Here is a 54,827-nt window from a genome sequence, read left to right as displayed (position 1 = left end):
TTTTCAGACAGAGCGCAGGAAGCGCGCCTGGCGGGCCAGGCTGTCGCCGCTGCTGGCCAGAAAGGGAACGTAATCGGCGTCCTGCAGTGTCTCGTCGATACCCGCCATCAGGGCACCGAAGAACGGATTGGCGATATCGTGGACGACGACGCCAAGCGTCGCCGTGCGAGCGCTTCTCAAGGTCGCCGCGCCACGATTGTAGACATAGCCCAGCTCTGTCATCGCTTCCTGAACCCGAGCGCGGGTTGATTCGGCAACCAGCTCGCTACCTTGCATCACCAGCGAGACGGTCGAACGGGATACGCCGGCATGGGCCGCGATATCTCTCAGCGTGACGCGCGGGCGGGATGAGTTCCTGACGTTTTCGGGCATGCTGCATTCCGTTTTGGATCGATCCAAAAAGCTGTCAGCAGGTTAGTCGTGCCATAGGAATGCGCCTATTCGCCTTTAGTGGAAAACGATGTCGGTGAACTACAAGAGGTGTTCGGGGGAGATCTTCATCACGAGAGACAGGCAAGTGCGCCACTGACTTCACCTGTCATGCCATGTCTCGATGGCATAAGGGCGATGCGTGGGCGACGAACTGTCGCCCACGCAATTTGCATGCTTGCTACTTCGTCTGACACTCCGCTTCGGCCTTGGCCGAATTGGCACAGTCATCCGTTTCTCCCCAATGGGAGATCAAGTAGATACAGCCAATCAAACTCAGCACCAAAACCACGATGGCTATTTTCATGGTGTCCCTTTGTCACTATCGGATGTCGCTATCGGAAAGACCCAATCATCGTAGTTGAAGTCCGATAGAAATCTCCGGGATCTTGCCCATTCATAAGCGCGATTCCCGAGTCATGAAGGCCGCGTTTTACCTTGATCAATGGCCAAAGTGCCGCTTTCCATAGAGGGGACGGTGTCTCAGTTCAGCCTGTCGCCCCAGGCTTCCTCATTGAACGGGCTGATCGGACGTTTGCCGTCCAGCGCGAGCATGATGTTGTCGACCGCGCGCTGAGCCATGGCGGTGCGGGTTTCGTGAGTGGCGGAGCCGATGTGCGGCAGCGCGACCACGTTGGGCATCTTGGGCAGCGGAGAATCCGCCTGCAGCGGTTCCTGCTCGAACACGTCGAGGCCAGCGCCGCGGATCTGGCCGCTTTCGAGGGCCTGGATCATGGCCTGTTCGTCGACCACCTGCCCGCGGGAGATGTTGATGAAGATGGCGCTCTCCTTCATCAGCTCGAACTCGCGGGCACCGATCAACTGGCGGGTTTCCGGGGTCAGCGGCACGATGGCGCAGACGAAGTCGGACTGCTGCAGCAGCTCGTCCAGCTCGCAGCGGCGCGCGCCCAGCTCCGCTTCCAGATCCGGTTTGGGCGAGGCGTTGGAGTAGAGAATCTTCATGCCGAAACCGAGGGCGCCGCGGCGGGCCACCGCCTGGCCGATGCGTCCGAAGCCGACCATGCCCAGCGTCTTGCCATGGACGTCGCTGCCGAACTGCTCCGGTCCGATGCTGGACTTCCAGTCGCCGCGCTTGACGTACTCGGCCAGCTCCACCACCCGGCGGGCACTCGCCATGATCAGCGAGAAGCCGGTATCGGCGGTGGTTTCGGTGAGCACGTCCGGCGTATTGCAGAGCAGGATGCCGCGACGGGTCAGCTCCTCGACCGGATAGTTGTCCACACCCACCGAGATACTGGCGATCGCTTTCAGGTTGGGCGCGGCATCGAGCAGTTCCGGGGTCATGTTGACCCCCGCGCCGATCAGCCCATGAGCTTGTCCCAGCGCCTCGCGGAATGCCGGATCGTCGGCCGATTCGAGCTTGCCGAAGTAGTCGACGTGAAAGCGTTCGCGTAGCTGGTCGAGTTGCTGGTCGTTGAGGCGACGGTACGCCAGGATGCGCTTGCTCATGAAAGACTCTCCGGCTGAAAAATCGAAATATCCGCAGGCGACGACATCGCCGCCTGCGAGGTGAGGGACGCACGAGCTTACCGACAAACCCGGCCCCCTGAGGCAGTGCTTCGACGAAAGTCTAGCGGGAAGGACGCGGTCGGAGACAAGTCCGAACGAAGGAATCTTGGTGTTTGTCACCGGTCACGCGCCCAGCAGGCGCTCGACGCGTTATACGGAGGCCCGCCCGGGCCGCTTGATCAATTGGCGGAATTTCGGCAGCTGCCGGGCGATGGGCGGAATGCGCAGAATCATCAACAGGGCGCCAACGGCGGCATAGAGGCTCCACTGCTCCAGGTCGGCACGGACCACCCAGAGAAAGTGCAGCAGCCCCAGACCCAGCACCAGGTAGACGATCTTGTGCAGCGTCTTCCAGCGCTTGCCCAGCTTGCGCATCGACCACTTGTTGGAGGTCACGCCCATCGCGATCAGCCCGACGAGAGCGAGCATGCCGACGATGATGTAGGGGCGTCGGACGATCTCGCTGCCGAGCCGGGAGAGATCCAGCCCGAGGATGAAAACGGCGTAGCAGAACAGGTGCAGCAGCGCATAGGTCAAGGTCCACAGGCCGAGCTGGCGGCGGATCAGGGTGAAGCCTTTCCAGCGGGTCAGCTTGGTCAGCGGGGTCAGGCTGAGAGTGGAAAACAGCATCCACAGTATGCCCTGGCCGATGTTGAGCAGCAGGTAGCGGCCGGGTTCCGGGCCGGCGGCGTTGATCGCGACCTGCGAGCTCCACCAGGCCAGCGGCACCAGCGCGGCGATGAACACCGCGATGCGCCAGAGCGTCAGCGTGTAGCGGGGCGTCGGCATCAGAAGTTCTTCCTCAGATCCATGCCCTGATAGAGACTCGCGACCTCCTCGGCGTAGCCATTGAACATCCGCGTATCGATGATGTTGGGATTGAACAGGCTGTTGGGTAGCCGGCGCTCGGTGGCCTGGCTCCAGCGTGGGTGATCGACCTCGGGATTGACGTTGGCATAGAAGCCGTACTCGTCCGGGGCGATCGCCTGCCAGGAGTTCACCGGCTGCTCTTCGACCAGCGAGATCCGCACGATCGACTTGATGCTCTTGAAGCCGTACTTCCACGGCACGACCAGGCGGAAGGGCGCACCGTTCTGGTTGGGCAGTTCGCGCCCGTACATGCCGAGCCCGAGAATCGCCAGCGGATGCATCGCTTCGTCCATGCGCAGGCCCTCGGTGTAGGGCCAGTCGATCAGCGCGAACGAGGAGTCCTGGCCCGGCATCTGTTCCGGTGCGACCAGTGTCTCGAACTTGACGTACTTGGCCTTCGACGTGGGCTCGGCGCGTTTGATGACGTCACCCAGCGGAATCCCCAGCCACGGAATGACCATCGACCAGGCCTCGACGCAGCGCAGCCGGTAGATGCGCTCCTGCAGGCGGGAAGGCTTGGCCAGATCCTCGAGATCGAAGCGCCCGCCGTTATTGACCTCGCCGTCGATCACCACGCTCCAGGGCTGGGTCTTGAGCGCGTCGGCATTGCGGGCGGGGTCGCCCTTGCCGGTGCCGAATTCGTAGAAGTTGTTGTAGTGGGTGGCGTCGTCGAAAGGCGTGAGTTTGTCCAACTGGCGATCGGCAGGCACCACGCTTTCCCATTCGGCGTTGGCCAGCTTGGGCTCGAGCCAGCCTGGCGGATTGCCGGCCGGTACGTCCTGATAGTCGGAGGCGGCCGCCAGAGCGCGTCCCGACAGTGCCAATCCTGCTCCTGCACTCAGGCCCAGGCCAGCCAGCCCGCCCATGAAGCGGCGACGCGAGAGGTAAACCGATTCCGGGGTGACGTCCGATTCGCGCAGGTCGCCGGGTTTGGCAATCTTGATCAACATGATGAGTCTCCAACCGCCGATGATGGCATAGGGTGGATACGCTGGCGGTGCGCGCCTGGATGCGTGTACCGAGACGCCGGCGTACGCCGTGACACCGCATGAGGCTCAGTTTAGGTGATCCATGCCCCGTCCTGCCGGAAAACGCCGGTCGCGTTCAGATCACGCCCAGCCAGCGCCACCAGATGAAATCGAGCGGCCACAACAGCAGGATCGTGACCACCGCCAGCGGCAGCGTGATGCGCATGGCCTGACGGATGCTCACGCCGGAAGTGAGCAGGCCGATGATCAGCGGCGGCGACTGATAGGGGAACACCACGGTCGAGAATCCGATCACCTGAGACATCACCACCGCGGAAGGCGACCAGCCGGTGACATCGGCCAGTTGCGGTGCCAGTGGCGTCATCACCGCGGGAACGCCGGGCAGCGTGACCAGCATGCCCAGGATCGTGCCGATCACCGAGAGCCAGGCGAAGTTGCCGGCAGTCGATTCGGGCGAGAGCGGCAACACGTCGAGAAGCTGGCCGGCGATCGCCTCGCCCAGCCCGCTGTCGTGCGCCAGCGCTCCCAGGCTGACGATCCCGGCGACGTAGATGAACGGTTCGAGGTTCATCTGCTGCAACGGTCTGGCCGGCAGCAGCCCGCTGCCCGGGAACAGGCAGACCAGCGCCACCAGCATGCCGATCCAGGCCGGCGAGATGCCGTGCCAGGCATCGGTCATCCACATCACCACGGCGAAGGCCAGCAGCACGCTCATCAGATTGCCGCTGCCTCCCAGCCTGGACGGCGGCTCGGCCGTAAAGGGCGACGGCGCCACGGCGCGGAACTGCCACAGGATCAACCCCATGATCAGCACCCACTTGAGCAACCCCAGCACGGGAAAGTGCAGCAGCAGATATTCGCCATAGCTGGGCGAGAAGCCGAGCACCGCTTCGCTGGCCCCCATCAACACATTGTTGGGCACGTTGGCCGGCAGAATCGTGAAGGTGGGCAGAAAGCTCGACATGATGCCGCTGAGCAGGACGCCGCTGCGGCCCGGATTGCCCGGGGCGTAGCCGAAGCGGTCGGCCAGAGTCAGCAGGATCGGCACCAGCAGCACGATCCGGCCCATCGCCGACGGCATGAAGAAGGAGGCAATCAGCCCCAGCAGCCCCACGCCGACGACCGCCTGTGGATAACCTGACGCGAGATGAGGTCCGATCCGGGCGGCGACGCGTTCGCCCAGGCCGGTGTGATTGATCGCGGCGCCGATCACCATGCCCGAGAACACCAGCCAGGTCGCGGCCGACTCGAAACCGGCGAACGCCGTCGAGGCCGGCGCGACCTTCGCCACGGTGCAGAGGGTGAAGAAGATGAGCGCCGTCAGCCACTGCGGCAGCCAGCCGGTGGCCCACAGGCCGATGCACAGCACCACGACGATGCCGGCCTGCAGGACCGAGCCGTCGGCGCTGCCCAGCAACAGCCAGCCGAGCGCGCCCAGCAGAGCCAGCAATGACATTCCCTGACGCCAAGGCAAAACGGTAATCGAAGAGGACATCACGACAGATCCGAAGGCGAGCGAGGCGGCAGTATACCAGCGTGAAAAGCGACCATCGGTCGAATCGGGGGGCTGGATCAGCGCTGCAGACTCAGCAGAGTAATGGTGATCAGAATGATCGCCATGCCGAAAAGTTGCAGCGGGGCGAGAGTCTGTCCCAGCACGACGAATCCGAACAGCGAGGCCGTGACCGGCTCCACCATGGCGATCATGGAGGCCGCCGAGGGGGACGTCCGTCTCAGCCCGGGCAGATAGAGATAGAAGGAGATGCCTGCGCCGAACAGTCCGAGCAGCAGAAACCCGTAGGCGTCGCCGGTGAACGGCACTTTCTGCATCTGCCCGATGTCGACGAATGCGAACAGCAGCAGCGTCAGGGTCAGGAAGGCGATCGTCAGGACCGCCTGCGCCGGTCCCTGGGCTCTGGCGTAGCGAAAGCCGAAGATGAACAGGGCGTAGGACAAGCCGGACAACAGGCCGCAAGCGATACCCCAGACCGAAACCTGGCCCGTGCCGCTGCGCAGGATGTCGGTCAGCAGCACGATACCCACCATCACCGCCGTGATCGACGCCCATTTGCCTAGCGTCGGCTTCTCCAGACCGCATGCGAACGACACCAGAAAGACGAACAGCGGCGCGGTGTACATCAGCGTGGCGGCGATCGCCACGTTGGCGTTCGAGATGCTCAGGAAATAGAAGGTGAAGTTGCCGGCCACACCAACGCCAGCCACGACCGACCAGGCGATGAGCCGCCAGTCGAATCGCAGGTTGCGCAACGGATGGAGGACGAACCAGGCCAGCATGCAGACCAGGCCGATCGCGCCGCGATAGAAAGAGATGACGTAAGGATCCCAGCCCTCGTCCATCAGCAGGCTCGCAACGCCGCCCGACAGGCCCCAGAACATGGCTGCAAGCGTGATGTGGACGGTGCCCTTCACCGAATTCGACATGGTTTGATGCCCTCCTTGGCAGATGTTGTCTGTCGTCAGCGTAGATGACGAATCGGATTCGCGAACCTGTGGCGTCGTGACGGTTTCCTTCTAGGCTGAACATCCAGACGGGCCAGATGGGTGGCTCCTGCCAGCCGGGAGAGAATGCGTGAAGCAGGTAACGACAACCGCGATGGCGACGCTCTGTCTGAGCGGAGAATTGACGAACAAGCTGGAGGCGATCGCGCGGGCCGGATTCGACGGCGTGGAGGTTTTCGCCGATGACCTGCAGTCGAGCGGTCTGGCGCCGCGAACCGTGGGGGAGCGTTGTCGGGAACTCGGACTGACGGTCGTCGCGCTACAGCCGTTCCGCGATGCCGAGGCGCTGCCGCCGGCATGGCATCGGCAGATGCTGGAGGAAGCCAGGCGACAACTCGATACGCTGGCCGATCTCGGTGGCGACTTCCTGCTCGCCTGCAGCAACACCCGCGAAGAAGCCCAGAACGACCGGGGCCGATCCGCCGACAGCCTGCGCGACCTGGCCGAACTGGCGGCCGAACGGGAGATGCGCGTGGGCTTCGAGGCGCTGGCCTGGGGACGGCATGTCTTCGACTATCGCGAGGCGTGGCGGATCGTGCAGCGGGCGGATCATCCGGCGCTTTCCATCGTGCTGGACAGCTACCATATCCTGGCTCGCGAACTCGAGCTGGAAACCCTCGCCACGATTCCTGGCGACAGAATCGGCCTGGTGCAGCTGGCCGATTCGCCGTGGCCGCGCGGGCAGGATCTGCAATCGCTGAGCCGCCATCGACGGGCGTTTCCCGGCGACGGCGAATTACCCATCGAACGCTTCATGGAGGCATTGGGCAGGACAGGGTACGCCGGGCCGCTGTCGCTGGAGGTCTTCAGCGATGCATTGGCGGTCATGCCGACGGGCATGGCCGCGCTCCAGGGCAAGCACGCGCTGGATTCGCTACTGGCTTCGCAGCCGTAACAGCGCCTCGTTCGGCGCTATACCAGCCACAGATGGCTCAGCCAGATTCCCAATGCCAGTGTCAGCGCCGACAGCACCGTCGCCATTACCATCGCCGCCGTGCCCAGCTCGCCGAACCCGTAGCGCTGGCCCAGCAGCGGATACATCGAGAGCATCGGCGCACAGGCGAAGACGATGGCGGCAGTGGCGAATACCGGATCGAGCCCCGGTATCAGCAGTACCATCAGCAGCACGCAGAGCGGGTGCAGGGAGAGCTTGGCGAGTGCGATCCGAGTCACACGCTTGACCATGCCGCGCACGCGCAGGCCGCATAGCGTGCCACCGATGACGAACAGCGCCACCGGCGAGGACGAGGCGGCGAGCATCTCGAGCACCCGGGCAATCGGAGCCGGCGGGTGCAGGTTCAGCGCGGCGAGCAGCGTGCCCACGGCGATGGCGATGATTAACGGATGGCGCAGGATGCGCAGCGCGACCGGTTTCGCCGTCTTCCACACGCCGCCCTGGGCCTGGCGGCCGAGCTCGGCGAGTACCAGCGCCGTGGGAATCACCAGCAGATTCTCGATCAGCATGTTGAGCGCCAGGGCAATGCCTGCCGTGGGGCCGACCACCAGCACCGCCACCGGATAGCCGATGAAGCCGCTGTTGGAGGCCGACGTGCCCAGGGCATACATCGCCCGGCGCTCCAGCGGCGCATTGCCGCGCAGCGTTACCATGGCGAAGGTGATGGCGAAGGCGAGCCCGGAACCCAGTCCGTAGACCAGCAGATAGGGCACGTTGAAGACCTCGTCCAGCGGACGCTGGAGCAACGCCTGGATCACTAGCGCGGGCAGGGCGATGTTGATCACATAACGGCCCATGCCCTGGATATGGGCTTTGTCGACGATGCGCTTGAGCACCGCGAGATAACCGATGCCCAGCAGGATGAAGATGGGAACGATGGCGCCGAAGATGGTGTTCACGAAACGTTGACCGCTGCCAATTAGACTTATGCCTAATAGCATGAGCCCGAGACGGGCTACCGGCAAGTGGATTCACTCGTACGGCGCCCGTCGTCCTCGGTCAGCAAATGTTTGCAATCAGCGTTGCCAGCCGATGACCTCCAGCGCGCGCTGGCGATGCGCCTCCGTGATCTGGCCGACTGCCCGCCGCGAGCTTTCAGTTGACCTGCTGGGCTATCAGTTATCGGCGAGCCCTGCGAACCCTAGGCCATGGGGTTGCCGCGGGGTATCAAGTTGATTGATCATTACTATTAGTCTGCGTATTAATTGTCCGGCTAGGCTCGCATGACCACGACGCGGCCCGACGAGGCGCGTCTTCGCATGACGATGAGGGTGAGATACATGACACAAGCACCGCTGTTTGCCGATCAGGATGCCCAGCCGATCGCGGGACGCTGGCGCCAGGGAAGTGCCGAGCGCCGCCTGAGCGTGACCAATCCATATTCCGGGGAAACGCTGCTCGATCTGGCGATGGCCGACCGGCATGACCTGGACGATGCCTACCGACATGCGCAGGCGGCCCAGGCCGAATGGGCGGCACTGGGACCGAATGCGCGTGGCGATGTCATGCGGCGCGCGGTGGCGATCTTCGACGAGCGCCGTGACGAGATCATCGACTGGATCATTCGCGAGTCGGGCAGTACGCGGATCAAGGCGCAGATCGAGTGGAACGCGGCACGGGCGATAACCCAGGAAGCGGCCAGCATGCCGACCCGGGCCCACGGACGCATCCTGCCGTCTGACATTCCCGGCAAGGAAAGTCGTGTCTATCGGTCACCGCTGGGCGTGGTGGGCGTGATCAGCCCGTGGAACTTCCCGCTCAACCTGAGCGCTCGCTCGGTGTCGCCGGCACTGTCGCTGGGCAACGCGGTGGTCGTCAAGCCTGCCAGCGACACACCGGTGACCGGCGGGCTGCTGCTGGCACGCATCTTCGAAGAGGCGGGGCTGCCGCCGGGCGTATTGAGCGTCGTCGTCGGTGCCGGTTCCGAGATCGGCGATGCCTTCGTCGAGCACCCCGTGCCTTCGTTGATCACCTTCACCGGCTCCACCCCCGTGGGGCTGAATATCGGTCGCCTGGCGAGCGGCGGCAAGCATCTCAAGCACGTCGCCCTGGAACTCGGCGGCAACAGTCCCTTTGTGGTGCTGGCGGATGCCGATGTCGAGCAGGCGGTCGATGCGGCGGTGGCCGGCAAGTTCCTCCATCAGGGCCAGATCTGCATGGCGATCAATCGCATCATCGTCGAAGAGCCGCTGCGTGAAGCCTTCACCGCCCGCTTTGTCGAACGCGTCAAGGCATTGCGTCTGGGGGACCCTGCCGATCCCGAGACCGCCGTGGGGCCGATCATCAACGCCAGGCAGCTTGAGGGACTCCAGACCAAGATCGCCAAGGCGCATGCCGAGGGCGCCACGTTGCTGACCGGGGGTGATCCCGAGGGCAATGTCTTGCCGCCGCACGTGTTCGGCGATGTCACGGCAGACATGGAACTGGCCGACGAGGAGATTTTCGGGCCGCTGGTGGGCATTCAATCCGCACGCGACGAAGCGCATGCGCTGGAGCTGGCCAACCGCACCGAGTTCGGTCTGTCGAGCGCGGTCTTCACGAGCAACTTGGAACGTGGCGTGCGCTTCGCGCAGGGCATCAAGGCGGGCATGACCCATGTCAACGACATCCCCGTCAACGACGAGCCGCATGCGCCGTTCGGCGGTGAAAAGAACTCCGGCCTGGGCCGCTTCAACGGCGACTGGGCGATCGATGAGTTCACCACGGAGCATTGGATCACGCTGCAGCATGAACCGCGTCAGTATCCGTTCTAACCCGTAGGCGGGAACGATACCCCGGGCCTTGGTATGGTCCGGGGGCATTCACCGCAACATCGTGAGGATCTTTCCATGCAAATCAAAGCGGCTGTGACGCGAGACAAGGACGCCTTTCTTGGTGGAGACTCTGACATTGACCGAGCCGGGGGCCATGTCGTTCTGTCTTTTGCCCATTGGGCTGCGGCGTTCAGACCGGGAGCGGCTCGGTCCCCAATCGTCTCAAGCCGGCGTTCGGCAGCAGCCTGATGGTCTACGGCTGCGGCGCGGTGGGGGTGAGCGCCGTCATGGACGCTGCCAGCCGATGACCTCGATCGCGCGCTGGCGGTGCGCTTCGGTCACCTGACTCATCAAGCTGCCGCCGACGCACAGCACCAGGTTGAGTAACAGCCCCCACAGACCGCTGTAGACCCCCAGCGGGCGATAGCCGGCGAAGGTGAAGGCGGCGGCGAGAACGGTGCCGGCGAGCATGCCGACAAAGACGGCTTGGGTATTGAGCCGGCTCCAGTAGAGGCCGAGGATCAGCGCCGGTGCGGTCTGGATCAACACTTCGAACTTGAGCACGAAGATCTGATAGAGCGTCCCCGGCGGATACCAGGCGATCAGCACCAGCACGACGACCGCAGCGACCCCCACCAGTTTGCCCACCAGAATCTTGCGCGATTCATCGGCATCCGGTGCGATGTAACGTCCGTAGAGGTCGTTGGAAACGATCGATGAAAACGTCAGCAACACCGAGTCGGCGGTCGAGACGATCGCCGCGATCACGCCGCCGAACAGCAGCACCATCGTCCAATAGAAAAAGGCATTCTGGTTGGCGAGCGCATTGGCCATCATGCCCACCAGCTGTTCGGATTCCGCCGTGGGCAGGTCGGGAAAGGCGGAGATGCCAATGATACCCACCATGAAGACGACGCCAGCGGTCAGGAACGGCATGTAGGCCATGCGGATGAAAGAGCGCTTGAGCGTACGTTCGCTGCGCGCCGCGAAAATCCGCTGGAAAGCGTGGGGATAGATCGCCGCGCCGATGCCGACCAGCACCAGCAGGCAGAACCAGGTGGTGAGGCTGCCGCCGGTTGGCGCCCCCAGCTTTTCCGGTGCCTCGGCGATCATCGTCTCGGCTGCGGTGGGGAGCCCGCCCAGGTAGATCAGCGAGCCGATCAGCAGCGTGAACACGCCGAACAGCAGTGCCAGCCCCTGGATGGTGTCGGTATAGGCCACCGAGCGCATTCCGCCCAGCCAGCTGTAGGCGACCATGATCACGATGAAGAACACCACGCCGACCTGATAGGGAATCGTGCCGCCAGTGAGACCGGAGACGCCCTGACCGATGGCGACGAACTGCTCGAGGAGATAGTTGCCCAGGCCATAAAGCATCAGGATCGCGGCCAGAACCGTGACCTTTTTCGAGCGGAATCGAAGGTCGATCCAGTCCACCGGCGTCAGCAGATTGAAGCGTCGACCCAGCGCATAGAGCCTGGGCGCGAACAGCAGATAGACCATGATGATCATGATGAAGAACGGCACCGACACCAGGTATTGGTAACCGAGACGATAGGCCGTGGGCGGATAGCCAACCACGGTATTGCCGCTGTATTGGGTGGCGAAAAAGGTGAAGAAAAGCACCATCACCCCGAGGCCACGCCCGCCGAGATAGTACTCGTCTAAGCTCTCGCGAACGCCTCGATTGCGCAGGAAGGCGTAGACGCCCACGGCCAGCATCAGACCGCCGTAGAGCATCAGCACCAGAATGCCGGACCACCCGCTGAAGGCCAGTTCCACTTCCATCGTCACAGCTCCTCGTCTTCGTCGGCACCGGTTTCCCACTGCGTCATCACCACCCAGGTGATGAAGATCGACAATGCGAGCGAGGCGATCAGGATGATCAGCGCCCAGTAGGGAACGCCGAAGAACAGTGGCGACCAGGAGCCATCGGGAAAATACCAGGGGTTGATCAGAGCAAAGAGAATGATGAAGCCGATCCAGACCAGCGGCTTCTTGACCGGTTCACTGATTCTTTTCTTCATGAAAACACCTCGATGACGTGCGCGGTGGCGATGCGAATTCAGGCAAGAGACGGCCAGAATACGCCAGCGGCGGCAAGCGAGGGGACTATAGCCATCCGTGGCGACGGATGGCCATTATCGTTTGGGAAAGCGGGGCTTCGTCTACGGCGAAGATCTGCGACATTGGTCGCAGATTTCTTGGGAGAAAAGGGGCTGAGCACTAGCTGGCGGTTACTGCGCCGTTACCGCTTCCGCAGCATCCAGGCGGCACCCAGGGCAGAGAGCAGGCAGCCGGCGGCCAGATAGACGGCAACCGGTATCCAGCTGCCGTCGTAGAGGTCGACCAGGGCGGCGGCGATGAACGGGGTGAAGCCGCCGCCGATCACGCTGGCGACCTGATAGCCGACCCCGGCGCCGCTGTAACGATAGGCGGCGCCGAACAGCTCGGCGAAGATCGGCTGCTGCACGCTGACCACCATGTCGTGGGCGAGATTGGCCAGTGCCACGGCGAAGATCACGATCCACAGGATCGAACCCGCCTGCAGAGCCATGAAGAACGGGAAGGCGGCCAGCACGCCGACGATGGCTCCGGTGATGTAGACACGCCGACGTCCCAGCGTGTCGGCCAGGAACGCGAACAACGGGATGGTGACGCAGCTGATCGCGCCGACCAGCAGACCGATATGCAGAAACAGGTCCCGCGATAGATCGAGATAGCCGGTGGAGTAGCTCAGCGCGAAGGTGGTCACGATATACATCGTGAACAGCTCGGCCAGGCGCATGGCGATGATCGTCACGAAGGCGCCGGGGTGGCGTTTGAGCGCTTCGAGGATCGGCGGTCTGGCAGGCTTCTGGTCGTTTCGCTCGACCGCTTCGACGAATTCCGGCGACTCTTCGAGGCTCGAGCGGATCTTCAGCGCAACCAGTACCAGCACCACGCTGAACAGAAACGGCAGGCGCCAGCCCCAGGCCGTGAAATCGGCGTCGCTCAATCCGTAGCTGAGCAGCGAGACGCTACCGGTGGCCAGGATCAGGCCCACGCCGTAGCCCACCTGCACGCCGCTGGAGTAGAACGCGCGACGGCCAGGCGGTGCGCTCTCCACCGCCATCAGCGCCGCACCGCCCCATTCGCCGCCCACCGCGAAACCCTGGATCGCACGCAGCGTAACCAGCAGAATCGGTGCCCAGACGCCGATCTGGGCGTAGGTCGGCAGCAGCCCGATCAGTGCCGTCGCGCCACCCATGAGGATCACGGTCAGGATCAGCATGCGCTTGCGTCCTAGGCGATCGCCGAAGTGGCCAAAGACCAGGCCGCCCAGCGGGCGAAACAGGAAGCCGACGCCAAAGGTGGCCAGCGCGGCCAGCGTGCCGGCGGCGGGGCTGACGTTGGGGAAGAACTGCGAATTGAAGACCAGCGCGGCGACGATGCCGTAGAGCAGAAAATCATACCAGTCGACGACGGCACCGACGAAGCTGCCGATAGCGGCGCGTTTGGCCTGGTTTGTCGACTGGGCGGGGGCGGTGGTCGCTGCGGTTACGCTCATCCGGAACTCTCGGTCATCGGTGTCTTGGCATCGAGGCGCCTGCTTCGGGCACTGCATCGATGTAGCGGCGCCGTATCTTACGGCATTGCGACGACAGGCACAGGGGCAATTCTGGAGCCGTCGCCATATCGGCAGGATGCATTCCGGCATCGCTTACGCCGGCATCGCCCATTCCGACATCCCTCATTCTGAAAGGATCTGGATCTCGCGGTCCCAGCGGCGCAGGAACGCATCGCGACGCAGCGGGTCGACGAACGCCAGCAGTGTGGCATTGATCGGAATCGGGTAGAGATGATCGCCGACCTGATCGCGTAGCCGCTGGGCCGTGTAAGGGCCGATGACGTCGTCGCGCACGCTGAACAGCGGCGTCTGGCCGGCCAGGATGTGCTGGCCGCGCCGGCTCAGCAGGAAGCGGACGAAGCGTCTGGCGGCAGCCGGGTGTGGTGCATCGCGATGGACGAATGCCATCCGCATCAGCACCAGCGAGTAGTCGTTGGGGACCTGGACGATGATGTCGGGATGGGTCTGCGCCCAGAGCATCGCATAGGAACCCAGCAGATTGTAGCCGAGCCAGTAGCGGCCCTCGCTGAGCCCGGCCAGCATGCGCTGGGTGGTGGTTTCGAGATTGATGTTGGCCGCGCCCATGGCGGCGATCAGATCCCAGGCGCGGGGCGTATAGCGGGCATCCTGCTGGGACAGGGTGTAGCCGACGCCGCTTTCTCGAGGCGAGTAGCTCACCACGCGACCATCGAGCCAGTAACGATAATGGGTCAGCAGATCGAGCAGGTCGCGATGGGTTTCCGGTGGCGGCATGTGCGAGGCGAGCTCGAGGCGATAGGCCATCACCACCGGCTCGAAGGTGAAGCCGAACACTTCGTTGCGCCATTTCGCCCATGCCGGCCACTGGTCGACCTCCGGCGCGTCGAGGGGCTGGGCCATGCCTTCGTTGCTGAGCGCCAGTTGCCACGGCATGGCGGAACTGATGACCACGTCCGGCGGCGAGTCGCGATCCCGGGCGCGCTGGTCTACCTCTAGTGTCGAGCGATCGCGATAGTCGAGATCGATCTGCGGGTTCTCGGCAGCGAAGGCGTCGAGCACCGGATCGACGATCTGGCGGTCCAGCGCGGCTTCGATGATCAGCCTTTCGCCGGCTCGGGCGGTGCCAGTCCCGACAAGAATCAGCCACAGAGAAAAGCCGAGCATCACCTGCAGGCGTCGTTTCATGTCCTGTTCTCCTCGGGTGGCCGACAGCGGGTTAGCGTCAAGCTGACCTGGAGTCCTCGCGGCTGCCGGTTGGTGACCGATAGCTGGCCGCCGTGGCGCACGGCGATGGATTCGGCGATGGCGAGCCCCAGCCCGGAGCCGCGCGTATCCTGGCGCCGGCCGCGTTCGAACGGCTGGGTCAGGCGGCCGAGCGATTCGGCATCGACGCCGGGGCCGTCGTCCTCGATGGAGAGCGTGACCCGCTCGTCGTCGCCCTCGAGGGTCAGCGTGATTTCGCTGCCGGGCGGCGTGTAGCGACAGGCGTTGTCGATCAGGTTGTTGAGTAGTTCGTGCAGTGCCCAGCGTTCCCCTTCGACCCATACCGGCGTGGGCATGTCGATGACCAGGCCGAGATCGTGATCGCGGCTGTCCTGACGATCGGCCCAGTCGGTGGCGACCTCGCGCATCAGCCGATCCAGCGCCAGCGGCTGACGTTCGTGTCCCGGCCCCAGGTGCTGCAGCCGGGTCAGGCTCAACATCTGGCCGGCGAGACGGCTGGTGCGTCCGGCGCTGTCGTGAACGGTCTCGAGCGCCTGACGCCAGATGGCCGGCTCGCGGCTGGTCAGCGCCAGTTCGCTGGTGCTCTGCAGCCCGGCCAGCGGGGTCTTGAGCTGATGCGAGGCGTCGGCGATGAAACGCAGCAGCGCGTCGCGGTGATGACGCTGGTCGGCGAACAGCCGGTTGAGGGTCTCGACCAGTTCGAGCATCTCCTTCGGCACGCCGAGCCTGAGCGGGCTGATGTCGTCGGCGCTTCGGTCGCGTAGCGTCTGGCGAAGGCGACGCAGTGGCGCCAGCATGGTGCGCATGGCGATCGCCACCAGCGCGGCAGTGATCAGCACCATGGCGGCGAAGCGGGTGGCGCTCTTTCGGAACAGCTCCTGCGCCAGCAGGTCGCGGCCATGGCGTGTGTGTCCGACCCACAGCTGCACCGGCTCCTGGGTGTCCCAGCCGGCGGAATCCACTTCGCGGCCGCTGAGGCGAATCGGCTGGCCGTCGTAGACGGCGTCGAGATAGACCGGCTGTAGCCTGGCCTCTGCCTGCATCGCGTCGGTGATCGGCAGGTCGGCATTCTGGGTGATGATGCGACCGTTGTCCGCCTGCAGCCAGTAGAACACCCGCTCCTGCCAGCGGGTGGCGAGGATCTGCAGTGCCGAGGCGGGCATTTCCACGGTGGGGTTGCCCTCCGGCCATTGCAGCGATTCGGCGATGGTCAGGCTGGCAGCTTCCAGTTGACCGTCCATCGCTCGATCGGCGGCCTTGCGTGCGCTGGTGTAGGCCTCGATCAGTAAAAGCGTCCCCAGCCCGGCGACGATGGCGATGAGCCATAGCGCCAGGCGTCGCTTGAGCGATGTCTGCGGCGGTATCACTCGGGATCTTCCTGCGGTGCGCCAGGCTCATGTTTGTCCGCTGTCTCTTCCAGCCGATAGCCCAGACCGCGCAGCGTACGAATCGACAGGCCGGAGCCCGCCAGGCGCTTGCGCAGCCGGCTGTAGACATCGAGCGCGTTGGCGCCCACCGCCTCGAAGCCGAACAGCCGGTTCTCCAGCGCCTCGCGCTGCACGATTCGCCCGGCGTTGAGCATCAGCGCCTCCAGCAGGCTGAATTCCCGTCGTGGCAGATCCAGCGAGGTCTCGTTCAGCCAGGCACTGGCAGAGCGGGTGTCCAGTTTCAAACCGCCGAAGCGCACGCTGTTGTCGAGCCGCTGCTGACTACGCCGCAGCAGGGCGCGAACCCGCGCTTCCAGCTCGCTGATCGAGAACGGCTTGGCGAGATAGTCGTCGGCACCGAGATCCAGCCCGCGCACGCGATCCTCCAGCGCATCCCGCGCGGTCAGGATCATTACCGGCGTGGGGTCGGCGTGGGCGCGTAACCATTCGAGCACGCCGAGACCGCTGCCATCGGGCAAACCGAGATCGAGCAGGACCAGATCGAAGCGGCCCTGGCGTAGCGCCTGGATGGCGTCGTCGACGCGTGATAGCGCATCGACGGTGTAACCGTGGCGAGTCATCGCCTGGCTCAGCGAGCGTGACAGCAGCGGATCGTCTTCGATCACGAGCAGGTGCATGGCGGTTTCTCGAGATCATCTGCTAGCCATGTCTTGTACGACTAATGTCCTATGCGACTAATGTCCTATACGACAAAGGCTTAGATGACAGGTTGATGAAAGGTTAGCGCTCTAGCATCGCGCCGTCGGTAGGCAAAACCGGCCCGAGTCCGGTGCCCGCCACGAGATTTTGCGAGCATAACAACCCAGGTAGGAGACGCACAGCATGCCCAACTCTCGATTCCTCTCTCGCTGGCTGGTTGCCGCCGTGACCGGCGGCGCGCTGCTGGCCGGCGCCGTTCAGGCCCAGGCCAAGCCGCCCGAGTGTATCGCACCAGCCAAGCCGGGTGGCGGTTACGACCTGACCTGTCGTCTGGCAGCCAATGGCCTGCAGGACGCCAAGCTGATCGACGAGCCGATGATGGTCAGCTACATGCCGGGCGGTATCGGCGCCGTGGCTTATAACCATGTCACTGGCGTGCGCGACGACGATCCCAACCTGATCGTGGCCGCAAGCACCGGCGCTGCGCTCAACCTGGCGCTGGGCAAGTTCGGGCTCAAGCACAAGGTCGATGACGTTCGCTGGCTGGGTGCGCTGGGTGTCGACTACGGCGCGATCGTGGTCCGCAAGGATGCGCCGTGGAACAACCTCGACGAGCTGATGAAAGCGCTGAAGCAGGACCCGTCCGGCGTGGTGATCGGTGCCGGCGGCACGGTCGGCAGCCAGGACTGGATGAAAGCGGCGTTGATGGCCAAGGCCGCCGATGTCGATCCGCGCAAGCTGCGTTACGTCTCCTTCGAGGGCGGCGGCGAATCACTGGCGGCCCTGCTCGGCGAGCATATTCAAGTCTTCACCGGCGACTTGGCCGAGCTCAAGCCGCAGCTCGACAGCGGCGAGATCCGCATTCTGGCGGCGCTCTCCGAAGAGCGCATGGGCGGGCCCTACGCGGACATCCCCACTGCCAAGGAGCAGGGTTATGACGTCGAATGGCCGATCTGGCGCGGCTACTACATGGGGCCGAACGTCAGCGACGAAGCCTATCAGCAGTGGGCCGACCGTCTGCGCGAGCTGAACGACACCGAGAGCTTCAAGGAGCTGCGGGAAGGTCGCGGCCTGTTCCCGATGTCCAAGTTCGGTGACGACTTCCATCAGTATGTGAAGCAGCAGGTCGCCGACTTCCAGCAACTGTCCAAAGAAGTGGGCTTGACGAGATGAAACTCGCCGCCGACCGAATCCTGAGTTTGCTGTTGCTCGGTCTGGCGGCGTTCATCGCCGTCCAGGCCTGGCAGCTACAGGTGCCGTTCAGCTATGACCCGGTCGGGCCGAAAGCATTTCCGCTGCTGCTGTCGGGTCTTCTGGCGATTTTGGCGATCGTGCTTTTCATCCGTCCCGGCGCTAGCGGTCAATGGCCGACCGGCGCGCTGCTGCTGCGCCTCGTGTTCACTATGGCGGTGCTCGGCATCTATGCGGCGCTGTTCATCAATCTGGGTTACCTGGCGACGACCGCACTGGTCAGCATCGTCATCGCCTGGCTGTTCGGTGCCGCGCCGGTGAAAGCGGTCGTCGGTGGTCTGCTGCTGGCGGTGGGCAGCTATCTGCTATTCACCTACGGACTGGGGATTTCGCTGCCGACCGGCAGCTGGATCGAGTCGCTGCTGGGGAGCAACTGAATGTTCGATTTTCTGATCCAGGGCTTCGGTGTCGCCCTGACGCCGCTCAACCTGGGGCTGGCCTTCCTGGGCGCGCTGCTCGGCACGCTGTTCGGCGCCCTGCCGGGCATCGGGCCGATCAACGGCATCGCCATCCTGATGCCGCTGGCGTACACGCTGGGGCTGCCGGCGGAGTCCGCGCTGATTCTTCTGGCCGGCATCTACACGGGGTCCGAATACGGCGGCCGCATGTCGAGCATTCTGCTCAACGTGCCCGGTGACGCCGGCGCGGTCATGACCACGCTGGACGGCCACCCGCTGGCCAAGAAGGGCCTCGCCGGGCCGGCCCTGGGTCTGTCGGCGGTCAGTTCGTTCATCGGCGCCACCGTGGCGATCATCGGTTTGACCCTGTTCGCCCCGCTGCTGGCGATCGTTGCCGTCAAGTTTGGCCCCGCCGAATTCTTCGCGCTGATGATCTTCGCCTTCGCTTCCATGTCCGCGATGATGGGCAAGGATCCGGTCAAGACGCTGATCGGCGCCGTGCTGGGCGTGCTGATCTCGACGGTCGGCGTCGACTCCGGCACCGGCGTGCTGCGTTTCACCTTCGACATGCCCGAACTCTACGACGGCATCGACTTCGTGGTGATGATCATCGGCCTGTTCGCGGTCAGCGAGATCCTGCTGATGCTCGAGCACGCCTTCCGTCACGATCAGGAAGGCGAGATGGCGCCGATCGGTCGGGTCATGGTCAAGATGAGCGAAGTGCTGTACTGCAAGTGGGCGATCCTGCGCTCCAGCGTGATCGGCTTCGTCATCGGCGTGCTACCGGGTACCGGCGCCTCGGTCGCCAGCGCCGTGGCCTACACCACCGAAAAGCGCATCAGCGATCACGACAACAGCTTTGGCACCGGCAACATGCGTGGCCTGGCCGCGCCGGAAGCGGCCAACAACGCCTCTGCCGCCGGCTCTTTCGTTCCCATGCTGACGCTGGGTATCCCCGGCTCCGGCACCACGGCGATCCTGCTCGGCGCGCTGATGCTCTACAACATCAACCCCGGTCCGATGATGTTCCGCGAGCAGCCGGTAGTGGTGGGCGGTCTGATCGCGTCGCTCTACATCGGCAACGTCATGCTGCTGCTGCTGAACCTGCCGCTGGCCGGCGTGTTCGCCCGCGTGCTGCAGGTACCGCGCTGGCTGCTGGTGCCGAGCGTAGCGATTCTCGCCTTCGTCGGCGTCTATCAGCTGCATTCCGACCTGATGGCGATCTACCTGATGCTGATCATCGGCGTGTTCGGCTACCTGCTGCGCAAGTTCGGCTTCTCGTTGGCGCCGGTGGTGCTCGGCTTCGTGCTGGGCGGCTTGATGGAAGAGAACCTGCGCCGGGCGCTGTCGATCAGCGGCGGCGACGTCGGCATCCTGTTCCAGTCCGGCCTCTCCATCGGGCTGTGGATCGCCGCCGCGTTGGTGGTGCTGATACCGATGTTCGCCGGCAAGCTGAAGGCGAAGTTCCTGCCGGCGGCCAAGGCTTCCTGACGCGATATCGTTACCGGCTCGAAGATATCGCTTATGAATTCGACGGCCCCGCTCAGGCGGGGCCGTCGTCATTGGAATGGTCTTTACGAAAGATCGCGGTTCACAGGTATCGCTATTTTAAGGGCGCCGTCTTCGGCGAGTGTCTGTCGATCTCCGGCTATAGTGCGTGAAGATGCCTGGCGTGGTGCTGATCAAGGAGCGTGATTCATGAACGATGACAAATCAGCGGTAATCGAGGCGCTGGCGCCGGCAGGGCGACTGCGCGTCGCCATCAACTACGGCAATATCGTGCTTGCGCAGCGCGGCGAGGATGGCGAGCCGGCTGGTGTCTCGGCGGTACTGGCGCGGGCGCTGGCAGCCGAGCTTGGCGTGGAAGCCGAATTCGCCACCTTCGACGGTGCCGGAGACGTGTTCTCGGCGATCGACGACGATGCCTGGCGCATCGGCTTTCTCGCCCGTGATCCGGTGCGCGCCGAGAAGATCCAGTTCACTGCGCCCTACGTGGTCATCGAAGGCACCTATCTGGTGCCGAAAACCTCGCCGTTTCGCGATGTCGACGAGCTGGATCGCAGCGATGTTCGCATCGCGGTGGGCAAGGGCGCGGCCTATGACCTTTACCTGACCCGCGCGCTGCAGCAGGCAAGCCTGGTGCGCGCTGCCACGTCGGCGGCGGCCATCGAGCTGTTCGTCGAGCGGCAACTGGAGGCGGCTGCCGGCGTTCGTCAGCCGCTCGCGGCCTATGCCGGATCGAACCCTGGCTATCGTGTCCTGCCCGGTCGCTTCACGGCGATCGAGCAGTGCATGGCGATACCCAAGGCGCAGGCATCGGACGCGGTCACGCGTTATGTCGAGGACTTTCTTGCCCGCATGAAGCGGGAGGGCCTGGTGAAGCGTGCGCTGTCGGAAAGCGGCCAGGACGAGACGCAGGCGGCGGAGTGAGCCGGCAGGCGCTGGAAAGCGGGAATATTTAGATCGCGACGTTAACGTTTCGATTCTTTTCTGTTATTTTTTCCGCCGCGGGAGGATCGTGAGCCGGTATCGACGCCATAAGCGTGGGTCACTAGGCTCGGCGCGAGTCTCGCCAAGGAGAGGTGGCAGAGTGGTCGAATGCACCGCACTCGAAATGCGGCATACCTTCGCGGGTATCGAGGGTTCAAATCCCTCCCTCTCCGCCACGAATGATGAAAGCCGGCTCATGGAGTCGGCTTTTTCGTTTCTGGACTCCTCGCAGCATCGGCGTTCAGGCGCCTGCTCTCGCCGGCATCACTTCCAGAATCGCGGCGGTGATCACCAGCGCTGCGCCCAGCCCTTGTAGCCAGGCCAGCGACTCGTTGGCGAACAGCGCCGCCGAGAAGACGCCGACGAGCACTTCGCTCATCATCAGGATGCCCAGCCGGGCGGGGGGCAGATGGCCGGCTGCCCAGACGACGAGGGCCAGCGATGCCGACCACCACAGAATCGCCGCGGCGAGGATCCAGCCTGCTACGCGCCATCCGGTTTCCATCGACGGCAAGCCGGGCCAGGGAGAGAGAAAGGGGGCCAGCAGCACGGCGGTGACCAGGGCGCCGATCGCGAACAGGAAGCTGCCTTCTCCGGGGCCGAGGGTGTTGTGGGAGCGCATGCCGCTGGAAGCGACTGCCCACATCAATCCCGAGGCCAGCCCCAGCCAGTCACCGATGCCGTGCGGCAGCGGGGAGCCGTTGGCGCCGAGCACCAGTCCCAAACCGACCAGCCCCACGAGGATGACGGCTACGCGTCGCCCAGTGAGCGGCCAGCGCCACCATAGCCGTTCGATCAGGGTGCTCCAGACCGGGGTCAGGTAGAACAGCAGAATGACCACGGCGACCTGGCCATGAACCAGGCCGATGGAGTAGAGCATGAACGCCGCCCCGCCCAACGTGACCGAGGCAAGCCCCAGTGCGGACGAACGGGCAAGCCGACGACGCTGGACCAGCGCCCAGGGGGAGAGCACCACGCATGCCGTGGCGGCGATGATCAGCGATCCCCAGACGCCGCCGAGCTGGAGCGCCTCGATGCGGCGAACGGGATACCAGTAGACCCCCCAGAGCGCGCCGGCCAGCAGAATGCCCAGCGCTGCCAGCCGTGCCGGAGAGACACGGCTGGCGAGGTCGAGAGGGAATGGCGTCGCCTTCCTTGGCACGCTGACTCCTTGTCTGAAGCGAATCGGGAATCAGCTCGAGGCCTTTTCCTGCGCGGCTTTCTCCAGCGCGGCCACGGCGGGCAGGGTCTTGCCTTCGACGTACTCCAGGAAGGCGCCGCCGCCGGTGGAGATGTAGGAAACCTGATCGGCGATGCCGTACTTGTCGATCGCGGCCAGGGTGTCGCCGCCGCCGGCGATGGAGAATCCCGGGCTTGCGGCGATCGCCTTCGACAGCACTTCGGTGCCCTTGCCGAACTGATCGATCTCGAACACGCCAACCGGGCCGTTCCAGAGGATGGTGCCGGCGTTTTCCAGCAGGCTGGCGAGATGCCTGGCGGTCTCCGGACCGATATCCAGGATCATCTCGTCATCGCTGACCTGATCGACCGGCTTGACCGTCGCCTCCGCGGATTCCGAGAACTCGGTAGCCACGACGACGTCGGTAGGCAGCGGAATCTCGACCTTGGCCATCAGCTCCTTGGCCTTGTCGACCAAGTCGGCTTCATAGAGCGATTTGCCCACGCCGTAACCGGCCGCGGCGATGAAGGTGTTGGCAATGCCGCCACCAACGATCAACTGATCGCATTTCTCCGACAGCGAATAGAGCACATCGAGTTTGGTCGACACCTTGGAGCCACCGACGATGGCGGCCATCGGGCGTTTGGGTGCGCTGAGCGCCTTTTCCAGGGCGTCGAGCTCGTTGGCCAGTAGCGGGCCGGCGCAGGATTGCGGCGCGAACCGGATCACGCCATGGGTGGAGGCCTGGGCGCGGTGGGCGGTACCGAAGGCGTCCATCACGTAGACATCGCAAAGCGCGGCATACGCCTTGGCAAGCGCTTCGTCGTCCTTCTTCTCGCCCGGGTTGTAGCGCACGTTCTCGAGCAGCACGACTTCACCGGCGGCGATCTCGACGTTGCCGTCGAGGTAGTCCTTTTCCAGCCGTACCGGTTTGCCGAGCAGGTCGGCGAGATGCTCGGCCACCGGCGCCAGCGAAAATTCGTCGGACGGCTCGCCTTCGGTGGGCCGCCCCAGGTGGCTCATCAGCATGACGCTGGCGCCGGCGTCGAGTGCGGCCTGAATGGTCGGCAGGCTGGCGCGGATGCGTGCATCGCTGGTGACCTTGCCGTCCTTGACGGGCACGTTGAGGTCTTCGCGGATCAGTACGCGTTTGCCGGAGAGATCCAGGTCGGTCATCTTGAGTACGGTCATGAGATCCTTTCCTTAGAGGGTATTTAATAAAGGGCTGCACTCGCCGATACGGCGTTGAAACCCTCTTCAACATGCTCATTTACTGCTCGTAAACTCCGCTGTTTCATCCGGTTTCGCCTTGTCTCGTCTTCGTTCACCTGTTTCTTAAATATCCTCTCCTGAGGAGGTGACGGGTTCGGCAATGGAAGATGGCAGTTCGAGCCAGTGGCGGGCGACGTCGAGCATCCGGTTGGCGAAGCCCCACTCGTTGTCGAACCAGCACAATAGCTTGAGCAGGCGGCCGCCGGCCACGCGGGTCTGGGTGGCATCCACGATACCCGAGCGCGGATCGTGGTTGAAGTCGACCGAGGCCATCGGTTCGTAGGTCATGCCGAGCAGCCCCGGGTAGCGTTCGCGACTCGCGGCGGCCAGACAGGCGTTGACGGCAGCGGCGTCGGTCTCGCGCTCGAGCGAGATCGCCATGTCCATGGCCGAGACGTTGATGGTCGGCACGCGGACGTGAAGACATTCGAAACGATCCGCCAGATGCGGCATCAACCGGCCGATGCCGCGTGCCAGGCCGGAGTCCACGGGGATGATCGACTGCATCGCCGACCGTGTCAGGCGCAGGTCGCTGTTGTGGTAGGCGTCGATCACCGGCTGGTCGTTCATCGCCGAATGGATGGTGGTGGTGACGCCGTGGGAGACGCCGAAGCTGGCTTCCAGCACGTCGAGGATCGGTATCAGACAGTTGGTGGTACACGAGGCCGCCGAGACGATGCGCATGTCGCGGGCGATTGCTGCGTGATTGACGCCATAGACGACCGTGGTGTCGACGTCGGTCTCCGCCGGTTGGGAGAACAGCAGCCGCGCTGCGCCGGCCTGGAGATGGCGCTCGGCCGTGGCGCGATCCTTGAAGCTGCCGGAGCACTCCAGCAGCAGATCGATCCCGAGTTCGCCCCACGGCAGCGCTTCCGGTTCGGCAGCGTTGAGCACCCGAATGGTGCGGCCGTTGATGACCAGGCAGCCATCCCGTGCTTCTACCTGACCGGGAAAGCGTCCATGAGTGGTGTCGTAGCGAGTCAGGTAGGCGATCGTCTCGAGGTCGGAAAGCTCATTGATGGCAACGATTTCCAGCGGCAGGTCGGGGCGTTCGATCAGCGCGCGCAGCACGCTCTGGCCGATGCGGCCGTAGCCGTTGATGGCGACGCGGTAGGTCATGCCATTGCCCGTTCGAGAGCCGGTGAAGGAGAAGCATGGTAGCGCATTCGCGTTGCGCTCGCAGATTCGATAGCGGGGTGGTGGTTGCGGTGACCGTCGTGCCACTGGACGAATCGAGCCAGGCACCATAACTTGAGGCGACGCTTCACAATGAAACGGAATGTCTTTTTATGCCTCTGCCCCTGTGATCCCGCCAGCGCTCGTCCCGTGAAGCGTAGTCTCCCTTCCCTGGAGTTCCGGCTCTCGGCCGGTGAATGTCTGATCGGTGGCGTAGTAGCGGCTGCGTCCTGGCCAGTTCGATGCCGCTGAGCCTATGGGGCGGTCTCGATCCCGCCAGTGGCCGCGTGATCGATCGTCATCATCCGCTGTTCGGAGAATTTGTCGGCGACCGGGTATTATCATTCCCCATGGCCGCGGCTCGGGCGCCTGCACCAGGTTCGCAAGGATCATTCTACCTCGACGACGCCGTGCGCGAGATGGCCGCCATCGCCTGGGCGCTAGAGAAGGAACGGGGGGCGGTACGTGCCACCGCGTTTCGCGACCGCATCGGCACTGGGTGCAAACTTGCCATTCAAATCCTTGAATTCTTTGATAGAGTGGGGTTCACGCGGCGCATCGGCGATGAGCGCTGGATTCGCCGTGCCGACTTCTGGGACGCCTGATCCCGGCCCGTTTCAAGGAAGAGCATCGACCCCCGGTGGGGCGGCTAGACTTCAAATCAGGCAGGGGCTGCCACGGTCCCTGGTGGATTCGACTCCCACGCTCTTCCGCCATTTCCGGTAAGATGATGATCAACCATCACAGCCGGGCCTGATAACCAGCATGTCACAGCCTCAAGACCCCGAAACGCGTGCCATGGCGGAGCGAGCGGATGACGTCGATCTCCAGCCGGGCATCAATGCCGATGCCTACGAGGACATCGAGACGCATCTTGATCCACGTATTCTCGAACTCTATGATGTATATTCATACAGGCACGCTGCCGCCATCCTGGCAACGTCGTTCCCGGAACAATTGAGGGAGTTGCAGGAAGCCCTCCTGAATTTTTCCATAACGCGGAGAGATATCGGAATGCCAGGTGGCAATGAGTCGGGTATCCCCAAGCTAATTTCTCGCCGGCTGCGTCCAACGGGATGGAACGAAGCCAGAATTCAGGGCGATCTAGTCGTCAGGATGCAGGAGCATTCCGAGGATTTTCTGGATGATGGTTCGGTCAGAAAGCATAAGCATCCGGAGAAAGAAGCCATCAAACTGGAAAGCTTCATTGATGGCCACAAAATCGACTATGTAAAGGGCAAGGTCGCGTTCGACTTGGAATGGAACTCCAAGGACCAGACCTTCGACCGTGATCTCTATGCCATGCGGATGTTCCATGAATGCGGGCTGATCAGTGTAGGGGTCATGCTCACGCGTAGTGAAAAGCTCAACCCTCTCTTTTCGCGGATACCTCGACTGAAGAAAGATGGGAGCGTGGAATACGACAAGGATGGCAATCCGGTACCTGTAAAAGACAAGTATGGTGCCAGCACCACCTGGATGGGAAAGCTGCTATATCGTTTGAACGCAGGCCGCCATGGTGGCTGCCCCGTGCTGGCATTCGGTATCACGCCACGTCTGATCACTGACTGGGAAAGCGAATGAAAATAGGCGTAACGGAGACAGGACGGCAGGTAGCCGAGGCCCTCCTCGCACAACATGGTGACAAGGGATTCCAGACCATTCTGGCCGACCCGCCTTGGCAGTTTCAGAATCGCACGGGCAAGGTCGCGCCGGAGCACAAGCGCCTGAATCGCTACGGTACCATGACGCTGGACGACATCATGGCCCTGCCTGTTGAAAGCCTCACCCGAGAGCCCGCACATTTATATTTATGGGTACCCAATGCACTATTGCCCGAAGGGCTGAAAGTCATGGAGGCTTGGGGCTTTTCTTATAAAAGCAATATTGTCTGGCACAAGATTCGTAAGGATGGCGGTTCGGACGGTCGTGGGGTGGGGTTCTATTTTCGTAATGTCACGGAGCTCGTGCTGTTCGGTGTGCGAGGCAAAAATGCGCGTACCCTTCAGCCCGGTCGCACACAAGTCAATTATCTGGCCACACGAAAGCGTGAACATAGCCGTAAACCGGATGAAGTCTATGAGATTATCGAGGCTTGCAGCCCCGGCCCCAGGCTGGAATTGTTTGCGCGCGGCAGCCGGGAGGGGTGGGCGACTTGGGGCGACCAAGCGGAACTCTATTATCCCGCTTGGCCGACGTATTCCAACCACTCCCAATCAGCTACACAGCCTTTGTTGTTTGGTGAGTCATAAGGCGCATCGGCGACGAACGCATCGTCCGCCGCGCCGATTTCTGGGAGAGTTGAGTGTCATCAGTTCTTCGTTGGCAGCCGCCCAACCTGTGATGATCACATGCGGGTGGGCGGCGGTGCGGCGTTACTCGGCCCTTCTGTTCAGCAAGCCAGCGTAGTGGTGCGGTAGTCGCATGGCGACGAGATCCTTGCGGCGCACGACGTTGGTTGGGTAGGGCGATGCCAGGTTGGCGGTGTCGATGTGTAACTGGGCGATACCGGTCTCGCCGATGAACAGTGCCTCCCGGCGCGGAAAGTGGAAGGTATCCGGCCCGAAGATGCCGCTTAATCCCGGCAGGCCGATACCGGGCGCGTGGAGATTGGCGAAGGCGAAGTAGACGTTGTTCTCGCCGCCGCGCACCCGGTAGTGGTGCCAGTGGTAATCGTCGGCGCCGGTGGGAACCGGCGCGGCCTGGGCGATGGCGGTGCCGGCGTGGGGACCGTGGAAAGGCCCCGCCACGGCGGCGGGACAGGCGATCAGGTCGCAACCACGCAGGGCGAGAATGCGCCCGGCTTCGGGAAAGTCGGCGTCATGGCCGATCAACAGGCCGATTCGGCCCAGCGGCAGATCATGGGTGACCCAGCGCTCCCCCGGCGTGGCCCAGTCGCGGTCGGCATCGCTCAGGTGAATCTTGCGGTAAATCGCCTCTACACCTTGGGGCCCTACCAGCGCAGCGGCATTGTAACCTTTGCCCTCAGCCGTTTCGGCGAAGCCTACCACGTAGTGCTGCCGGCGCTGCTCGGCGGCCTCGCGCAGCTGTTCGAAGGCGGAGTGACCATGGGAGATGGCGTTCTCGCCGCCCGCCGTCAAACCGGTCAGCGAAAGCTCGGGAAAGACCACCAGTTCGGCGTCCGCCGCCTGCTCCGCCAGCGCCAGGCATTGGGCGAGGTTGCCGTCGAGATCCTCCGAGGATACGAGTTGTGCCACGGCGACACGGCTCTCCTTGCCCTGGGGCAACGGCTGGTGGCCGTAGAGGCGATAGAAGTCGAGCGGATTCCAGGTGTGGGTGTGATGCAGCAGCTCACGGTAATGCTCGGGACGCCGTTCACGGGTGTTGGGGCCGGTGGTGCGAGCGGTGTCGATCTCGCCGGGTACCACACCATCGCCGCTGTCGCGGCTGGCCTGTATCCGCCCGTCCGGCTCGATGATGCAACTGCCGCCGCTGAACTGCACGCCGCGCTCCCGTCCCCAGCGGTTGCTCTCGATGAGATAGCAGCCGTTCTCCCTTGCGCGGCTGATCCAGTAGGGTGCCGGGGTCCGCTCCGCCAGCCAGTTGCTGATATGGCAGATCACCTCGGCGCCTTGCAGCGCCACCAGCCGGGCGGTTTCAAGGAAATGGATATCCATGCAGATCAGCAGTGCCAGGCGGCCGAGCGAAGTGTCGAACACCTGATGGCCGCTGTCGCCGGAAGCGGCCCACTTGGGCTCTGCGATATAGGGATGGCTCTTGCGGTGCTTGCCGACATACCCCTCGGGGCCCACCAGCACCGCCGTGTTGTAGTAGAGGCCGCTACGTGGCTCGACCTCGGCGAGGCCGAACACGATGTAGCCACCGAGTCTTGCCGCCAGGGCGGCGAAGTGCTCGGTGGCGGGCCCTGGCACCGGTTCCACGTAGGGCGCGACCTCCTCCCGGTCGTGCCAGCAGTAGCCGGTGAGGCCCATTTCCGGGGTGACGATCAGCCGCGCGCCGGCCTCGGCGGCTTCCTCCACCAGGCGGCTCAGGGCGGCGATGTTGCGCGCCTTGGCGCACATCTCCGGCTCGAACTGTAGTGCAGCGACCCGATACTTCATGCCAGCCTCCCCGGCGCTAGGCTTAGCCTTAGTGCGCCTGTCCAACGATGGACTTGAGAATTGACGCTCCCAAGGTGTACTTGGGATCGACCATGTTGCCCAGGCGTACCCGGCCCGCCTGGGTCAGCAGCAGGTAGGCGTCCATCTCGTCGAAGTCGAACTCGCTTGCGAGCCAGCGCACCAGTTCGCGATAGGCGATGCGTGCGGCGTCCTCCATGGGCCGCGAGGAGCCGATGGTCATGTAGAACTGCTCGTTCTCCAGGCGCGGCCACTTGAAGGTCCAGTTCTTGATGAGATCGACTTGCACGGTGGTCACGGTGGGGTGCTCGATGGCGACACCGCATAGCTCGCCGTCGCCTTGAGCAGCGTGGCAGTCGCCCAGATAGAGCAGGGCGCCCTCGCTGTGCACCGGCAGGTAGATCACCGCGCCGGGGGCGACATCGGGCAGGTCCATGTTGCCGCCGTAGTAGTCGGGGGTCAGCGAGCTGATCGCCTCGATCTCCGGCGAGACGCCGATGGTGCCGATGAACGGCTGATAGGGCAGAGTGATGCTGTCGCTCCACTTCACGCCGGTCTCGGCATCCACCTCGACCTTCTTCACCCGCTCCGGCAGCGGCGCGTTGAGTACGGCGGTGTCGCCGGTGCCGACCAGGCCGCCGAACTCGGGAATCAGCGCCGTGGTGCCGCGCGGTTGCGGGCCGCGCGGCTGCATCTCCTTGATATAGACCGCCAGGCAGTCGCCCTTCTCGGCGCCCTCCACGTAGATGGGGCCGTTCTGCGGGTTGAGATAGGGCAGGTTGAGCAGCTCGCTGGGCTTGTCGCTCTCCGACTTGAGCTTGCCCTCGAAGGCGTCGTGAGTCTCGGCACTGACCAGATCCCCCGGCTGGATGCGCAGCACCGGCTCGGCATAGGGGCCGAGCGTGTAGTGGTACTTGCCCTGCACCGCCTCGGTGAGGCTATGGGTGGCGCCGGGCTTGCCTTTGGCGACGGCGCGGCGCGCCATGATGGAATCGTTGAACCAGCTCATCTTGTGCTCCTTTATCGAGTGTTCGTGATACGCGTGTGGTCAGACGGAGAGATAGCGGCGGACCGTGTCGCGATCCTCCAGCATCTCGGGGGTGAGTTCGGTGACGATGCGCCCCTTGTCCATCACGTAGCAGCGATGGGCCATGGCGCGGATCATGTCGATGTTCTGCTCGACGAAGATCACCGTGAGGCCGCTTTCCCGGTTGAGGCGCACCATGGTGCGGGCGATCTCCTGGACGATGGAGGGCTGGATGCCTTCGGAGGGTTCGTCGAGCAGCACCAGCTTGGGGCTGCCGATCAGCACCCGAGCGATGGAAAGTTGCTGCTGCTGGCCACCGGAGAGGGTGCCGGCTCGCTGGTTGCGGCGCTCTTCGAGAATCGGGAAGAACTCGAACATACGCTCATAGATACCGGGCGAGGGCGCCCCCAGGGACTCGCCGGCGCGTAGATTCTCCATCACCGTCATGCGTGGGAAGACGTCGCGGCCCTGAGGTACGTAGCCGATGCCCCGGCGCGCCCGGCGGTGGGCGGAGAGCTTAGTGATCGGTTCGCCTTCGAGGAGCAACTCGCCGCGCTTGCAGGGCAGCAGGCCGATGAGGCTCTTCATCAGCGTCGACTTGCCCACCCCGTTGCGGCCGATCACCGCGACGATCTCACTGCGCTTGACCTCGATGTCGACGCCCTGGAGCACCGGTTTGCTGTCGTAGCCTGTTTCAAGCTTAGCGGTCTTGAGAATGGTGTCAGTCATAGCCTTGTCCCAGATAGATGGCTGCCACCCGGTCGTCGGCGACGATCTCATCGATGGTGCCTTGGGCGAACACCGCACCGAAGTGCAGCACTGTCACCCGCTGAGCGATCTGTCGTACGAATGCCATGTCGTGCTCCACCGCAAGTACCGTTACCCCTTCGGCGTTGAGCGCCTGAATCACCTCGCCGGTAGCGTGGGTCTCGTCCGGCGTCATACCCGCTGTGGGCTCGTCGAGCAGCAGCAGCTTGGGGCGTAGGCTCACCGCCATGCCGATCTCCAGCCATTGCTTCTGGCCGTGGCTCAGCGCGCCGGCCAGCTTGTCGGCCTGCTCGCGCAGGTTGAGAAAGCCCAGCAGGCGCTCGATCTCGGCATCCAGCGCGTCTCCCTTGAGCCGCCTCTGCAGAGCGATCTCCAGGTTGTGGTGCACGCGCAGTTCCTTGAAGATGCCCGGCACTTGAAACTTGACGCTGATGCCGCGGCGGATGCGTGCGAAAGAGGGCTCTATGGTTATCTCCTTACCCTCGAACAAAATCCTCCCAGCGCTGGGCGTGTGCTCGCCCAGCAACAGCTTGAACAGGGTGCTCTTGCCGGCGCCGTTGGGGCCGATCAGGCAGTGGATCTCGCCGGGATCGAGGCGAAAATCCACCTCATTGGTAACGTGCAGACCGCCGAACCACTTATTGAGGCCCTGGGTTTCTAGAATGGGCGTTGACGTCGTCACGAACGCGCCTCCTTGGTGAACCGCCGCCACAGCCGCGTGGTGAGGTTTACCACTCCCATGACGAGCCCCTGGGGCGCTGCTAGCACAGTAATGACCAGCAGCGCGCCCATTAGCACTAGGGCATACTGGCTACCGTAGACGGTTAGCGCCTGGAAGCCGGCTAGCACCAGCAGGGTGCCCACCAGGGTGGTGGTGATGTCACCGCGACCGCCCACCGCCACCCAGATGATTGGCAGAGCAGCAGCGGTCATACCCATGCTCGAGGGTGTGATGTACTGGCCCCAGGCGGTATAGAGCGCGCCACTCAGCCCCGCCAGCATGCTGGCGATGACGAAAGCGGTGAGCTGGTAGCGGCGGATATCGTAGCCGAGCATCTCGGCTCGCTCCGGGTTGTCGCGTAGCGCCACCAGCACGTTGCCGAAGCGCGAGTTGAGCAGTACCCGCAGTCCCAGATAGACCGCCACCAGCAGTGCCAGGATGAGGTAGTAGAGCTGCACGTCGGGGAACAGAATGATGTCGTTGCCGAACCAGGGAATCGTCAGCGGCGGCATCCCGCCCATGCCGTTGAAGCCGTTCAGGCGCGCCGTGCCCACCGTCCACTGCGGTCCGGCGGTCTGGGCCATGAAGCGCTCGCACACCAAGGTGAAGGAGAGCGTCACGATGCCGAGGAATACGCCATTGATCCTACCGTAGAAGAGAAAGTATCCCAGCAGCGCTGCCACCAGCCCGGCAACAACCACCGCCAGCCCCAGCGCGACTAGGCTCAACCCGTAGGCCGCGCCCCAGTTGATGGTGAGGATGCCGTAGCAGTAACCGGCAATGCCGAAGAACGCCACTTGGCCGAAGCTGAGAATGCCGCCGTAGCCCCAGATCAGGCACAGTCCCAGTGCCATGAATACCCAGTTGAAGAAATAGACGTTGTTTCCCACGTCATAGCCATCGGCGAATAGCGGATAAACACAGGCCGCCGCCAATACCAGCAGGAAGCCGCTCCAGAAGCCCTTTCCCTTCCCGAGGGTCTGTGGGCCTTCCAAGCGCTTGTGGAAGAGCATCTTGTGAGGTGAGTTAGCCATCCGTCACCCCCTCTCACGCAGCAGCCAGCCGGACAGGCCGCGCGGCATCACGCGAATCACCACGATGGCGGTGAGCAACAGGCCGATCTGCCCCGCCAACTGGCCGTACCAAGAGGTCAACGCCGCCTTGATGACGCCGAGAATCGCCGCCGCGGGCGCGGTACCGAGGAAGATGTCCGCCCCGCCCACCACTACGGTGACGAAGGCTTCCACCAGGAAGGCGCTGCCCATAGTCGGCACTAGGGTCATGGTCGGTGCATAGAGGCCGCCAGCGAGCCCGGCCAGCCCCGCGCCGAGGCCGAAGGTCAGGCTATAGACGAGGCCAGTGTTGATACCCAGCGCCTGGGCCATGTGTGGCATCTGGATGGTCGCCCGAGCGAGAATGCCGAAGCGAGTGCGGGTGAAGAGCAGATAGAGCCCGACCAGCGTTGCCAGCGCCGTGCCGATCAGCACCAGGCGGTACTGCGAGAAGGAATAGTCGCCCAGGGTGAAGCTACCTAGCGGCGTGCCGGTACCAGGCAGGGTCGAGCCGAGCACGATCAGGGTGCCTTGGGTGGCAATCATGCTGATGCCCCAGGTGGCAACAATGGTGTCCAGCGGGCGGTGATAGAGGTGGCGGATTACCAGCCGTTCCAGAATCATCCCGACGATGCCGGCGACCAGCGCGCCGAGCAGTACCGACAGAGGAAGCGGCATGCCCAGACGTGTCGCGGTGGCGCACACATAGGCGCCGCAGAGAATGAATTCGCCGTGGGCCAGATTGATGACCCCCATCATGCCGAACACGATGGCCAGGCCGCAGGCCGCCAGCACCAGGAAGGCGAAGGCATCACCCGCTTGGTAGAGAAAGGCGAATAGTTCGCTTAGGAATGCCATGGTTAGATTCCTGATTCAGAGCGTTTCGTTAGGGTGGAGCGGTCGCCATGGCTACCGCTCTGCGCAGCATCCGTCAGTTCTTCGATGGCGGGTTGGACGGGGTATATTGGGTAGCGGGGTTGGACTGAGTCAGGTCGCAGCCAGCATCGCCAAGCCAGTAAGGTTTGATGTTCTTCCACACTTTCGGGAAGGTGATGGAGTGGTCCTCGCCGACGCGGGCAAGGTAGATGGTGTGGGACATATGCTGGCTCTTCGGATCGATGCAGACCTTGCCTTCAGGTGCATCCATGCATACGTCGCCTTCGGCGATCACCTTACGGATCGCGTCGTGATCAGTGGACCCGGCCCGCTCAACCATTTGTTTGTAAAGATAGACAGCGAGGTAGGAGTTCTCGGCCTCCTGGTTAACATAGGGTTCGTCCGGGAATTTCTGATGCCATTTTTCCAGGAAGGCCTTGGAGGCCGGCGTGTCGACTTCCTCGATATAGTTCGTCGTCACGTACATGTTGGCAAGGCTTGGTGGGTTGAACCGTTTGTGCTCATAGCCCTGACCGACGTTCACCGAGGAAGCCATGGGTAGGCGCAGGTTGGCGGACATGGCCTGTTCATAGTATGAAGACTGGGCGGTGCCCACCAGCAGGGTGACAATGAAATCCGGCTGGACACGCTGGATGTTCTGAATAGTCTGTGAGAACTGCGACACGCCGAGCGGGATGAACTCCTCGCCGACCATCTCTCCACCGTTCTCCTTGACGATGTCACGTACCCATTCGGCGGAGATCTGACCGAAGTTGTAGTCGGCGGCAATCGTATAAACCCTCTTGCCGTACTTCTCCATCATATAGGGGATGAGCGTGGAGAACTGTTGCTCGGGCACGGCACCCGTCACGATCATATTGGCATCGCAGACACCGCCCTCATACTGATTATTATAAAAGGCCAGGCCTTTGAACTGGTCGACGATCGGGCGGTACGCTTCGCGGGAAGCCGACGAGAAGCCGGCGAACACCGCATCCACCTTGTCGCGCTGCAGTACGCGGCGCATGAATTCCTGATAGCGGGTATTATCTGACTGAGTGTCGTAGATCACCAGCTCCAGTGGTCGCCCATCGATACCTCCGTCGGCATTAATCTCCTCGGTGGCAAGCTGAATGCCGTGTACCTTTCCAATGGTCGCTACAGCGAAGTCACCGGATTGATCCTCCAGTACTCCAAGTTTGATGGATTCCTCTGCCATCAGCGGGGAATTGAGACCGAGCAACCCCATGCCCATCATGATGGGTGTCAGTATTTTATTCATTATGGTGTCCTGCCAGTTATGAGTTATTGGTTGATGTTTGTTTTATTCAGTGTGGGTAGGACTAGTGGTTGGATTGGTAACGCACGTCACGAAAGCTGCATTCATCCAGCAAATGCTGGGAGTAATCCTCGATATTCATGCGGTGTTTCATGCTCTCCTTTCTCAGCATTTCATAGGCTGTATCGTCATCTATGGAATTCACCTCCATCAGGTTGAGAATGGCCTTGATGAGTGCCTTACGCTGGTGTCGCTTATGTTCGTGCTTCTCGGCGCTCTTCTTAAGGGAGAAGCGCATCCGGTGCTCGTTAACGCCGAGAAACAGCGCCGAATAGACGCAGGAACCGTGTACAGGCTTCTTCAAAAAGCTGGTTGCCCCGGCATTGAGCAGCGCCTTGAGGCGGCTGGGCGCCTCCAGTCCCACCAGCCCGATCAGCGGCACCGGTGGCGTGGTGCCGTATGCCTCGCCTAGCGGTGACGGCAGGTCGCCGTCCAGAAAGAGAATGTCCCGATGATGGTCCAGTTCATTTAGCGATAGTGCCGCTTGGCCCTCCTCCAGAGGCACGTATTCGACGGTCAGACCGAGCTTGACGAGCATGCTTTCCAGATGCTCTGTGGCGTAGCCCGCCTTGCAGACCAGCAATGCCCGTCGGCGGCTGAAATTTTGGGTCATCCGTGGCGTCATGTCACAACCCTCAAATGCGGTTTTAAGCCCCTGGCGGCCGTTTCGTTATGCGCATTAACCAAATAAGGGTCCGGGCGTACTGGCGAGACGGCCTCCTGGAGGATCTCGAAGCTGAAATCCTTGCGCGAGCGACCGATGCGTGGCGTGAGCCAAGCGTGATAGTTCTCTGCGTCAAGCTTCACTGGTCCTTGGGGGGCAGCAAAGGAAAGATCGCGCACCGCTGCTCGTACCCGCTCCGGGGTATCGTTGCCTACTTGGTTGATGCCCTTGGCGAGCAGGATTGTCGCCATGTAGGCTGCCTCGGCCTCCACCGAAGGCTCCGGGCCAAAGGGAAACATATTTCGGTAATCTTTCAGAAATTGCTGATTTTCAGGTGTGCGTACCGAGGTGAAATAGACGCTGGAACTGATATGGCCGTCACAGGCATCCGGTCCGGTACTCTGAAGGTCGGACTCGGAAAGGTTGCAGCTCGCCACCGGGTAATCGGCGATCTGGTCGATGCCTTTCCTGCGGCAGGCGGCGCGGAGCTTGCGAAAGAAGTCGTAGCTGGAACTTCCGATGAGAGTATTGAAGATGAAGTCTGGCTTTGCCCTGATGAGTGTCTCGATCACTTCGTTTGTCACTAGGTCGCCGATGGGCAGATACTTCTCAGCAATGATATTGTCCTCGCCCCGGCAGATGCCTTCGCGCAGGACTCGGTTGCTTTCCCAGGCCCAGATATAGTTGGAACCGATGCAATAGGCTCTGTCACCGTAGTGCTCGCTTAGGTAGTCGATTAACGGCGAAATATGGTGATTGGGTGCCGACCCGGTATAGATCACATGATCGGATGTCTCGAATCCCTCATAATGTGCCGGATACCAGAGCAAGGCATCGGCCTTTTCCAGGAAGGGGGTCACCTCCTTGCGGCTGATGGAGGTATAGCAGCCGACAATGTGGCGAATGCCCGCGGCCATGAAATGCTTGACACTTTCCACATAGCGGCTGATCTCACCCGCCGGATCGAGGTGGAACGGCTCCAGCTTTATGCGGAACCCCGCCGATGCTTTTACCTGGGTGCAGGCCAGCAGACATCCGTTGAGAATCGACTCGCCGACGGCGCTATAAGTACCGGTGGTAGAGATCAAGATGCCGATTTTGCACGATGAATAACTCATGGTTTATCTGCTTTTCCAGGCCAAAAGACAAAAAAAAGCCCTTCGACGCGGATGGCGTCAAAGGGCTCTGTTGCCGATATGTTAGATGAAAAATCGCATGGGTATATAGAAGCAGCGCTGCTTTCTCCCACGCTTTTGTTAAAAATGACAAGGTGGCGGGGGCTTGTCAAGCCTGTGGGTGGAGAAATCTATTTCTATTATTTGATGCACCAAAAAGTTTCGTTAAAGGTGTGTTTTGCCCCATGATGGCGAAGGTAAAGATAAATGCCATGAGCTGAGCTTGGCAGAAGTTGGGTGTCGCTTAGGTAACCCAGAAAGCACGGTCGGCCATATCCTGTTCGGCGTAGTGGCTCGCTGGGCCTGGGTCAAACGAACAGATGCCATACCACCGGCAATACGACGGCGGTGAAGGCGCCGGTGAGGCTCATGCCCAGCGAGGCGAAGGCGCCGGCCTGATGGCTGATCTCGAAGGCGCGCACGGTGCCCAGGGCGTGTCCGTTGATGCCCAGGGCCAGACCGATGAGGCGAGGATCGCGGATCTTCAGCCAGCGGCTCAGCCATTCCACGCCGAAGATCGCGGTTATCCCGGTCACCATCAGCGCGCCCATCAGCAGCGCGGTGGAGCCGCCGAGTTCCTCGGTCAGGCTCAGCGCGATGGGGGAGGTCACGGATTTCGGCGCCAGCGAGGCCAGCACCTCGGGCGGCGCGCCCATGGCCCAGGCGATCAGCAGGGCGTAGCAGGCGGCCAGGGTCGCCGATAACGGCAGCGTCATCAGAATCGGTCGCCACAGCGCCCGGATCTGCGGCAACTGCTGGTAGAGCGGAACCGCCAGCGCGACGGTGGCTGGGCCGAGCAGCAGCGTCAACCAGGCGGCCCCCCGGTTGTAGTCCTCGACGCCGATCGGCAGCAGGGCGATGACGGCGGCGATCAACAGCGCGGCGATCACCACCGGCGGAAACCAACTGGGATGTCGCATCAGCTTGAACAGCCGGACACCGACGAAATACGCCGCCAGGGTGAGGGCGATGGCGGCGATCGGCGTCTCGAACCAGGTCTGCGGCAAGCGCGCGAAGTCTCGGATCAACTCACTCATGGTCGGTTTCGTTCAGCGGTGGCATGTAGCGGCGCATCAGCCACAGGCTCGAAGCGACGCTCAGCAGGGTGCCGACGAGCAGCGCGGTCAGGATCGCGCCGGCCTGATCGGCGTAGCGTCCGGCGACGAAGAAGATTTCGACCACGCCGGGCATGATCAGCAGCGCCAGCATGGCGATCAGCGGATGACTCACCGCCACCACGTCGGCATTCATCTTGCCCCGGCGGACGAACCACAGCGTCAGCAGCAGCATGCCCACCACCCCCGCTGGCAACGGGATCGGCAGCAACTGCACCATGCTCTGGCCGAGCAGCAGAAAGGCGAGCAGCCACAGCAAGCCTCGCATGATGGACATGAACGGTTCCCGGATTTCGAACGCAAAGGGAAGCATCATAACAAATCGCGTCGCCGGGCGGATCGAGCGCGGGCGGCCGGCATCGCGCAGCGTCGCGCAACCGGACTATGATCAAGGTCGTCATGGTACTCGGAACTATCACATGACAATTATCAACCACCGCCAGGATACGAATCGTGACAATCTTGTCGGGCCCGTCATGGCGTACCATCGGGGCGACAGGCGATGCAGAAAGCGTGCAGAGGCGTGAACTGCGACGCAATGTCGCTTATTCTTTGGCGGATTCGGCTGGGCTCGGATTCGTCGTGACGGAGAGGGGGCGGTCTGTCGAGGCGGCACGATGAACGATGAAGGCGGCGGGATCGAGGACGATTTGCCACCGAGCTCGGCTTTCGTGGACTCGTGGACGCTGCGCGGCATCCGACGTGGGCGGCCATTATCGGGCAGCTGCAGGGAAGCCGCGCAAGTCGAGATTCCCCGGATGACCCATCTTGAGGAGAGAGGAAACGCATCATGACCGATATTGCCAAGCTGCTGGGTGACGAAGCCGACAGCCTGCTGAGCTATACCTGCAGTGGGTTCAAGAAAGAGGATCTCTACCTGCCCGGCCCCGACTATGTCGACCGCGTGTTCGCCGACAGCGATCGTAGCCCGCACGTGATGCGCAACCTGCAGACGCTGTTCAACTTCGGGCGTCTGGGGGGTACCGGCTACGTCAGCATCCTGCCGGTCGATCAGGGCATCGAACACTCCGCCGGTGCGTCGTTCGCGCCCAACCCGATGTACTTCGATCCTAAGAACATCCTGGAACTGGCGCTGCAGGGCGGTTGCAACTGCGCCTGTTCCACCCTCGGCGTGCTGTCGTCGGTTGCCCGCCGTTACGCCCACAAGATTCCGTTGATGCTCAAGCTCAACCATAACGAGAGCCTGACGCTGCCGGCGATGTACGAGCAGACCCTGTTCGCCCAGGTCGAACAGGCGCACGACATGGGCTGCATCGCCGTCGGTGCGACCATCTACTACGGGTCGCCGGACAGTCGCCGCCAGATTCAGGAGATCAGCGAAGCCTTCGAGCGGGCCCACGAGCTGGGCATGGTCACGGTGCTGTGGTCCTACCTGCGCAATCCGGAATTCAAGAAGGACGGTACCGACTACCACGTCGCCTCCGACCTCACCAGCCAGGCCGTGCATCTGGCCGCGACCATCAAGGCCGATATCGTCAAGCAGAAGCTGCCCGAGAACAACGGCGGCTACAAGGCGATCGGCTTCGGTCATACCCACGACAAGGTCTACAGCGAGCTGACCAGCGATCACCCGATCGACCTGGCGCGCTATCAGGTCGCCAACGCCTTCATGGGGCGGGCCGGGCTGATCAACTCCGGTGGCGGCTCCAAGGGTCACTCCGATCTCGGCGAAGCGGTACGCACCGCTGTGATCAACAAGCGAGCCGGTGGCATGGGCCTCATCTCCGGACGCAAGGCGTTCCAGAAGCCGATGAAGGAAGGCATCGAGCTGCTCAACGCGATCCAGGATGTCTACTTGTCCAAGGATGTCACCATCGCCTGAGAAACGCTGATTTATTGCTGCGTTAGATATCTTGATCGCCGGCGGTGCTCAGAGTCCTCATTCAACACCGCGTAAACTCCGGCTCCCGCGCTCCGGCGGCGATCAGCCCCTCATCGCTCGCGACATAAATCAGCGTTCCCTAAGTCGCCTTTCTGGTGAGCTATTTATTGGGTCCGGCCAACGCCGGGCCCGTTTTGTATCCGATTGATTCCCCGGCATATGTATCGTCAGACTTTGGTCTGACGACCTAAGTCGAATTGTCTGACAAAGTCGCCTTCTTTACCGTGCAAGTCGCGTTGAATGATAACGCTATCATTTACCACCCACCGGCCGAACGACGCGGCAGATGGCGCTTCGGAGTGGGATAGCGGTACGGCAAAAGGGGAGACGCATCATGAAACCGTTTTGGGGCAGTACCTGCCTGGCGCTGCTGGCCAGCGCCGCCATTGGCCTGACGACATCGGCACAGGCCGCCGACGACTGTCCGCTACCCGGCAATCTGCGGGTGGTGATCGGTTCCACCTCGACGGGTGGGGACACTTATCAAAACTCCAGCATCGTGGTCGATCGCCTGGCCGACAAGCTGGACATCAACGCCAAGGTCGATGCGGTCGGCGCGATGGCGGCATTCCGCGCCCTGGAGCGCAGTCGCCGCGGCAATACCGTGATGATCTTCCATGACCAGTCCTATCTCGGCAATCTCTACGGCGTGAACGGCTATAGCGATATCTTCGAGGACTACGTGGTCGGGCCGACCATCGCCATCAATCCCGGCAATGCCTATCTGGTGCCGAAGGATTCGCCCTACCAGAGCCTGGAAGAGATCATCGATGCCGCCGGCAACGGCAAGGAAGTACGCGTGGCGATCCAGCCCGGCGGCGTCTCCGAAATCGGCTTCTCCGCGCTGAAGAACGCCGTGCGTCTGAAGTATCCGGGCAAGGAGGACAATCTCGTCGCGGTCAATACCGGCTCCCAGGCGGACAAGAACCAGATGCTGTTCGACGGGCTGGCGGATGTGATCCAGGGCTCGGTCCAGGCCAACGAGCAATATACCCAACTGCCGGCGGACGACCAGAAGGCGATGCGCTTCGTATGGCTGACCGCGCGTCACGACACCATCGCCCAGGCCAACGAAGAAGGCATGGGCAACACCACCCGCGAACAGCTGCTTCAGTACGTCGAGCCGAACGTTCACGTGCCGATGAACGCGGACCAGGACTTCACCTTCGATAAGGAATTCTTCTTCCTCTACAACAAGGACATGGACCCGGCCGCCATCCACTGCATCGACGATGCCCTGGCCGAGATCTACGACGAGGGCGAGATCCAGGAACAGCAGAAACGCGCCTTCTTCATCCCCAACTTCAAGCCATCCCAGGAAGCGGCCGGCTATCTGAAGGAGAAGCGGGACGAGTACGCCACCATTCTCGACAATCTCAAGGGGTGATCCCGCCGTCGGCCGGCTCGATGCCGGCCGTCACCGCATCGCTTCACTCATGAGCCCGCCGGTGAAGACCGGCATAGGAGTCGCTCGCCATGGAGAGCCATTGGCTGTCGCTGTTCGATGTCACCATCAACTTCGATCAATCGCACCTGTTCTTTCCGCGTATCGTCACCTGGGTGCTGGTGATTCTGCTGGCGCTGATCCTGTTGTCGCGCTATCGCCGCGTGATCCCGGCCTTGAAGCACACCGGGCGCGTGCTGGCCGGACGCGAGGGCGAATTCGACCACAAGCGTTTCTTCGGCACGCTGGTGCTGACCACCGGCTATTTCTACCTGATGAGCGTATTGAGCGACGTCTTCCCCAACACCGGCTACAGCTTTCTGATCATGTCGGTGGTGTTCATCTTGCTACTGTCGCTGCTCTACGTGGACCACCTGACACGGCGCCTGTTCGTCATCATCTTGCTGAACGCGCTGATCGCTCCGACGCTGGCCTGGTACGTGCTGGCGCAGTTGTTCCGCATCACCCTGCCCTGATCATCGGAGGCGCGCATCATGGATATCCTGTCCCATCTCACGCCGATGTTCTTCGGGCTGATCGCCGCCGGCACGCTGGTCGGTATCATCTTCGGCGCCATTCCCGGCATGACCGCCACCATGGCGGTGGCGGTATGCCTGCCGCTGACCTATGCGCTCGGCCTCGAAAGCGGCATCGCACTATTGCTGGGGCTCTACGTCGGCGGCATCTCCGGCGGCATGGTGCCCGCGGTGCTGCTCAACATTCCGGGGACGCCATCGTCGATCACCACCACCTTCGACGGCTACCCGATGGCCAAGCGCGGCGAGGGCGAGCGCGCGCTCAAGGTCGGCATCGTCGCCTCGATCTTCGGTGGCCTGTTCAGTGCCGCCGTGCTGTTCTTCTTTGCGCCGGTGCTGGCGGATTTCGCGATCAAGTTCTCCTACGTCGAGAAGTTCCTGATCATTCTGCTGGCGCTGACGGTGATCGCCTCGCTCTGCTCCAACATGCTGATGGGGATCTTCAGCGGCGTGCTCGGCGTATGGCTGAGTCTGATCGGCACCTATTCGATCACCAACGGCGGCAACGGCGAGCCGCGGCTGATGTTCGACTTCATGGAGTATTACCTGATCGACGGCTTCTCGCTGCTGCCGGTGCTGATCGGCATCTTCGGTCTGACCACGGTACTGCTGGACGCCGAGAAGGGCTTCAAGGACGAGACCGGCCAGGGCCCGATCAAGCTGAAGGGCGGCGCGCGGTTCTCGTTCGGCATCTTCAAGGGGCAACAGATCAACCTGGTACGCTCCTCGGGCATCGGCACCTTCGTGGGCATGTTGCCGGGTGTCGGCGGCAGCGCCGCCTCGGTACTGGCCTACAGCCAGGAGAAGAACTTCTCGCGGGATTCGTCACAGATGGGCAAGGGCGCGCCCCAGGGCATCGTCGCCTCGGAGTCCTCCAACAATGCGCTGACCGGCGGTGCGCTGGTGCCGCTGCTGTCGCTGGGGATTCCGGGGGATTCCACCACCGCGATCCTGATCGGCGCCTTCACCCTGCAGGGCATTCAGGTCGGGCCGCTGTTCATCGGCAACAACATGGATACCTGGTATCTGATGATCATTGCCCTGGTGGCGGCCAACTTCCTGATGTTCGGCATCATGTACTTCGCGATCCGCTACATCGCCAAGGTGATCGAGGTGCCGAAGTTCATCCTCTATCCGCTGATCATCATGATGTGCGTGGTCGGCGCCTACGCGATCAACTACGGCATCATGTTCGACGTATGGACGCTGTTGATCTTCGGGGTGTTCGGCTATGTCGCCCACAAGATCGGGCTGGAGGTGGTGCCGTTGATCATCGGCTTCATTCTCGGCAACTCGGCGGAGGTCTACTTCGTCAAGAGCATCGAGTCCTACGGCAACCTGACGATCTTCTTCACCAAGAGCCCGATCGCGGTGTTGTTGTGGGCCTTGATCGCGGTTTCAGTGGCCTTCGCGATCTATCTGCGGGTGTGCAATCGCCGGCAGCCGATTGTCGAAAGCTGACGCTCCTGCTATGAAAAGCGCCCACGCCATCGAGGATGGCGTGGGCGCTTTTCGTCGAGATGGCGAACGATCAATCGGCGCTGAGCTTGCGAACCTGATTGATGTTTTCCATCGTCGTCAGACACGCCTCGGCTGCCTCGCGCCCCTTGGTCACGAAGTGTTGGTGAAAGAAGTCGGCGTGGGCCTGGTGTTCATGGAAGTGATGCGGTGTCAGCACGGCGGAAATCACCGGTACTTCCTGCTCCAGTTGCAGCGCCATCAGCGCATCGATCACTGCCGTTGAGACGAAGTCGTGGCGGTAGATGCCGCCGTCGACGATGAACCCCGAGGCGACGATGGCGGCATAGCGGCCGCTCTTGGCCAGCAGCTTGGCCTGCAGCGGAATCTCGAACACGCCGGGGACGGTGAAGGTGTCGATCCGGTCGGCGGCAAAGCCGCGCTCGGCGACTGTCTCGACGAAGGCAGCGTGGCATTTCCCGACGATATCGCCATGCCAGTCGGCACGGATGAAGGCGATGCGCTGGGACAACGTCTGGGAAGAGAGTTGTGGCGGATAGGACTGATTCATGGTCGTTCCCCGTAAGTCGAAACCGAAAGTGACGTTAACCAGAATCAGGGCTGCGGTCCGCTTGGGATCGCGGGAGGCGGCTGCCAAGGATGGACGGTATGTTGCACCGGCGCCATACAGGCTGGCCGAATCGTCGCGGCAAGAGGAGCCGTTCTCTTTCATCCGGACTATCACCGTCGGCTTCGGAATCGCACCGAATCTGCTGACCTTGATGGCGATGCCATCAAGCGCTCGCGGGCTTGGATGCGCGTGGCATCATCACCGCCGGTGGGGACTTGCACCCCGCCCTGAGAACCGATCGCGCCGGAGCGCGATCCGCCCATAGTCTACGCCGTTCATGGATGGCGAGGAAGCCGTCCGCGGTCGCGGCTGTGGTATCGTGGGCCGGTTAACCGCAGCCGACCCCAAGCCGGAATTTCAAGACTCTGAATTTCTAAGACAAAGACGGAAGCGTGCATGAACGAGCGCAACGAGAACGCCGATATCGCCCTGATGACCGAGATTGCCACCCTCTACTACATCGAGGGGGAGACCCAGGAGGTGATCGCCAACCGGCTGGGTATTTCCCGCGTCAAGGCCGGGCGGCTGCTCAAGCGGGCCCAGGCGGAAGGCATCGTCGACGTTCGCGTGCGTCAGCATCCGGCGGTCAGCGCCGAGATCGAGCAGGCGTTGATCCGCCGTTTCGGCATCAGGCGGGCTCTGATCGCCCTCGATCACGCCGATGCCGACGTGCAGCGCTCCAACGTCGCCAGCCTGGTGGCGGATCACCTGTCGCGCAATCTGACCGAGGGGGCGATCGTCGCCGTCGGCATGGGGCGCAATGTCGGCGCGGTGGCGGACAACGTATTCGAGCAGGGGCAGCGTCAGTGCTCGTTCGTATGTGCCATCGGCGGCTCGGTGCGCGCCGGGGAATACATGAATCCGGACCACATCTGCCGCCGCCTGGCGATCAAGTTCGGCGGCGACAGCGAAACCCTCTACGCCCCGGCACTGGTGCAGAATCTCGAACTGCGCGACGCCATGTACGAAAACCCCACCATTCGCCAGACCCTGGACCGCGCCCGGCGCGCCGATCTCGCCCTGATCGGCATCGGCGATCTGAGCGAGAACAGCAACATGGTGCGAATGGGCTGGTTCACCCCGCAGGAGACCGCCGAGGCGAGGCTTTCCGGTACCGTCGGCGACATGATGGGCTACGACTTCATCGACATCTACGGGCGGCCGTCGCTGACGCCGATGCAGGGGCGGGTGATCGGGCTGACCATCACCGACCTGGCGCGCATTCCGGACGTGATCGCCATCGCCAGCGAGAACACCAAGGCCGCCGGGATACTCGGGGCACTGCGCACCGGCGTGATCGATACCCTCGCCACCAGCGTGACCAACGCGCATACCATCCTGCGCCTGGACGAGGCCACCCGGGTCGACGACCAGCCCTAGACGTACCGCCCGAATCGAGCGCGCCACGCAAAACGCCCGGCGTTAACCGGGCGTTTTGGTCGGGTGCAATGGCTGGATGCGATCAGCCGAGATACGCTTTCGCCTGCTCGACGACATTGTCGACGGTGAAGCCGAAATGCTTGAACAGATCGCTGGCCGGCGCCGATTCGCCGTAGCCGGTCATGCCGATCACGCGGCCATCGAGGCCGACATGCTTGTACCAGTAGTCGACATGGGCGGCTTCGATGGCGATACGTTTGCGCACCGCGCTCGGCAGCACCGATTCGCGATAGTCGGCGTCCTGCTCGTCGAACACCGTGGTCGAGGGCATGGAGACCACGCGCACCTTGCGGCCTTCTTTTTCCAGCACCTCCGCGGCGCCCATGGCCAGCTGCACCTCGGAGCCGGTGCCGATCAGAATCAGCTCCGGCGTGCCTTCGCAGTCACGCAGCACGTAGCCGCCACGCTCGATGTGCGCCAGCTGCGCCGTGGTGCGCTCCTGCGGCGGCAAGTTCTGGCGGGTCAACACCAATGCGCTGGGGCCGGCGCTGCGTTTCAACGCCTGCACCCAGGCGGCGGCGGTTTCGGTGGCGTCGCAGGGGCGCCAGGTCACCAGGTTCGGCGTGATGCGCAGGGCATTGAGCTGCTCGACCGGCTGGTGGGTCGGGCCGTCCTCGCCGAGACCGATGGAGTCGTGGGTGAACACGTGGATCACCTGGCGCCGCGCCAGTGCCGCCATGCGCACGGCGTTGTGCATGTACTCCATGAAGGTCAGGAAGGTCGCGCCATAGGGAATGAAGGCGCCATGCATGCTGATGCCGTTCATGATCGCGGCCATGCCGAATTCGCGCACGCCATAGTGCAGATAGGTGCCGGCGACGTCTTCCTTGGAGATCGCCTTGGCGCCTTTCCAGAAGGTCAGGTTGGAAGGGGCCAGGTCGGCGCTGCCGCCGAACAGTTCGGGCAGCGTCGGCGCCAGCGCGTTGAGCACCGCCAGCGATGCCTTGCGGGTGGCGGTTTCGTCACCGGCGCGCTGGGTTTCCTGAATCAGCTTCTCGCCGCCGAAGTCGCCCGGCAGCTCGCCACGCCAGCGACGCTCGAGTTCCTTGGCCAGCTCCGGATAGGCTTCGGCATAGCGCGCGAAGCGCTCGTCCCACTGCTTCTCGCGCTGGCTCCCCGCGTCCTTGGCGTCCCAACCGGCGTAGATGTCGTCGGGCACATGGAACGGCGGATGGGGCCAGCCCAGTTGCTTGCGCGTCGCCTCGACCTCGTCATCGCCCAGCGCCGCGCCGTGGGCCTCTTCCTTGCCCGCCTTGTTGGGGGAGCCGAAGCCGATGACGGTCTTGCAGATGATCAGGCTGGGGCGGTCGTCGTTCTGAATCGCCAGTTGAATGGCGGCATCGACCTGGGCCGGATCGTGGCCGTCGACGTCCGGCACCACGTGCCAGCCGTAGGCTTCGAAACGCTTGGCGGTGTCGTCGGTGAACCAGCCCTCGACCTCGCCGTCGATGGAGATGCCGTTGTCATCGTAGAACACGGTGAGCTTGCCCAGGCCCTGGGTGCCGGCCAGCGAGCACACCTCGTGGCTGATGCCTTCCATCAGGCAGCCGTCCCCGGCGAAGCACCAGGTGCGGTGATCGATGATTTCATGGCCCGCGCGGTTGTACTCGGCGGCCAGCGTGCGCTCGGCGATCGCCATGCCGACGGCGTTGGCCAGGCCCTGGCCGAGCGGGCCGGTGGTGGTCTCGACGCCCGGGGTATAACCCAGTTCCGGATGGCCCGGCGTGCGCGAATGCAACTGGCGGAAATTCTGCAGGTCTTCCAGGGTCAGATCGTAGCCGGTCAGATGCAGCAGCGAATAGAGCAGCATCGAGCCGTGCCCGTTGGAGAGCACGAAGCGGTCACGGTCGGCCCACTTCGGGTTGGCCGGGTTATGCTTGAGGTAATCGTTCCACAGCACTTCGGCAATGTCGGCCATGCCCATGGGGGCGCCGGGGTGGCCGGACTTGGCCTTCTGCACCGCGTCCATGGAGAGCGCGCGGATGGCGTTGGCTAGCTGACGACGAGATGGCATTGGCTTTCGGATCCCCTGGGTTGTCAATGAATGATGGTCGTAAATGGATGATGGAGCGAGTCGCGACTCGATCAGTGTGACGACGCCAGCGCCGCAGCTTCATCGACGATCGCCTCGAACGCGGCCGGGTCGTGCGCGAAGCGCCCCAGAAACAAACCGTCGACCTGTCCTGCCAGCCGAGTCAACAGGTCGGGGCCGGCACTGCCGCCATAAATGACACTGGCAGCGGGGTGCGAGTTCAAATGCTCGCGCAACCCCTGGCAGACCGCCGCGATGTGGGGGAGCGATGCCGGCTGCGCGGCACCGATTGCCCAGTGCGGTTCGTAGGCGATGACCAATGGCTGCGCGCGCTGCGTTGGCGTCGCTCGCCCCAGGGCGCTGTCGATCTGGGCGCGGCAGTCGGCGATCGCCTGCTCCGGTTCGCCGCGCTGGGCCTCGCCGACGCAGAGTACCGGCACCAGTCCGTGCCCCAGGGCGACCTGGGTCTTGGCGGCGATGATCTCGCTGTCCTCGCCGAACAGCCGTTGCCGCTCGGCATGTCCGACCTCGACGTAACGGCAGCCCATTTCGGCCAGCATGGCGCCACTCACCTCGCCAGTATAAGCTCCGTTAGGCGACTGATACAGGTTTTGGCCGCCGACCTCGACCGGTGTGTCGGCAAATATCTCCAGCACGGGGGCAATCGCCGGGAAACTCGGCAGCACGAACAGCGACACCCGGCCGTCGACGACGGCCGGGTGCGTGTTCAAGCGTTGCGCAATCTGCCGGCACCACTCCAGGGTCTGGGCATAGCCGAAGTACATCTTGAAGCTGATGCCCAGGGTGATCGGAGATCGTCGGGCAGGAACTGGAGGAACAGGATCTTGCGCCATGGCGGCCTCAACGGGATTTGTCGATGACGGTGTGAACGGCGGCAACGATCATCGACAGCGACACCGCGCCGGGGTCGGGCGTGCCGAGGCTCTTCTCGGCCAGCGGGCGGGCGCGGCCCAGTTTGGGCTTCAGCTCCGATGTCGCCTCGGCGGCGGTGGCCGCGGCATCGGCGGCCTTGCCCCAGGCGGTGGCGAAATCGACATTGTCGGCGACGGCCCGTTCGAGCGTATCGCTGAAAGGGATCAGTGCGTCCACCAGCGTCTTGTCGCCCGCTTTGGCCTTGCCGAACGCCATCACGTCCTGCCTGGCTTTGGCGATCCCGCGAGCGTAGTGCTGCGGCGTGGGGTCGTCGTCGTCACCGAGTGTCAGGCTCAAGGCACTGAGCATCACGCCCCAGAGTGCACCGGAGGTCCCGCCGGCGCGATCGGCCCAGGCTTCCGCCGCCAGCCGCAGCAGGGTGCCGGCACCGGCGTTGCGGCTGACCGCGTCCTCGGCGGCCAGCTCCGCCGCCACGGCACCGCGCTGCATGCCGATGCCGTGGTCGCCGTCGCCGGCGATGGCATCCATGCGCCCCAGTTCTTCCACGTTGTCGTCGATCACCTTGCGGATAGCACTCAATGTCGTATACAGGCAGCGTGCCGCGGCGATCGACGCTTCGCTGGCCGGCGGGATCGCGTCGGCGTCAGGAATGTCGAGCTTCGACGTGTCGATCCGCGGCGCCGGATCGAGGCTGCCCTTGCGATAGGCGGGAGTATCGGCGGGCGCCTTCCACAGCCGCTCCAACTCGTCGTCGAGCCAGAACAGGGTCAGCGAGGCGCCCGCCATGTCGAGACTGGTGACGAGTTCGCCAACCTCGGGTTCGACGATCTCGATACCTGCCGCCTGGAGCAGTTGATCGACCCGGCGGTAGACCACGAACAGCTCTTCGTACTTGATCGACCCCAGGCCGTTGAGCAGTACCGATGCCTTGGCGCCCGCGACGCTACCGACGCCGTCCGGCACCTCTTCCAGCAGATGCGATACCAGCAGTTCCGCCAGCGCGTCGGCCGTCGGCACTTCCTGCTCGCTGATGCCGGGCTCGCCGTGAATGCCGAGTCCCACCGCCATTTTCCCCGCCGGTACATGGAACAGTGCATCCTTGGCGCCGGGCAGAGTGCAGCCGTCGAACGCCACTCCCATCGACCGGGTGCGCAGGTTGGCGGCGCGCGCCACCCGGACCACCTCCTCCAGCGAGTAGCCCGCTTCGGCGGCAGCGGCGGCGACCTTGAACACGGTCAGGTCGCCGGCAATGCCGCGGCGCTTGTGCAACTCCTCGCGGCTGGCGCTGGAGACATCATCGACCACCGCCACGATCTCGCACGGGATGCCTTCGCGAATCAGCCGTTCCCGAGCCTGGCCGAAATGCAGCACGTCGCCGGCATAGTTGCCGAAGCTGAGCAGTACGCCGGCACCATTGTTGGCGGCCTTGCATACGTTGTAGACCTGCTGGGCCGAAGGCGAGGCGAACAGGTTGCCCATCACCGCGCCGTGGGCCAGCCCCTGACCGACCAGGCCGGCGAAGGCGGGGTAGTGTCCCGATCCGCCACCGATGACCACGGCCACGGTGCCCGGCTCGCTGCGGGTGCTGCGAACGACGCCGCCCGGTACCTGGCAGACGCGTTGCGCATGGGCCGCAACGAAACCTTCGGTGGCTTCGTCGACGAAATTCACAGGGTCGTTGTAGAGACGTGTCATGGCCGACGCTCCCGGAAGTTGGGTAAAGAGGTTGAGTCAATTGCCGCGCGATGAACGCAACGGCGCTGCTGACTTACGGTTGTTTGAAAATTTGATCTTGTGTTGCGCATTTGGTTTTTGCGCCAAGGTGTGTTCATCATAACTACGGCATGACGCGGGGGTATGCGACTTTGGTGGCGATGGCGCAGCTCTGGCAGTGGAGCTGGAACGGATTCTTGGGTCCGTTTTCCATTCGCTCTGGCCGGTATTACGGCTCTGATGGCGGTTTTTGCTGCAATAAAATGAGCATATGAAATCAATTTGTTCATATGAGCGACATGGGGCTATGATGTCGCCGTCGACTATCGACGCCATTGGATCGAATGGGAGGTGAGCGATGGCACAGAAGTGGCGAGTGGCGCTGGGGTGTGACGAGGCGGCCTACGAGATGAAGCAAGCCCTGGTCGAGCATGTCCGCTCGCTGGGCCATGAGATCGAGGATTTCGGCACTCACGACGCGCGGCCGGTCCTGTACCCGGACGTTGCCTTCGAGGTGGCTCAGGCCATCGCGGAGGGCCGATACGATCGTGGCATTCTGATGTGCGGAACGGGTATCGGTGTGGCGATCTCCGCCAACAAGGTGCCGGGTATTCGTGCCGCCCAGGCGCACGACACCTACTCGGCCGAGCGGGCACGCAAGAGCAATGACGCCCAGATCGTCACCATGGGGGCGCGGGTCATCGGTATCGAGCTGGCCAAGACGATCGCCGAAACCTTTCTGGGGAGCGAATACGAGCCAGGCGGACGCTCCCAGCCCAAGGTGGATCGTATCGAGGCTTACGAACGCGATCATCGCTGATTGCGCGGCGCGGTATGCCGCTCTTGAGTGTCGGGTCGCACGACATGTCACGGCCGTGGCGTCTCGTGCGATTTTTTATGGGTGCGGGATGGCTGCGCTTGGCGCTCTCGGGCTCGTGGTTCGGGTGGCTCCGGTTCGATCACGATGTGGTTGATGAAGTGGGTGGGTCATTCGAGGCCTTTCATATGATCATTTATTGAACATTTTTCATACGACTCGAGCGGCGCGGGATATCGATGGCTTTGTTTGCGCGGAATGCATTATTTCTTTATATATCAATGATTAATGTTCTTAACAACTAAAGTATAGATTGCGCCGTTGAGGACATGGACAGTAAATAGGACTGAATATACATTGCTCATATGATCTCGTTCGTTACATATGAGGGTGGCTCTAGGCTTCATTCAGGAGATATCCCATGAAAATCGTCAAAGCCGGCATCGCGCTGGCATTCAGCGCATTGGCATGCACCATGACTGCAACTGGAGCCCAGGCGGCTGACGGTCCGGGTACGGAAAAAGCCGACAGCTATCGTTTCGTCGTGGTGCCGAAGGTGGTGCATCCCTGGTTCGACAAGGTCAATCAGGGAGCGCAACAGGCGGCGACTGCCATCCAGGCCCAGACCGGCTCCGAGGTCGAGATCCAGTACTCGGCCCCGCAGAGCGCCAGCGTCGCCGAGCAGAACGAGATCATCGAGCGTGCCATCGCCACGCGGCCCGACGGCATCATCGTCGACTTGCTCGACCCCAGCGGCAACCGCACGGTGCTCGAAGAGGCCCAGGAGCAGGGCATACCGATCACCCTGTTCGATTCGATCAATCCCGAAGGCATGAGCTTGACCACCATCGGCAGTGACTTCTGCGAGCAGGCCGAGATGGCCGCCAACCGCCTGATCGAGTTGCTCGATGGCGAGGGGCAAGTGGCGATCATGATGGGCGTGCCCACGGCGCCCAATCATGCCGAGCGGGCCCGTTGTGCCCAGGCAGTATTCGACGCCCACGAGGGTATCGAAGTCGTTGCCACCGGCGTCGACAACGACGATATCAACACCGCGCAGCAGCAAGCGTCGGCGATCATGCAGGCGAATCCCGATCTCGATGGCTGGGTGGCTTCCGATGCGGCGGGGCCGGTGGGAATTGGTCAGGCGATCAAGGAAGCCGATAAGGTCGGCAAGGTCCAGTTGGTTGGGCTCGATGATCTCAACCAGATGCTGGTGCTGATCAAGGATGGCGTCGCCGACTCCTCGTCCGCCTCGCGTCCCACCATGCAGGGCTACTGGTCGGTGATCAACATGTGGCAGCAGGCCACCGGCGCTATCCCGCCTGGTCACATCGACACCGGTAACGTCATGATCACGCCCGATAACATCGACACATTCATGCAGTGACGCGCACTCGGTATCGCGCCCCGCGCGGCGGGGCCGACCGAGGTCTGTGCCGTCGCCGATACCGGCGGTGGCCGCGTTCGGTAAGTGCAAGGGGGGAACATGGCCTATCTGCACGTCGACCACGTCAGCAAGACCTATCCGGGCGTCAAGGCGCTGGACGACATTGTGCTCGAGATCGAAATGGGCAAGGTGCACACGCTGGCCGGCGAGAACGGTGCCGGCAAGTCGACACTGGTCAAGATTCTGACCGGCACCGAGCGTCCGACCGAAGGGCGGGTGATGATCGATGACCAGGATGCTGTGCACCATCAACATCTGCACAAGTCCATCGCTTACGTGCCGCAGGAGATCAATCTGTTCGGCAACATGACGGTGGCCGAGAACCTGTTCATGCCGTTCTCGCGTTCGCATCACGGCGGCTTGCTGTTCCGTCGTCGGAAGCTGGAGCGGGCCGCCCAGCCATGGATCGAGCGTTTCAAGATCGCCGCCCGGCCGGGCGACAAGGTGCGCAACATTTCGATCTCCGACCAGCAGCTGTTGCAGATCGCGCGCGCCTGTACCAACGAGTCGATGAAGATTCTAATTCTCGACGAGCCGACTTCATCGCTGACGGAGACCGAAGTCGAGCGGGTATTCCGGGTGGTGCGCGACGTAGTGGCCTCGGGCTGCGGCGTGGTGTTCATCTCCCATAAGTTCGACGAGATGTTCGCTATCAGCGACACCATCAGCGTGTTGCGCAACGGGCGACTGATCGATACTCAGCCGGCCACGATGCTGGACGACCGCCAGTTGATCTCGCTGATGTCTGGTCAGGAGATCAAGACCGATGCGCGTCTGCAACCCGAAGGCAGCGAAGGCGAGGTCATTCTGCAAGTCGATGGGTTGAGCGGCAAAGGCTTCGAGGATGTCTCCTTTAACTTGCGTCGCGGCGAGATCCTGGGCTTTGCCGGGCTGGTCGGCGCCGGCCGTTCCGAAGTCATGCAGACGCTGTTCGGGTTCCTGCCGGCGCGTGCCGGCTCGGCACGGGTCGAAGGACGCGAATGGCGCCTCGGGGATACCCATCACGCGATCCGCAACGGTCTCTTCTATCTCTCCGAGGAGCGCAAGTATCACGGCATCTTTCCGGGCCAGAGCGTGCGCCGCAATATCGGGATGCCGCTGTTTGGCTCCACCGCTCGCGGTGGTGTGATCGATGCTCGGCGCGAGCGCGAACGGGTGGGAACGATCGTGCGCGATTACGACATCAAGACGCCAACGTTGAACCAGAACATCACTTTTCTTTCCGGCGGCAATCAGCAGAAGGCGATCATCGGCCGTGCCATGGCCTGCGACCCTCGGGTGTTGATCTTCGACGAGCCGACCAAGGGCATCGACCTGCGCACCAAGATGGAGATCTATCGGCTGATGAAGGCGCTGGCCGAGCGTGGCGTGGGGATCATTCTGGTGTCGTCGGAGATGGACGAACTCAGGCGTTGCGCCAACCGCATCATCACCATGTACGAAGGACGGATCAGTGGCGAATTCCACATCGAGCAGGCCAGCGGCAACGCCCTCGTCGGTGCCATCCATGGCCATGGAGGAGATGGGCATGCTGCGTAAGGCAATGGGCTTCATGGTCAGCAATCCGCTCAGCGGGGTGATCAGCGTACTGGCGATCATCGTGGTTGTCGCTTCGCTGATGTCGGAGAACTTTCTCAACAGCTACAACCTGGTGATCATCGCCCGGGCGCTGGCGTTCATCGGCATTATCACCATTGCCCAGTCGATGTTGATGATTCTTGGCGAGCTGGATCTATCGCTGGGTGCCATCGGCGGCTTCTGTGGTGTGATCGGTGGCATTCTGATGGTGCGAGTGGGGCTCGATCCGTGGCTGGCGTTCGCGCTGTGCCTGGTAATCGGTGCGCTGTTCGGACTGATCAACGGCTTGCTGGTGACGCTGCTGCGGCTGCCGTCGCTGGTGCTGACCATCGGTATGGCCGGCGTTTACGGTGGTCTCAATCTGGTCATTACCAAGGGCGTGGCGATAACCGGCATTCCCGCCGATATCGGCTTTCTCGGCAGCGGCAAGTGGTTCGGTTTGCCGGTACCGTTCTGGGTCATGCTGGTGTTCCTGGCGCTGGCCTGCTTCATCACTCTAAAGACGCCGTTCGGGCGCTATATGTATGCGGTTGGCAGTAACCTGCCGGCGGCGCAGATGCTGGGCATCCGTACCGATCGCGTGCGTATCGGGGTGTTCGCCTTCGCCGGCTTTCTCGCCGCTCTGGCCGGTATGTTGATGGTCGCCCGGCTGGGCTCGGCGCAGCCTTCGATCGGGGATTCCTGGGTGCTCGGGCCGATTGCTGCCTCGGTCATCGGCGGGGTGCCCACCACCGGTGGCATCGGAACGCCGTTGGGAGCGATCTTCGGGGCCGCGATCATCGGCGTGATCGAGAACATCATCGTGCTGCTCGGCGTTTCGCCCTACTGGCAGTCGATGGTCAGCGGCGCCATCGTGGTGATCGCGATTTCGTTGGATTCCATTTCGCGTCGCTATTTCAGGCGTGATTGAGGGCGCGACAAAGGCTTCGTGGCGGGCCGGCGAAGCATCGGTCCGTATTGGCGGGGCAACGATAAGCAAGGGAGGGGGTGGCATGTCCGGTCGATATCGGTGGTGGGAGGCAAGGCGTTGGCAAGGGTTATGCCTGGGGGTGGTCGTCGGCCTGGCGGCGGTCGCGGGACGGGCCGATGCTCAGACGCTGGATCAAACCTTCGAGGGCAAGGATCACTATCGTTTCGTGATCGTACCCAAGGCCGTCGCGCCTTGGTTCGATAGCGTCAATGACGGCGCCCAGCAGGCGGCGCGAATGATCGAGGCGCAGAGCGGGGCCGAGGTCGAGATCGTCTACAGCGCGCCGCAACAATCTCAGGTGGCGATCCAGAACCAGATTCTTGAGCAGGCGATCGCCACTCAGCCGGACGGTATCGCCGTCGACCCGCTGGATGCCAACGCCAATCGCGCAATCCTGCAAGGGAAACGCTG

At 62.9% G+C, this 54,827-nt stretch carries 50 protein-coding genes, 2 tRNA genes and 1 riboswitch; of the genes, 21 read left to right on the top strand and 31 right to left on the bottom strand.

Going from position 1 to position 54,827, the window contains the following annotated elements; genetic code table 11:
- Nucleotides 1–3: 3 nt before the first annotated feature.
- The 6 genes from DOM57_RS17405 to DOM57_RS17380 all read right to left on the bottom strand — a co-directional run bounded on the left by DOM57_RS17405 (nt 4) and on the right by DOM57_RS17380 (nt 6,260).
- Nucleotides 4–372 carry a LacI family DNA-binding transcriptional regulator gene (locus DOM57_RS17405; RefSeq protein WP_110650449.1) on the bottom strand — a complete coding sequence of 123 codons (369 nt, stop codon included), beginning with the start codon at nt 370–372 and terminating at the stop codon, nt 4–6.
- A 540-nt stretch (nt 373–912) separates the two neighbouring features.
- A complete protein-coding gene (locus tag DOM57_RS17400; protein WP_110650448.1) occupies nt 913–1,899 on the bottom strand; it encodes a 2-hydroxyacid dehydrogenase in 987 nt (328 codons plus the stop codon).
- A 210-nt stretch (nt 1,900–2,109) separates the two neighbouring features.
- The gene (gene msrQ, locus DOM57_RS17395; protein WP_087720075.1) at nt 2,110–2,748 is read right to left on the bottom strand and encodes a protein-methionine-sulfoxide reductase heme-binding subunit MsrQ; all 639 of its coding nucleotides are present in this window, start codon (nt 2,746–2,748) and stop codon (nt 2,110–2,112) included.
- Nucleotides 2,748–3,779, bottom strand: coding sequence for a protein-methionine-sulfoxide reductase catalytic subunit MsrP (msrP, locus tag DOM57_RS17390; protein ID WP_110650447.1), 1,032 nt, complete (start codon nt 3,777–3,779; stop codon nt 2,748–2,750). Before msrP ends, msrQ begins: the two co-directional genes overlap by 1 nt.
- Nucleotides 3,780–3,933: 154 nt before the next feature.
- Nucleotides 3,934–5,274, bottom strand: coding sequence for an SLC13 family permease (locus tag DOM57_RS17385; RefSeq protein WP_239496301.1), 1,341 nt, complete (start codon nt 5,272–5,274; stop codon nt 3,934–3,936).
- Between the two features lie 116 nt (nt 5,275–5,390).
- Entirely contained in the window at nt 5,391–6,260 is an 870-nt protein-coding gene (locus DOM57_RS17380) for a DMT family transporter (RefSeq protein WP_087720072.1), read from the bottom strand.
- Between the two features lie 148 nt (nt 6,261–6,408).
- Between DOM57_RS17380 and DOM57_RS17375 the strand changes: the two genes are divergently transcribed.
- Nucleotides 6,409–7,233, top strand: a complete 825-nt coding sequence (locus DOM57_RS17375; protein ID WP_162619577.1) for a sugar phosphate isomerase/epimerase family protein — start codon at nt 6,409–6,411, stop codon at nt 7,231–7,233.
- A gap of 17 nt (nt 7,234–7,250) precedes the next feature.
- Here the strand turns inward: DOM57_RS17375 and DOM57_RS17370 are convergent, their stop codons facing one another.
- Entirely contained in the window at nt 7,251–8,192 is a 942-nt protein-coding gene (locus tag DOM57_RS17370; RefSeq protein WP_239496300.1) for an AEC family transporter, read from the bottom strand.
- A 381-nt stretch (nt 8,193–8,573) separates the two neighbouring features.
- Here DOM57_RS17370 and DOM57_RS17365 point away from each other — a divergent pair, with 381 nt between their 5' ends.
- On the top strand, nt 8,574–10,046 hold the full coding sequence (locus DOM57_RS17365; RefSeq protein ID WP_110650443.1) for an aldehyde dehydrogenase family protein: 1,473 nt from the start codon (nt 8,574–8,576) through the stop codon (nt 10,044–10,046).
- 285 nt (nt 10,047–10,331) lie between these two features.
- Here DOM57_RS17365 and DOM57_RS17355 read toward each other — a convergent pair whose 3' ends face one another.
- From DOM57_RS17355 to DOM57_RS17330, 6 genes are all read right to left on the bottom strand, one after another.
- A complete protein-coding gene (locus DOM57_RS17355) occupies nt 10,332–11,834 on the bottom strand; it encodes a sodium:solute symporter family protein (protein ID WP_110650442.1) in 1,503 nt (500 codons plus the stop codon).
- Between the two features lie 2 nt (nt 11,835–11,836).
- Nucleotides 11,837–12,073 (bottom strand): hypothetical protein, encoded by a 237-nt coding sequence (locus tag DOM57_RS17350; protein ID WP_110650441.1) that lies wholly within the window; start codon nt 12,071–12,073, stop codon nt 11,837–11,839.
- Between the two features lie 221 nt (nt 12,074–12,294).
- The gene (gene shiA / locus DOM57_RS17345; RefSeq protein ID WP_110650440.1) at nt 12,295–13,596 is read right to left on the bottom strand and encodes a shikimate transporter; all 1,302 of its coding nucleotides are present in this window, start codon (nt 13,594–13,596) and stop codon (nt 12,295–12,297) included.
- Nucleotides 13,597–13,779: 183 nt separating this feature from the next.
- On the bottom strand, nt 13,780–14,820 hold the full coding sequence (locus DOM57_RS17340; RefSeq protein ID WP_087720166.1) for an ABC transporter substrate-binding protein: 1,041 nt from the start codon (nt 14,818–14,820) through the stop codon (nt 13,780–13,782).
- Nucleotides 14,817–16,226, bottom strand: coding sequence for a sensor histidine kinase (locus tag DOM57_RS17335; RefSeq protein WP_087720167.1), 1,410 nt, complete (start codon nt 16,224–16,226; stop codon nt 14,817–14,819). Before DOM57_RS17335 ends, DOM57_RS17340 begins: the two co-directional genes overlap by 4 nt.
- Complete coding sequence (locus DOM57_RS17330) at nt 16,223–16,924, bottom strand: response regulator (RefSeq protein ID WP_087720168.1); 702 nt, start codon at nt 16,922–16,924, stop codon at nt 16,223–16,225. Before DOM57_RS17330 ends, DOM57_RS17335 begins: the two co-directional genes overlap by 4 nt.
- 205 nt (nt 16,925–17,129) lie before the next feature.
- Here DOM57_RS17330 and DOM57_RS17325 point away from each other — a divergent pair, with 205 nt between their 5' ends.
- The 5 genes from DOM57_RS17325 to DOM57_RS17305 all read left to right on the top strand — a co-directional run bounded on the left by DOM57_RS17325 (nt 17,130) and on the right by DOM57_RS17305 (nt 21,261).
- Nucleotides 17,130–18,119 carry a Bug family tripartite tricarboxylate transporter substrate binding protein gene (locus DOM57_RS17325; RefSeq protein ID WP_110650439.1) on the top strand — a complete coding sequence of 330 codons (990 nt, stop codon included), beginning with the start codon at nt 17,130–17,132 and terminating at the stop codon, nt 18,117–18,119.
- Nucleotides 18,116–18,574 carry a tripartite tricarboxylate transporter TctB family protein gene (locus DOM57_RS17320; RefSeq protein ID WP_110650438.1) on the top strand — a complete coding sequence of 153 codons (459 nt, stop codon included), beginning with the start codon at nt 18,116–18,118 and terminating at the stop codon, nt 18,572–18,574. The genes DOM57_RS17325 and DOM57_RS17320 overlap by 4 nt, the downstream gene beginning before the upstream one ends.
- Nucleotides 18,575–20,086 carry a tripartite tricarboxylate transporter permease gene (locus DOM57_RS17315; RefSeq protein WP_110650437.1) on the top strand — a complete coding sequence of 504 codons (1,512 nt, stop codon included), beginning with the start codon at nt 18,575–18,577 and terminating at the stop codon, nt 20,084–20,086.
- 207 nt (nt 20,087–20,293) lie between these two features.
- On the top strand, nt 20,294–21,025 hold the full coding sequence (locus DOM57_RS17310; protein ID WP_110650436.1) for a transporter substrate-binding domain-containing protein: 732 nt from the start codon (nt 20,294–20,296) through the stop codon (nt 21,023–21,025).
- A 146-nt stretch (nt 21,026–21,171) separates the two neighbouring features.
- A tRNA-Ser gene (locus tag DOM57_RS17305) sits at nt 21,172–21,261 on the top strand.
- Nucleotides 21,262–21,326: 65 nt separating this feature from the next.
- Here the strand turns inward: DOM57_RS17305 and DOM57_RS17300 are convergent.
- The 3 genes from DOM57_RS17300 to DOM57_RS17290 form a co-directional block, all read right to left on the bottom strand.
- Entirely contained in the window at nt 21,327–22,247 is a 921-nt protein-coding gene (locus DOM57_RS17300) for a DMT family transporter (protein WP_239496299.1), read from the bottom strand.
- A gap of 30 nt (nt 22,248–22,277) precedes the next feature.
- A complete protein-coding gene (locus DOM57_RS17295) occupies nt 22,278–23,456 on the bottom strand; it encodes a phosphoglycerate kinase (RefSeq protein WP_110650435.1) in 1,179 nt (392 codons plus the stop codon).
- Nucleotides 23,457–23,600: 144 nt separating this feature from the next.
- Nucleotides 23,601–24,656 (bottom strand): type I glyceraldehyde-3-phosphate dehydrogenase, encoded by a 1,056-nt coding sequence (locus DOM57_RS17290; RefSeq protein ID WP_110650434.1) that lies wholly within the window; start codon nt 24,654–24,656, stop codon nt 23,601–23,603.
- Between the two features lie 254 nt (nt 24,657–24,910).
- On the opposite strand from DOM57_RS17290, the gene DOM57_RS22440 reads away from it, so the two are divergent.
- The 4 genes from DOM57_RS22440 (at nt 24,911) to DOM57_RS17270 (ending at nt 26,965) form a co-directional block, all read left to right on the top strand.
- On the top strand, nt 24,911–25,318 hold the full coding sequence (locus tag DOM57_RS22440; protein WP_239496298.1) for a SelB domain-containing protein: 408 nt from the start codon (nt 24,911–24,913) through the stop codon (nt 25,316–25,318).
- Between the two features lie 16 nt (nt 25,319–25,334).
- Nucleotides 25,335–25,429: transfer RNA gene (locus DOM57_RS21855), tRNA-Sec, on the top strand.
- A 49-nt stretch (nt 25,430–25,478) separates the two neighbouring features.
- On the top strand, nt 25,479–26,297 hold the full coding sequence (locus DOM57_RS17275; protein WP_110650433.1) for a BglII/BstYI family type II restriction endonuclease: 819 nt from the start codon (nt 25,479–25,481) through the stop codon (nt 26,295–26,297).
- Nucleotides 26,294–26,965 (top strand): MT-A70 family methyltransferase, encoded by a 672-nt coding sequence (locus tag DOM57_RS17270; RefSeq protein WP_110650432.1) that lies wholly within the window; start codon nt 26,294–26,296, stop codon nt 26,963–26,965. The genes DOM57_RS17275 and DOM57_RS17270 overlap by 4 nt, the downstream gene beginning before the upstream one ends.
- 123 nt (nt 26,966–27,088) lie before the next feature.
- Here DOM57_RS17270 and DOM57_RS17265 read toward each other — a convergent pair whose 3' ends face one another.
- From DOM57_RS17265 to DOM57_RS17215, 11 genes are all read right to left on the bottom strand, one after another.
- Nucleotides 27,089–28,795, bottom strand: coding sequence for a nitrilase-related carbon-nitrogen hydrolase (locus DOM57_RS17265; protein WP_110650431.1), 1,707 nt, complete (start codon nt 28,793–28,795; stop codon nt 27,089–27,091).
- Between the two features lie 28 nt (nt 28,796–28,823).
- Nucleotides 28,824–29,822, bottom strand: a complete 999-nt coding sequence (locus DOM57_RS17260; RefSeq protein ID WP_110650430.1) for an acetamidase/formamidase family protein — start codon at nt 29,820–29,822, stop codon at nt 28,824–28,826.
- A 39-nt stretch (nt 29,823–29,861) separates the two neighbouring features.
- Nucleotides 29,862–30,569: an ABC transporter ATP-binding protein gene (locus DOM57_RS17255; RefSeq protein ID WP_110650429.1), complete on the bottom strand. Its 708-nt coding sequence runs from the start codon at nt 30,567–30,569 to the stop codon at nt 29,862–29,864.
- Nucleotides 30,562–31,290 carry an ABC transporter ATP-binding protein gene (locus tag DOM57_RS17250; RefSeq protein WP_110650428.1) on the bottom strand — a complete coding sequence of 243 codons (729 nt, stop codon included), beginning with the start codon at nt 31,288–31,290 and terminating at the stop codon, nt 30,562–30,564. Before DOM57_RS17250 ends, DOM57_RS17255 begins: the two co-directional genes overlap by 8 nt.
- Nucleotides 31,287–32,363: an ABC transporter permease subunit gene (locus DOM57_RS17245; protein WP_204353019.1), complete on the bottom strand. Its 1,077-nt coding sequence runs from the start codon at nt 32,361–32,363 to the stop codon at nt 31,287–31,289. The genes DOM57_RS17250 and DOM57_RS17245 overlap by 4 nt, the downstream gene beginning before the upstream one ends.
- A gap of 3 nt (nt 32,364–32,366) precedes the next feature.
- Complete coding sequence (locus DOM57_RS17240; protein WP_110650426.1) at nt 32,367–33,239, bottom strand: ABC transporter permease subunit; 873 nt, start codon at nt 33,237–33,239, stop codon at nt 32,367–32,369.
- A gap of 73 nt (nt 33,240–33,312) precedes the next feature.
- Nucleotides 33,313–34,539 (bottom strand): urea ABC transporter substrate-binding protein, encoded by a 1,227-nt coding sequence (locus DOM57_RS17235; protein WP_110650425.1) that lies wholly within the window; start codon nt 34,537–34,539, stop codon nt 33,313–33,315.
- Nucleotides 34,540–34,600: 61 nt separating this feature from the next.
- On the bottom strand, nt 34,601–35,209 hold the full coding sequence (locus DOM57_RS17230; protein WP_204353018.1) for an ANTAR domain-containing response regulator: 609 nt from the start codon (nt 35,207–35,209) through the stop codon (nt 34,601–34,603).
- Nucleotides 35,210–35,217: 8 nt separating this feature from the next.
- Nucleotides 35,218–36,378 carry a transporter substrate-binding domain-containing protein gene (locus DOM57_RS17225; RefSeq protein WP_110650423.1) on the bottom strand — a complete coding sequence of 387 codons (1,161 nt, stop codon included), beginning with the start codon at nt 36,376–36,378 and terminating at the stop codon, nt 35,218–35,220.
- Nucleotides 36,379–36,743: 365 nt separating this feature from the next.
- Nucleotides 36,744–37,472, bottom strand: coding sequence for an LrgB family protein (locus tag DOM57_RS17220; RefSeq protein WP_110650422.1), 729 nt, complete (start codon nt 37,470–37,472; stop codon nt 36,744–36,746).
- Complete coding sequence (locus DOM57_RS17215; protein ID WP_110650451.1) at nt 37,465–37,827, bottom strand: CidA/LrgA family protein; 363 nt, start codon at nt 37,825–37,827, stop codon at nt 37,465–37,467. Before DOM57_RS17215 ends, DOM57_RS17220 begins: the two co-directional genes overlap by 8 nt.
- Nucleotides 37,828–38,340: 513 nt before the next feature.
- On the opposite strand from DOM57_RS17215, the gene DOM57_RS17210 reads away from it, so the two are divergent.
- From DOM57_RS17210 to DOM57_RS17195, 4 genes are all read left to right on the top strand, one after another.
- Nucleotides 38,341–39,393, top strand: a complete 1,053-nt coding sequence (locus tag DOM57_RS17210) for a class I fructose-bisphosphate aldolase (protein ID WP_110650421.1) — start codon at nt 38,341–38,343, stop codon at nt 39,391–39,393.
- Between the two features lie 394 nt (nt 39,394–39,787).
- Entirely contained in the window at nt 39,788–40,840 is a 1,053-nt protein-coding gene (locus DOM57_RS17205; protein ID WP_110650420.1) for a type 2 periplasmic-binding domain-containing protein, read from the top strand.
- A gap of 89 nt (nt 40,841–40,929) precedes the next feature.
- Nucleotides 40,930–41,373, top strand: coding sequence for a tripartite tricarboxylate transporter TctB family protein (locus DOM57_RS17200; RefSeq protein ID WP_110650419.1), 444 nt, complete (start codon nt 40,930–40,932; stop codon nt 41,371–41,373).
- 18 nt (nt 41,374–41,391) lie between these two features.
- Nucleotides 41,392–42,894 carry a tripartite tricarboxylate transporter permease gene (locus DOM57_RS17195; protein ID WP_110650418.1) on the top strand — a complete coding sequence of 501 codons (1,503 nt, stop codon included), beginning with the start codon at nt 41,392–41,394 and terminating at the stop codon, nt 42,892–42,894.
- 70 nt (nt 42,895–42,964) lie between these two features.
- On the opposite strand, the gene DOM57_RS17190 is transcribed toward DOM57_RS17195, so the two are convergent.
- On the bottom strand, nt 42,965–43,462 hold the full coding sequence (locus tag DOM57_RS17190; protein WP_110650417.1) for a 6,7-dimethyl-8-ribityllumazine synthase: 498 nt from the start codon (nt 43,460–43,462) through the stop codon (nt 42,965–42,967).
- 146 nt (nt 43,463–43,608) lie between these two features.
- Nucleotides 43,609–43,761: riboswitch (FMN riboswitch) on the bottom strand.
- Between the two features lie 157 nt (nt 43,762–43,918).
- Here DOM57_RS17190 and DOM57_RS17185 point away from each other — a divergent pair.
- Nucleotides 43,919–44,902, top strand: coding sequence for a sugar-binding transcriptional regulator (locus tag DOM57_RS17185; protein ID WP_110650416.1), 984 nt, complete (start codon nt 43,919–43,921; stop codon nt 44,900–44,902).
- Between the two features lie 82 nt (nt 44,903–44,984).
- Here the strand turns inward: DOM57_RS17185 and tkt are convergent, their stop codons facing one another.
- The 3 genes from tkt to DOM57_RS17170 form a co-directional block, all read right to left on the bottom strand.
- Entirely contained in the window at nt 44,985–46,976 is a 1,992-nt protein-coding gene (gene tkt, locus DOM57_RS17180; RefSeq protein WP_110650415.1) for a transketolase, read from the bottom strand.
- A gap of 71 nt (nt 46,977–47,047) precedes the next feature.
- Entirely contained in the window at nt 47,048–47,848 is an 801-nt protein-coding gene (locus tag DOM57_RS17175) for a triose-phosphate isomerase family protein (protein ID WP_110650414.1), read from the bottom strand.
- 7 nt (nt 47,849–47,855) lie between these two features.
- Nucleotides 47,856–49,583 (bottom strand): dihydroxyacetone kinase family protein, encoded by a 1,728-nt coding sequence (locus tag DOM57_RS17170; RefSeq protein ID WP_110650413.1) that lies wholly within the window; start codon nt 49,581–49,583, stop codon nt 47,856–47,858.
- Between the two features lie 376 nt (nt 49,584–49,959).
- Between DOM57_RS17170 and rpiB the strand changes: the two genes are divergently transcribed.
- The 5 genes from rpiB to DOM57_RS17145 all read left to right on the top strand — a co-directional run.
- On the top strand, nt 49,960–50,421 hold the full coding sequence (gene rpiB, locus DOM57_RS17165; protein ID WP_110650412.1) for a ribose 5-phosphate isomerase B: 462 nt from the start codon (nt 49,960–49,962) through the stop codon (nt 50,419–50,421).
- 418 nt (nt 50,422–50,839) lie between these two features.
- Nucleotides 50,840–51,808: a substrate-binding domain-containing protein gene (locus DOM57_RS17160; protein WP_204353017.1), complete on the top strand. Its 969-nt coding sequence runs from the start codon at nt 50,840–50,842 to the stop codon at nt 51,806–51,808.
- Between the two features lie 99 nt (nt 51,809–51,907).
- Complete coding sequence (locus DOM57_RS17155; protein WP_110650411.1) at nt 51,908–53,407, top strand: sugar ABC transporter ATP-binding protein; 1,500 nt, start codon at nt 51,908–51,910, stop codon at nt 53,405–53,407.
- A complete protein-coding gene (locus tag DOM57_RS17150) occupies nt 53,397–54,356 on the top strand; it encodes an ABC transporter permease (RefSeq protein WP_110650410.1) in 960 nt (319 codons plus the stop codon). The genes DOM57_RS17155 and DOM57_RS17150 overlap by 11 nt, the downstream gene beginning before the upstream one ends.
- A gap of 82 nt (nt 54,357–54,438) precedes the next feature.
- The coding region (locus DOM57_RS17145; RefSeq protein WP_162619576.1) for a substrate-binding domain-containing protein at nt 54,439–54,827 on the top strand (389 nt) is incomplete at its 3' end.

Source organism: Salinicola peritrichatus, from assembly GCF_003206715.1.
Classification (GTDB): Bacteria; Pseudomonadota; Gammaproteobacteria; order Pseudomonadales; family Halomonadaceae; genus Salinicola; species Salinicola peritrichatus.
Note: the sequence above shows the minus strand (reverse complement) of the source record. Positions and strands in the feature narration are given on the sequence as shown.

Excerpts from the sequence above, each read along its gene's own strand:
- DOM57_RS17355 (WP_110650442.1), bottom strand. The coding sequence starts at position 11,834 with ATGGAAGTGGAACTGGCCTTCAGCGGGTGGTCCGGCATTCTGGTGCTG.
- DOM57_RS17275 (WP_110650433.1), top strand. The coding sequence starts at position 25,479 with ATGTCACAGCCTCAAGACCCCGAAACGCGTGCCATGGCGGAGCGAGCG.
- DOM57_RS17190 (WP_110650417.1), bottom strand. The coding sequence starts at position 43,462 with ATGAATCAGTCCTATCCGCCACAACTCTCTTCCCAGACGTTGTCCCAG.
- DOM57_RS17175 (WP_110650414.1), bottom strand. The coding sequence starts at position 47,848 with ATGGCGCAAGATCCTGTTCCTCCAGTTCCTGCCCGACGATCTCCGATC.
- DOM57_RS17240 (WP_110650426.1), bottom strand. The coding sequence starts at position 33,239 with ATGGCATTCCTAAGCGAACTATTCGCCTTTCTCTACCAAGCGGGTGAT.
- DOM57_RS17225 (WP_110650423.1), bottom strand. The coding sequence starts at position 36,378 with ATGAGTTATTCATCGTGCAAAATCGGCATCTTGATCTCTACCACCGGT.
- DOM57_RS17385 (WP_239496301.1), bottom strand. The coding sequence starts at position 5,274 with ATGTCATTGCTGGCTCTGCTGGGCGCGCTCGGCTGGCTGTTGCTGGGC.
- tkt (WP_110650415.1), bottom strand. The coding sequence starts at position 46,976 with ATGCCATCTCGTCGTCAGCTAGCCAACGCCATCCGCGCGCTCTCCATG.
- DOM57_RS17290 (WP_110650434.1), bottom strand. The coding sequence starts at position 24,656 with ATGACCTACCGCGTCGCCATCAACGGCTACGGCCGCATCGGCCAGAGC.
- rpiB (WP_110650412.1), top strand. The coding sequence starts at position 49,960 with ATGGCACAGAAGTGGCGAGTGGCGCTGGGGTGTGACGAGGCGGCCTAC.
- DOM57_RS17210 (WP_110650421.1), top strand. The coding sequence starts at position 38,341 with ATGACCGATATTGCCAAGCTGCTGGGTGACGAAGCCGACAGCCTGCTG.
- DOM57_RS17260 (WP_110650430.1), bottom strand. The coding sequence starts at position 29,822 with ATGAGCTGGTTCAACGATTCCATCATGGCGCGCCGCGCCGTCGCCAAA.
- DOM57_RS17380 (WP_087720072.1), bottom strand. The coding sequence starts at position 6,260 with ATGTCGAATTCGGTGAAGGGCACCGTCCACATCACGCTTGCAGCCATG.
- DOM57_RS17320 (WP_110650438.1), top strand. The coding sequence starts at position 18,116 with ATGAAACTCGCCGCCGACCGAATCCTGAGTTTGCTGTTGCTCGGTCTG.
- msrQ (WP_087720075.1), bottom strand. The coding sequence starts at position 2,748 with ATGCCGACGCCCCGCTACACGCTGACGCTCTGGCGCATCGCGGTGTTC.
- DOM57_RS17220 (WP_110650422.1), bottom strand. The coding sequence starts at position 37,472 with ATGAGTGAGTTGATCCGAGACTTCGCGCGCTTGCCGCAGACCTGGTTC.
- DOM57_RS22440 (WP_239496298.1), top strand. The coding sequence starts at position 24,911 with ATGTCTGATCGGTGGCGTAGTAGCGGCTGCGTCCTGGCCAGTTCGATG.
- msrP (WP_110650447.1), bottom strand. The coding sequence starts at position 3,779 with ATGTTGATCAAGATTGCCAAACCCGGCGACCTGCGCGAATCGGACGTC.
- DOM57_RS17315 (WP_110650437.1), top strand. The coding sequence starts at position 18,575 with ATGTTCGATTTTCTGATCCAGGGCTTCGGTGTCGCCCTGACGCCGCTC.
- DOM57_RS17265 (WP_110650431.1), bottom strand. The coding sequence starts at position 28,795 with ATGAAGTATCGGGTCGCTGCACTACAGTTCGAGCCGGAGATGTGCGCC.
- DOM57_RS17325 (WP_110650439.1), top strand. The coding sequence starts at position 17,130 with ATGCCCAACTCTCGATTCCTCTCTCGCTGGCTGGTTGCCGCCGTGACC.
- DOM57_RS17340 (WP_087720166.1), bottom strand. The coding sequence starts at position 14,820 with ATGAAACGACGCCTGCAGGTGATGCTCGGCTTTTCTCTGTGGCTGATT.
- DOM57_RS17330 (WP_087720168.1), bottom strand. The coding sequence starts at position 16,924 with ATGCACCTGCTCGTGATCGAAGACGATCCGCTGCTGTCACGCTCGCTG.
- DOM57_RS17150 (WP_110650410.1), top strand. The coding sequence starts at position 53,397 with ATGCTGCGTAAGGCAATGGGCTTCATGGTCAGCAATCCGCTCAGCGGG.
- DOM57_RS17245 (WP_204353019.1), bottom strand. The coding sequence starts at position 32,363 with ATGGCTAACTCACCTCACAAGATGCTCTTCCACAAGCGCTTGGAAGGC.
- DOM57_RS17170 (WP_110650413.1), bottom strand. The coding sequence starts at position 49,583 with ATGACACGTCTCTACAACGACCCTGTGAATTTCGTCGACGAAGCCACC.
- DOM57_RS17235 (WP_110650425.1), bottom strand. The coding sequence starts at position 34,539 with ATGAATAAAATACTGACACCCATCATGATGGGCATGGGGTTGCTCGGT.
- DOM57_RS17185 (WP_110650416.1), top strand. The coding sequence starts at position 43,919 with ATGAACGAGCGCAACGAGAACGCCGATATCGCCCTGATGACCGAGATT.
- shiA (WP_110650440.1), bottom strand. The coding sequence starts at position 13,596 with ATGAGCGTAACCGCAGCGACCACCGCCCCCGCCCAGTCGACAAACCAG.
- DOM57_RS17400 (WP_110650448.1), bottom strand. The coding sequence starts at position 1,899 with ATGAGCAAGCGCATCCTGGCGTACCGTCGCCTCAACGACCAGCAACTC.
- DOM57_RS17405 (WP_110650449.1), bottom strand. The coding sequence starts at position 372 with ATGCCCGAAAACGTCAGGAACTCATCCCGCCCGCGCGTCACGCTGAGA.
- DOM57_RS17365 (WP_110650443.1), top strand. The coding sequence starts at position 8,574 with ATGACACAAGCACCGCTGTTTGCCGATCAGGATGCCCAGCCGATCGCG.
- DOM57_RS17255 (WP_110650429.1), bottom strand. The coding sequence starts at position 30,569 with ATGACTGACACCATTCTCAAGACCGCTAAGCTTGAAACAGGCTACGAC.
- DOM57_RS17230 (WP_204353018.1), bottom strand. The coding sequence starts at position 35,209 with ATGACCCAAAATTTCAGCCGCCGACGGGCATTGCTGGTCTGCAAGGCG.
- DOM57_RS17310 (WP_110650436.1), top strand. The coding sequence starts at position 20,294 with ATGAACGATGACAAATCAGCGGTAATCGAGGCGCTGGCGCCGGCAGGG.
- DOM57_RS17270 (WP_110650432.1), top strand. The coding sequence starts at position 26,294 with ATGAAAATAGGCGTAACGGAGACAGGACGGCAGGTAGCCGAGGCCCTC.
- DOM57_RS17350 (WP_110650441.1), bottom strand. The coding sequence starts at position 12,073 with ATGAAGAAAAGAATCAGTGAACCGGTCAAGAAGCCGCTGGTCTGGATC.
- DOM57_RS17160 (WP_204353017.1), top strand. The coding sequence starts at position 50,840 with ATGAAAATCGTCAAAGCCGGCATCGCGCTGGCATTCAGCGCATTGGCA.
- DOM57_RS17295 (WP_110650435.1), bottom strand. The coding sequence starts at position 23,456 with ATGACCGTACTCAAGATGACCGACCTGGATCTCTCCGGCAAACGCGTA.
- DOM57_RS17200 (WP_110650419.1), top strand. The coding sequence starts at position 40,930 with ATGGAGAGCCATTGGCTGTCGCTGTTCGATGTCACCATCAACTTCGAT.
- DOM57_RS17215 (WP_110650451.1), bottom strand. The coding sequence starts at position 37,827 with ATGTCCATCATGCGAGGCTTGCTGTGGCTGCTCGCCTTTCTGCTGCTC.
- DOM57_RS17155 (WP_110650411.1), top strand. The coding sequence starts at position 51,908 with ATGGCCTATCTGCACGTCGACCACGTCAGCAAGACCTATCCGGGCGTC.
- DOM57_RS17195 (WP_110650418.1), top strand. The coding sequence starts at position 41,392 with ATGGATATCCTGTCCCATCTCACGCCGATGTTCTTCGGGCTGATCGCC.
- DOM57_RS17205 (WP_110650420.1), top strand. The coding sequence starts at position 39,788 with ATGAAACCGTTTTGGGGCAGTACCTGCCTGGCGCTGCTGGCCAGCGCC.